Below are 57,671 nucleotides of genomic sequence, written 5' to 3' on the forward strand. Positions count from 1 at the left end.
AGCCCCATTTCAACCGCAGTCAGGGACACTTCGCTCGTCCTTCGGTAGGTGATCACGACCGAACAGCTCAAAGACAACAGGACCCGCACCTCCTAGCAGGATCAGGGTCCCACCAATCGAGCTGGTTAAGGTAAGCGACTCGCCCCACACAAACCACCCTAGCAGGAGTGCGATGACACACTCCCAGTACGCGGTCGTGGAGAGCTCCACGGCTTTCAAGTTCTTTCCCGCCACGACCAACAAACCAATAGCCCCCAGGCCACATACCGCAAATAAGACAATCGCCCACAACCAATTTCTTCCGGCCATAACAGCAACTGGATTAGTTTGGTCTAAGAACACAATCCTCAGCGCCAACACCACCGATGCACCTACTGTACCGAAAACGAAATTCCAGAATCCTCGTATTTCTGAGGGAACGTCACCTCTGTAGCGATAGAAAAACAGTGCCAGGCCATAAAAAACGCCCGAACCCAATCCAAACAAATCTCCAAGCGGCTTTCGAGGAAGACCTTCTACAGCGCCGAATTGCAGCCCGAAAGACACCACAGAGCCACCGCCCAGCTGCACCAAACCGACCGTAAGAAGCATGCCCGTGAACACCAGCATGAAGAAAATACCGTTCCGAAGACCCACTCTCTCCTTCAGAAAGATCCTTGCGAGAATCGTCGCGAAGAGCGGACCGGTATAAATGAGGAATACTGCGTTAGCGATCGTCGTCATGAGGGTGGCTGAAACATACAAGGCCAACGATGTGCCTATCGCTAGTCCACCTCCGACGATGGCCGGTGAGATCCGGATACGGCGAAGCTCAGACCATTTTCCAAGTATGACGATAATAAGCAGAAATCCCAGGACCCCGACTATCATCCTACCAGTGGCCAAAAAATCACCGATGATGTACTTACTGCCCGTCGTGGGATCCACAGGAGTGCTGAGACGCCCGAAAGTACCCACCAACCCCATACCCGTTGCAGAAAGAAGCATGGACACGAATCCCACTTTCTGGTTCATCGTACCGACGCCTGGAACTTCCTGTTTGACGTTGATGATGCCCGGCTCCATGTCCATGACATGCTCCTTTTTGCTAGGCGTGATACTGCCATATCAGACCCGGCGGCCCGGTAACGGACAACGTAAGTTCCGTACCGAGCCACCGAGATCCGTCAGTCATGACATGACCACGGGGTTTTCTCACACCAAGGTCGGGTCGTCGACCTGATTCGGGAAGTAGTCCTCACAGGTACCTTCGCGATATACATCAGCTGTGGCGCAGTGGAGACCTCCACCGAATGGGTACGCGTCACGGAAGGCGACCGGGATGACGTTCATACCCAGCTTGTCCATCTGCTCCATCTGATGAACTTCCGAAGCCTCGCAGATGACCGTCTTCGGATCAAGTACCAAGCAGTTCATTGATAGCCACACAGACGAGTAGCACAATTCTGGAGGCGTGCCGTGCGCCGGCTGAGCAGCATCAACGATCTGCCAGTCATTGGCCTCGAAGATCTTCCTCTGCTCCTGCGGCAGTGGACGATTCGGGTTGTTGATGATGAGCCCCGGACGAAGCGGCACAAAGGTCGCGTCGATATGGATCGGGTACGGATCCCCAGGGAAATTCACTGCGTGAACGCGGAAATCGGGGTAGTAACGCTTAAACCACTCCATTGATTTCCGATTTGTCGTCAGACCGTGCTGGATGAAGAGATCCTTACCCATCCGCATGACATCAGCCGCATCCCACATGGGCTCGACCTCCGTCGTGACGAAATCCTTAGCCACAGTGCGCTCAAGACGCTCTTCGAGCGAAACCCGCTCGTCATAGTAGTTGTGCTTGTAGCTCTTATCGGTGAGACGCGGGCGTGGAGCCTGTGTCCACTTGAATTCCGGATCATCCTCAAAATAGGAGTTCATAAGAGGCCAGTAGGCCAAGTATTCGAAATACCGACAGCGGAAGGAATTAGCCGAAGCCATGATTTCGCTGCCAATAGTAAGCAGGATGTCCCGAGGAGGCATGCACGTCATCATCGAGTCGTTACGGAAGTCGGGGGTGCCAATGGCCTGATTCCACTGGAGCGGAGTCGGACGATCGACCTGGACTCCGTGCTTCTCGAGAACATCGACAAGATTGTCGAGCTGCGCATTCGCCTTCTCAACCGTCTCGAGGGGACGCGGCCCCCACATCCCTCGCATGGCAGAATCCACCGGAACCTTCTCGGAAGTCGCCGGCTCCTCTGGCGGAATGACGGAGTTATCCGCACGTCCGACGATAACTCGTTTCAGCGGATCCCAGTCGTTCCATGAATTAACAATTTTGGTCATCATTGATCCTTTCCTTGTTTTCCCATTGGGCGGCGCCACCATCTCGAAGGCGCACGCACCGCTGTCCTTGTCGAGTCACTTGTGCATCCCGCAAAACTCATCGAGACCGCACGGGTCACTCACCGATGAAACAGCAGGGTCGCCGGCGTCTGCGCTCGTCGCCGCCGGGGACACTTCAGTAAATCGGGCACGCACCGACCAGCGACAGTCAGAAACTGCGGACTGCTGCGTGTTCATCGATCTCCCCTGCCTCACCGTTGAGGAACCATCACAACGCTTTCAACGGTAGCGCAAAGTAATACATGTGTACAAGACCTTCACACAGCTTTCTTGGTCCTGTTTCTCCTCACCGTCTTGTCGGCGCCGCTGGTTAGACTCAGTACCATGACGCAGACGACGACTTCGCAGACCACCTCGGCCGACCGTCGAGCCTGGGGATGGGGCTTGGCCACCGTCCATGAGGACGGGGACGTGCTGGATACCTGGTACCCCGAGCCTCAGCTGGGCTGCCCCGACGACTCTTCCGCCCCTGCTGATCTGCACCGAGTAACCGAAGCTGGTCGTGACGCTATCCGCAATGTGCACACTGAGGTGGTGCACACTGCCATCGATCTCGACGCCGCGCCGGTCGACGTTCCCGACGCATACTTGCGCCTGCACCTACTGTCGTCCCGCTTAACTACTCCCCGCACCATCAACCTCGATGGCATCTTCGGTGTACTCCCAAACAATGCCTGGACGACGATCGGCCCGATCCGCATGGCCGATCTCGAGAAGGCCCGCATGGAGGCACGCATTGCCCATGCCCCCTTCACCGTTCTTCTGATCGACAAATTCCCGCGCATGGTTGACTTTGTCGTCCCCACTGGTGTGCGCATTGGTGACGCCGACCGAGTCCGCCTGGGAGCTCACCTAGCCGTGGGAACCACCGTCATGCACGAAGGGTTCGTCAACTTCAACGCCGGTACGCTAGGCCACTCGATGGTCGAGGGACGCATCAGCCAGGGTGTCATTGTGGGCGACGGCACCGATATCGGCGGCGGAGCCTCCATCATGGGGACCCTCTCAGGTGGCGGCAAGGAGCAGGTGACAATTGGTCGCGGCTGCCTGCTTGGTGCTGAAGCCGGAATCGGTATTTCCCTGGGTGACAACTGCGTCGTCGAGGCTGGCCTCTACGTCACTGCAGGCACCAAGGTGACTCTGCCTAACGGCAAGGTTGTCAAGGCCTCTGAACTCTCCGGCGCCAGCGACATCCTCTACATTCGTGATTCAACGACGGGGATCGTCAAGGCGCGCGGCCGCGGTAACCACAAGATCGAACTCAACTCGGATTTGCATCAGAACTGACATGACGAAGTCCTCTCCCCGCCGGACCCGCCCTGCGGCTACGCGACAACGACGTAAACGTCGGTCTGCCAACCCTGTGAGGTCGATTGCCGCCCTCATGGTGGTACTGGCGATCCTGGCCGGGCTGGGCTGGGGAGGCTACAAAGTATGGAAAGCCGTTGACCCCTTCACCACGACGGAGCCTGAGGGTTGCCGAGTGGCGGTCCTAGGCCAGTCCTACGACCTCGATTTAGAGCAATCCCAGAACGCCGCCATCATCACTGCCGAGTCAATCCGCCGTGGCCTTCCGACCCGTGCGGCCGCCATCGCTCTGACAACAGCTATGCAGGAATCAAAGCTACGCAATATTGACTACGGGGATCGCGACTCCCTCGGGTTATTCCAACAGCGTCCCTCTCAGGGGTGGGGAACCGCCAAGCAGATCATGGATCCGTGGTATTCGTCGGGAAAGTTCTACGGGGAACTGGTGAAGTTCAGCAACTGGAAGACCGTCAGTATCAATGACGCCGCCCAGCAAGTGCAGCGATCCGGATATCCCGAGGCCTACCGCAAGCATGAGCCGCTAGCGAAGGCATGGGCTTCAGCACTCACGGGTCATTCTCCCTCAGCACTGACCTGCATCAACAGATCCCCCGAGACGACAACCGTTCAGGAACTCGCCCGCACGGCACATAGGGCACTTGCACCGAAGGTCGCCACCCAAGTAACTGGGCCAACGGTGACATTTACCGCTACTAACCCGGTACTTGTGCGCGCGGCAGTGGCGTTGACGATGGCAAGCACGAGCCTGGGGCCAATCGACCGCGCGACGGTCGCAACGACGAGCTGGAGAGCAAACTCCGAGCATTACGCCTCATGGGGCGCGGCCGCTGGTCCCTCAGCGAGCCCAGCTGCCAGCGGGACGGGCTGGGTCTCCGGCACCGTCACCGCTCGGAGCTAGTCAGGGCTGTAGCCGCTGGGCGGCGGCATTAATCCTCTCGTCGGTAGCCGTCAGCCCGATGCGGACATGGTCGGAACCACCGGCAACGTAAAAATCACCGGGAGAACAGAGAATTCCCAGATCGGCTAGTCGGTCCAGGGTAACCCGGCAGTCCTCGTCGTGAGTCGCCCACAGGTACAGCGACCCCTCCGAATGGTCGATACGGAAGCCGGCCTTTTCCAAGGCTGGCTTCAGGACATTGCGACGTAACCGGTACCGCTTCACTTGCTCAAGCACATGGGAGCGATCTGCCAGGGCAGCCTGCATAGCAGCTACCACAGGGGTTGGAATCATGAGTCCCGAATGCTTACGCACGGTGAGTAGCTCACTGGTCAACTTAGCATCCCCAACGGCAAACCCCGCGCGGTAGCCGGCCATATTCGATCGCTTGGACATCGACAGGCAGGCCAGTAAGCCGGTGACGTCACCGCTGTTGACTCTCTCGTCAAGGACCGAAACCGACTCCCCCTCCCAAACGAACTCGCCATAGCACTCGTCGGAGGCCAGCACAGCTCCCGTGCTGCGCGCCAGATCCACCCATGCTTTCATCTCGTCAAGGTCGAGGACACGACCTGACGGGTTGGCCGGGGAATTAATCCAGATAAGGTCAGGTGCGACATCGACCTCGTCAGGCTCGTTAACGGCAACAATCTTAGCCCCGGCAAGCTGAGCACCGACCCGGTAAGTCGGATAGGCGCACGCCGGTATAACGATGGTCGAATCCGGCCCCAGTCCAAGCTGGCCAGGCAGGGAGGCCACCAACTCTTTGGTCCCGATAACTGGCAGAACGCTGACCTCGTCAAGGCTGGCGGGCGCACCCCAGACCTGTTTCATGTGGTCCAGGATTCCGGCTCGCAGGGCAGGAGTCCCCCACACCTGCGGGTAACCGTGAGCGTCACCAGCCGCCGTGAGCGCCGCGATGGCAACGCCCGGGGTGGGGTCGACCGGGGTGCCCATCGACACATCGACGATGCCGTCGGGATGGGACTGAGCCTTACGCCTGGCCTCGGCGATGGTATCCCAAGGAAAGGTAGGCAGGCTGACAGAGACGTTACGGCGACTCATTCGCCCTGTGGGGGCAGGGCTTCGACGGCCGGGTGGTCCTTGTGGGTCGGGCCAAGCCGCGCAGCGCCGCCCGGGGATCCCAGCTCGTTAAAGAACTCGGCGTTGATGTCGAGGAACTTCTCCTGGTCGCCGGGCAGGTCATCCTCGTAATAGATGGCCTCGACGGGGCACACGGGCTCACAGGCGCCGCAGTCAACGCACTCCTCAGGGTGAATGTAAAGGCTACGCTCACCCTCGTAAATGCAGTCGACAGGGCACTCCTCGACGCAAGCACGATCCTTGACGTCCACGCAGGGCAGACCGATGACGTAGGTCACGTCTTCTCCTTGTTCCGGCCCTAACAAGGGGCCTGATAGACACTCACGGTTATCATAGTGCCGCCTCGCGACACTCACCCCCAGCATGCAACGATGCCCACGACCGTCAGTCAGTCGCGGGCATCGAAAACAGGTTGCGGAGCCGTCAAAGAGCAGCTACCAGGGCGTCAACGCTTGCCTTCGCATCACCGAAGAGCATCCGGGTGTTATCGGCGAAGAACAACGGGTTCTCCACACCGGCATATCCGGGCTTCATGGAGCGCTTGAAAACAACCACCTCATGGCCTTCCCAGACGTGGAGCACTGGCATACCCGAAATCGGGGTACCAGGATCCATAGCGGCAGGGTTAACGGTGTCGTTGGCGCCAATGACCAGGACAACGTCAGCGTCGGCGAAGTCGTCATTGATCTCGTCCATCTCCATGACGATGTCGTAGGGGACGTGGGCTTCGGCGAGCAACACATTCATGTGACCGGGTAGACGGCCGGCTACCGGATGGATCGCGAACTTAACGTCCACACCCTTGTCGCGCAGCTTCTTAGCCAATTCGGCGACTGGGTACTGGGCCTGAGCCACGGCCATGCCGTATCCGGGTGCAATAATGACCGAGGACGCTTCAGACAGCTGGGAAGCCAACTCGTCAGCCTTGATCTCAGTGATCTCCCCCGCAGGACCCTCACCCTCAACCGCCGGGGCATCGCCAAAACCACCGAGGATGACCGACACAAAAGAGCGGTTCATAGCCTTGCACATGATGTAGGACAGGATGGCGCCAGAGAAGCCGACGAGGGCACCGGTGACGATAAGCACCGGGATGTGCAAACTAAATCCGGAGAAGGCAGCTGCCCAACCGGAGTAGCTGTTCAGCATCGAAATGACGACTGGCATATCCGCGCCACCGATAGCGGCGACGAAGTGGAAGCCGAGGAACAGCGAGGCCAGGGTCAGTAGCGCCAGCGGCAGCCACGCGATACCACCAGAAACATTGGAGAACCAGATCCCGCAGGCGATGATAACGACCAGCAGACCAAGGTTGATCCAATTACGACCTGGCAGGGTCAGTGGCTTTGAAGCGACTTTGCCCGAGAGCTTGCCCCAGGCCACCAGCGACCCCGTGAAGGTGAGAGCGCCAATGAAGATGCCAATCCAGATCTCGGAAAGCTGGAAGGTGCTGGCATCGGTTCCCTCCTCAGCGAACGCGTTGAACCCGATAAGTACAGCGGCCAGACCGACGAAGGAGTGCAGCTGAGCGATGAGCTCAGGCATTCCGGTCATCTCGACCTTAACGGCCTTCCACACGCCGAAAGCGCCGCCAATAAGCATCGGGATGAAGAGCAAAACGATGGATACCGGCGAATATCCTGGCAACTTCACCAGAGCGACGATCGTCGCGACAATCGCGATAACCATGCCGAGAATGCCATAGGCATTGCCCTTCTTAGAAGTCTCAAATTTAGACAGACCTGCCAGGGCAAAGATGAACAGTAGGCCTGCGACGATGAACGATGCGTTGACGAAGTTCACCAACGACCCGGCCAACGGGGCAATAAGAAGTGTTGACGTCATGGATCAGGCCTTCCTGAACATCTTGAGCATGCGCTGGGTGACCGTGAAGCCGCCAAAGATGTTGATACTGGCAATAAGCACAGTCAACGCAGCGACAATCCGGATACCCCACGATTCACTGCCGAGCTGAGTGATCGCACCAACGATGATGATGCCGCTGATAGCGTTCGTGACACTCATAAGCGGGGTGTGGAGTGCGTGGGTAACGTTCCACACCACGTAGTAGCCAACGACGACCGCGATGGCGAAGGTGCCAAACAAGGCTACGAATTCCATCGGGGAGAAAGTCAACAGGGCAATCAGCGCGATCGACAGCATTGCGACGATGCCGAAGGTCTGCGGCCACGGGCGCGGCTTTTTCTCCGGGATGGCCGGAGCACTGGCAATCTCGGCTTTGGCGACAGGCTTGGGCGCGGCAGCGACCTGTACCGGGGGTGGAGGGAAAGCCACCTGACCTTCGTGGCACACCGTCATAGTGCGGATGACCTCGTCGTCAAAGTTAAGGACGAGCTCGCCGTTCTTTTCCGGGGTGGCCAGTTTAAGCAAATTGACGAGGTTGGTGCCGTAAAGCTGGCTGGCCTGACCAGGCAGGCGAGACGGCAGGTCAGTGTAACCAATAATCGCCACACCGTTATCGGTGACATAGGACTCACCGGGGCGAGTCAACTCGCAGTTGCCACCCCCCAGGGCAGCAAGGTCAACGATGACGCTGCCAGGCTTCATCGCGCTGACCATCTCGGCAGTGATGAGTTTGGGGGACGGCTTGCCAGGGATAGCAGCCGTGGTGATGATGACGTCGTCCTTGCCAGCCTGTTCCATGTACAACTCGGCGGCACGGGCGTTGTAGTCGTCGCTCGTCTCTTTGGCATAGCCGTCAGAACTGACGCCCTGGTCAGAATCTCCGGTTCGCACGTGCAGGAAGGTGGCGCCCATCGACTGCACCTGCTCAGCGGTCTCGGGGCGGACATCGGTGGCGTAAACCTCGGCTCCCATCGAATTGGCGGCGCCTAGCGCAGCCAAACCGGCGACGCCGGTACCGATGACGAAGACTTTGGCCGGCGGAACCTTGCCTGCCGCAGTGACCTGACCACCGAAGGTACGCCCGTAGGCGAATGCCGCCTCGACGACGGCGCGGTAACCGGAGATATTGGCCATCGAGGACAGCGCGTCCATCGACTGGGCGCGCGAAATGCGCGGGACCATATCCATGCTGAGACCGGTGACGCCAGCCGCGGCCAGCTTCTCGGTGAGGGCGAGGTCCTGGCGGGGATGGAGAAAGGTGACGAGGACGGCTCCTGCGCGCATGAGGGAGATCTGGTCGTCGGTGGGTTCGTTGACGGCCAGTACGAGGTCAGCCTTCCACGCCTCCCCCGGTTCGACAATCCTTGCTCCGGCCTCTTCATACGCGCGGTCAGGCTGAGCAGCATGCTCGCCAGCTCCGGCCTCGACAACCACCTCGTAGCCGAGTTTGAGTAGGGCGGGAACAGTCGTCGGAGTCGCGGCGACCCGATTCTCACCTGGGAGTGACTCCCGTGGGATTCCGATGATCATGATGGTGACTTTACGGCCAAACGTCCTCGTCCACGACACCGGGGTTGCACGTTTCCCCAGATTGGGGGTTATGTGGAGTGAAAAATGGCGCACCCAACTTGCAGTAATCCACCGCATCTTCGAAGGAAATCAGCTGCTCGGATGAGGCCCCTTGAGGTCAGAAGCCGGGTCCAAGGCTGCGGCTGGTCAAGGGGCTGACCCCACTGGTCCTGATACGGTTCTGGGAATCCGGGTTATCCATAACCAGTGGTATCAGACATCGCCCCTACAGTGAGCAGGTTACAGCGGTGTCCGCCCGAGGCGAGTGTTCCACTAGGCAGATACCCGCCGTAGTCCCCTACTTGGTCACTATCGTTACCGTCCATGGACGTCAACATCCGCACCATGGAGGAGCGCGATCTTCCTGCCGCAAGCCGCATCTACAACCAGAGCGCCGTAGCAACCACCTACTCTTACACAGTGGTCAACACCAACGTCGAGGACCGTCTGTCCTGGTGGCGCGAACTGATAGCCGATAGCAGACCACTCCTGGTAGCAGAGGTCGACGGAACAATGGCGGGATACGCCAATTACCACCGTTTCCGCGAGGGCGGCGGGTACGACGTCACAGCGGAGGTGACGATCTGGCTCGATCCCCAGGCGCGAGGACAAGGGGTGGGACGCAAACTCATGACCGAGCTCATCCGCCGCGCCCGTGCAGATGATCGCCTGCGCAACCTCCTGTCGGTGATCGATTCGGACAATGAGCGCAGCATCAGTTTCCACTCGGCGATGGGCTTCGTCGAAGTCGGGCGACTGCCGCACATCGCGTACAAACTAGGCGACTGGCGTACTGCGGTGCTCATGCAATTAACTCTTGATTGATCGTTGTCGGTCACGTCGCCACCGACCAGGCCCGCCACCGGTCCCCCACCGCAAGGCGATGTCGGCTGCGGCATCGCTAAGGTTGCTCTATGACCGCGTACCATGCTGACGCCAGTGACCTCGAAGGCAAAGAGATCCTCACCTGGAAGACCTTCGGTGACGCTACCGAAGAATTAGCTGCCCAGATTCATCATTCGGGGTTCGATCCCGAGATCCTCATCGCCGTGGCACGCGGCGGCATGATCCCTGGCGGAGCCCTCACGTATTCCCTCGGGGTCAAACTCACCGACGCCATCAATGTCGAGTTCTACACCGACGTCCAGGAAACCCTCCCCGATCCCGTTCTGTTGGCTCCGATGCTTGACACCGAATCCATCAGGAACAAGCGAATTCTGATCGTCGACGACGTTGTTGATTCCGGTCGCACCCTGGCCCTGGTACTCGAGTTGCTGCGCGGCTTCGAAGCCGACGTCCGCTCGGCGGTGCTCTATGCCAAGCCCACGACCATCATCAACCCGGACTTCGTGTGGAAAGCCACGGACAAGTGGATCGTGTTTCCCTGGAGCGCGAAACCTCCGGTCGGTCAACGTTGAGCGCGAAACCTCCCGTTGCTCAACGCTGACTTCGACAGCACGGATCCGACTGCGACGACCACCCCGTGGAAGGACACTGCTCCCGGATCAGGCGTTCCCAGCGACTTGTCCCCCAGCGGGCGCGCCCGACCGACCTTGGCTGTCACCTCGGAGGTCGCCTGAGCTGCCATGTCGGCAGCATGACAGGCTGATTTCCAAGCCTGCGGCAGCGGATCAGACGAGGACTCGAGGGTCGTGACGAAGGGGTCCATGGCATCAACCATCGTTTTATCGCCGACGCCAGCCCCTCCCAGCCGGGTAACAGCGTCGAGGGCTGCTCGAGCCGCCCGAGGGATGGTGTCCTCGCCTGCCGGGTCCTCGTCACCAAGTACCGCTCCGAAGGCGGTCAGCACTGCTCCCCATAACGCACCTGAAGTCCCTCCAGCATGCTCAGACCATGCTGAGCCGGCCGCATTGAGAGTCGTTGCCGCACCGGCGCCGTCCCCGCTCACCCGTCGTGCCTCAGCAAGGGCAGCCCGGGACCCACGTGCCATGCCAATACCGTGGTCACCGTCGCCAGCCACAGAATCGAGACGGCCCAACTCGCTACTGCGTTCCGACAACCTCGTCGCCACCACTTCCAGAGCTTCGACGATAACGCCCGCAAGACTCCGGGAAGCTCGAGATCCCGGGTTAGCAACCATGACCCGCTCAACCTCCTGGGGCAGCGGCGTGGTATCAAAATCCACCTGACCGACAGTTCCGCGTCGGTACGCGGGAGTGTCGCATGCTGCCAACCACAACGGCTCGATGACATCGTCGAGCCACACCAGAGTCAGGGAGACTCCGGCCATGTCGAGGCTGGTGACAAATTCTCCCACCTGCGGATCGACAACTGCCAGGCCAGCTTTCTCAAGATGACGGCTGATGTCATTCCACAGTACGAAGAGCTCCTCGTATTTAGTACTGCCCAGCCCGTTAACGATCGGCACCACTCGAGTCCCAGGATTCTCGGGCCGGTCAGCCAGCAATCTGTTAACGAGCATGGCAGCCACCTCGTCTGCGGTGCCCAAAGTCTCATCGTGAATGCCGGGCTCACCGTGGATCCCCATGCCCACGCCCATCTGGCCTGCCTCGACTCGGAATAGAGGCTCGTCGGCTCCCGGCAAAGTGCAGCCTGCAAAGGCCATTCCGAGGGACCGAGTGCGATCGTTAACCCGGTCAAATATCGCGACGACCTCGTCAATGTCCCGACCCTCCTCACAGGCCGCTGCTGTGACCTTGAAGACCGGCAGGTCGCCAGCAATTCCCCGACGCTTGAGATGGTCCGGCGCCGAAGCGATGTCGTCAGTAACGAGCAGGCAACGCGCGTCGATCCCCTCGCTACGAAGCCGCTCTGCTGCTTGCCCAAAGTGCAGGACGTCCCCGGCGTAGTTGCCGAATCCAATGAGGAGCCCGGCGCCACGATCAGCGGCTTTGCACACTGCATAAGCCTGGGAGGCCGAGGGAGAGGAGAAGATGTTCCCGCACACAGCACCATCAGCGAAGCCAGGACCGACCCAACCTGCAAAGGCCGGGTAATGTCCCGATCCCCCACCGACGACGAGGGCAACCTTGCGATCGGTACGGGCAGCGCGAACAACTCCCCCGAATACCGGCCTCAGATGGTTCGGGAAAGCGCTGACAAGCCCCGCGACCGCCTGAGATGGGAAATTATCGGGATTATTCACAAGTCGGGTCATATCTGGGTCCCCTGTCATCATCGTCGATGGTGTTTTCCCCATGTCTCATGATAATTGGCGCCTACGCAGCCTGCCCGACGTAACAGAAATGCGACACTAGAACTGACGAAGGAGATCACATGACGCACACCATGCCAGCTCTAGTCTTCAATGGCCCCGGAGACGTCCAGGTAACCGAAAAACCCATACCCACGCCTGGTCCCGGAGAGGTCGTGCTGGCCGTCGAGACGACGACAATCTGCGGCACCGACCTACGCATCATTTCCGGTGAGAAAACCGCCGGAGTGCGCCCCGGGGTCACCCTCGGTCACGAGATCGCCGGAAGGATCGCCTCCCTCGGCGAGGGGGTGGAAGGACTGGTTGTCGGGCAACAGGCAACTATCTCCATCGTCGTCTCCTGCGGCACCTGCCGGGCTTGCCTCGCAGGACGGGAGCACTTATGTAGCCACTGCGAGCTCGTCGGTTACGGCCTTGATGGTGGCCTCGCGCCGTGGTTGTGTGTGCCAGCCCGAGCGGTCTCTCGCGGCAACATCATCCCGGTAGCTACGGAGATACCAGCTATGCGGCTGGCCCTGGCAGAGCCCCTCTCCTGTGTTCTTAACGGACATCGCCGTCATGGCGGGGTAAACCCCGGGGAGACTGTTGTCATCATCGGCGGCGGGGCTATCGGTCTGCTCCATACCGCGCTCAACCTGACATGCGGGGCTGGGCAAGTCATCCTGTGCGAGAAGCACGCGAATCGACGCGACCGCGCCGCAGCCATGGGAGCGGTAACGACCTGTCCGGAGCACCTTTCCAAGGTCGTCGCCGAGCACACCGGCGGACACGGGGCCGAGCTTGTCATCGTCGCTATTGGTCGTAACGAATTGGCCGAGGAATCCCTTAATCTCGCGGCCCCAGGCGGACGCGTGAGTTGGTTTGCTGGTTTTCCCAAGGGATCAACGACGACCATCACCCCCAATACGGTGCATTACCAAGAGCTGACGATCTCTGGAGGATCGAATGCCAGTCGGGCAGACGTTCACCGGGCGGTCGACATGCTCGGACGGGGAAATATCGACGGGACCCCCATTGTCACTCACACTTTTGGCCTGTCCCAGTGGACCGAGGCTGTTGACGCCGTGCGCGGTCACGCCGGTGTCAAGATCGCTATCGATCCCCGCCGTTAAGTCGCACCCCGTCACGCAGCGAGTGCCGCCTCACAATCTCACCGAGAGGACCCCAGCATCCGGGTTGCCGAATCGGTGCGCTGTCGCCGAGACCGACTGCTCTCGCAGGAAGGGTAGAAGTTCAACCTGTGGGGCACTGGTGACCTCGTTGGCCCACAAAGCTAAATCGGGGTCACCGTCAGCCTCATCGGCAGCGCGTGAGGAACTACCACCAACGAGCCGTACTCGGCTAGCCCCTAGGCTGGCGTACCAGTCCTCGTCGCTAGCAGTGGTAACGGCCACACCGACCGAACGCAACGCTCGGCCCAACCCTTCGTCAAGGCTCGGGTCCAAGCACACCGAGATATCGTCGCCGGCAGCCAGGAGTCCTGCAGCAACGACGCGAGCGACATCAACCAGTTTGGCGTCAGCACAGCCTCTTACCTGCGTCGGGGCCGGGCGATACCTCAAGATGTTGCGCTCGTTTTCCAGCCCACCAATGTCGATAGAACGCCCAAACCACTCATCCCACTCGTGAGCATCGCGGGCGACCGCGTCAAGGAGCCAGGCACGCTCGTCACGAGTAATCAACCCCTCGATATGACCGACGAACTGCTCGACCAGAGCACAGGGACGGTTTGCCGGAGTCGGGGCCGACGCCTCAGCTCGACGCCAAGTCCCCAACACCTGTAAGTAGTGGTAGCCACCGGCCTTGGCACCTGGACCGACCGCTGAACGCTTCCAACCACCGAAGGGTTGGCGACCGACGATGGCTCCCGTGATGCTCCGGTTGACGTAGAGGTTTCCAGCATTGGCTCTCTCGACCCAAAACTCGATCTCGGCGGGGTCCAGAGAGTGCAGACCGGCCGTCAAACCGAAAGCGGTGCCGTTCTGATACTCGATAGCGGTGGCTAAGTCAGGAGCGTACATAATTCCGGTAACCGGGCCGAAGTACTCGGTGAGGTGGTATGGATCCCCCGGTTTGATGCCACCGCGCACGCCGGGAGACCAGTACCGGCCTTCCTCGTCGATGCGCACCGGTTCCAGGGCCCACGCCTGGCCCGGGTCAAGCTTCGTCAAACCATCGAGCAATTTGCCGTTGGCGGGCTCGGCAAGCGGACCCATCTGGGAGCGCAGGTCCGACGGCGATCCCACCCGAATTGAAGAGGCTGCGTCGAGGATCTGGTGGCGCAATCGCTGAGACCGATAGGCCTGACCTACCAGGATAATGAGCGATGCTGCCGAGCACTTCTGTCCGGCATTGCCGAAAGCCGACTTGATGATGTCAGCCGCGGCTAAGTCATAGTCAGCGTTCTCGGTGACGATGATGGAGTTCTTGCCACTGGTCTCGGCCAGCACTGGCAGGTCATGCCGCCACGACCGGAACAGCTTGGCCGTTTCCCAAGCTCCCGTGAGGATAACCCGATCGACCTCAGAGTGGCTCACCAGGTGCTTACCAGCCTCATTTTCCTCAATATCGACGAGCTGCAGGACGTCCCGCGGAATCCCAGCCTCCCACAGGCATTCGGCGATGACGGCAGCACAGTGGCGGGCCTGTGGGGCGGGCTTAAGTAGTACCGGCGATCCGGCGGCCAGAGCGGCGAGGGTGGATCCGGCGGTAATAGACAGGGCGAAGTTCCACGGCGGGGTGACGACGGTCACTCGTGGCGGCACAAACTGGGCACCGTCGACGGCTTCGAGCTCCTCGGCTCGGTCGGCATACCAAGCAGCGAAGTCGATAGCCTCAGAAACCTCGACGTCACCTTCGGCCAGGATCTTGCCGGTCTCAGCACCGGCCACTGCCACAAGGTCGCCCCGGCGAGTAGCGAAAGCATGCGTCACCGCGCGCAGTATTTCGGCACGTGCGTTCCCGCCACGCCCAGCCCAGGAGTGTTGAGCCTCAAGGGCAGTGGCAACGACGGCATTAACCTCGGCAATGGTGTCGAGGTGGTTGTTTGCCAGGGTGGACTCCCCCAGCTCACAGCCCTTCATCTTCTCGGCAACATCACCGGCCCAGAGGCGGATATTGGGTAGGGAAGGATCAGAGTCAGTGGACTGGACAAACCCATCGGAAAAATCCGGCACTCGATCGGGTTCTTGCCAGCGACGAGGCCTCGGCACTTCTCGAGTAATCCCAGCCACCGCAGTGCGGAACCTCGCCTCTTCGCGAGCGAAAAGTTGGGAATCGTGGCCGAGCTGAAAGACAGCCGACATGAAGTTTTCACTGGCAGCATTCTCTTCTAGCCGACGTACTAGATAGCTGATCGCCACATCAAAGTGGGCAGGATCGACAACCGGCGTGTAGAGCAGCAGCCCACCAACATCAGCTCCGATGCGTTCGACCTGGTCAGGAGCCATGCCGAGCAGCATCTCGAATTCGACCCGGTCGCGGACCCCACGATGCTCACTAAGCAGCTTCGTCAGTGCAATGTCAAAGAGATTGTGGCCAGCGACGCCATACCGCACCGAATGGGTACGTTCGGGAGTCAACGCCCAGTCCAGAATTCGCTTGTAGTTGGTGTCAGTGGCAAGTTTGGAAGACCACGGGGTCTGCTGCCACCCGTGAATCTCGGCATCTACCTTCTCCATCGCGAGATTGGCACCCTTGACCAACCGCACTTTGATCCCCGCCCCACCGGCAGCGGTGCGACGGTCAGCCCACTCAACGAGACCTTGTAGAGCGGACAGCGAGTCGGGCAGGTAGGCCTGAAGAACAATGCCAGCCTCCACATGACGCAATTCGGGGCGATCGAGGAGCTTCTGGAAGACTTCGATTGTCAGATCAAGGTCGTGGTATTCCTCCATGTCGAGGTTGATGAACTTCGGCTTCGGGGAGTTCGCAGCCAAGTGGTACAGCGGCAGCAGCTGCTCAACGACCTCGTCGACCGTCGCCTTGTGAGCCCATAAGTCGAGCTGGTTGACGACAGCCGAGATCTTGATCGAGACGTAGTCAACATCGTCGCGGGCCAGTAGAGCCATCGTCCCCTCGAGGCGGGATGCCGCCTCGCGATCGCCCAACACAGCTTCGCCCAGGAGGTTGAGGTTAAGCCTGACACCCGAGCTCCGCAGTGCTTTGAGGGTGCGAGTCAACTGTGCCGGTCGCGCATCAACGACGAGATGACCCACCAGCTGCCGCAAGGCATGGCGTGCAGCTGGGACGACGACGTCAGGAGCTACGGGGGCCATTCGTCCGCCTGCCCGCACCGCCATCTGCAATGCAGCCGGCAGAAAAGAGCAATCCGACTTTGCCAGTTCCGCAAGATTCGCCGCTGCGGTGCGAGCGTCCTCAGGGCGGACAACCCGATCTATAAAGGCCAGAGTAAAGGGCAGACCAGCCGGGTGGGACAGCACGTCGGAGAGCAATCCCGCAGCGATCTGTGCACGATCTGTCCGTCGCTTCGATGCACCGTTGGCATCTCGTAACCAGGTGTGGACTTGGTCAACCGCCTCGTCAACCAAGTCAGCAGGGCGTGGGGATGGGGAGCCCCAAGTATCAGCGTCGATGCTCATGGCATGACTGTAGCCCGAACAGACGACAACGCACGTGCACAGCCCAATGATGTAAGAATGTCGCTGCGAATACCCCGAGAGGACAGCTCATGACGCAGACCGCCACCAAAACGAACGCGACGACGCGCAAGGGCATCGAGACAACCGGAATCGAGATCGTCAAAGAATCACAGCGCACCGCACGGCCCCAGGACCTTTTCCTTCCCTGGTTCGCCTCAAATGTCTCAGTCTTTGGCATGAGCTATGGAGCTTTCATGTTGGGATTCGGGGTGTCCTTCTGGCAGGCGATAGCCGCCACCCTCGTCGGCGTCACCGTCTCTTTCGGGTTCTGCGGCATTATCGCGATCGCCGGTAAGCGCGGCTCCGCACCAACGATGGTGCTGTCTCGGGCAGCCTTTGGTACCCAGGGCAACAAGATCCCCGGGGTCATCTCCTGGATGACCTCGATTGGTTGGGAAACATCTCTCGCTATCACAGCCGTCTTGGCGACGACGACGATCTTCCGCCGACTGGGCTGGAGCTCCGGGAACTCGGTCAAGATCTGCGCCACTATCATCGTGGCCTTTCTCATTGTCGGCGGCGCTGTGGCTGGTTATCACATCATCATGAAGTTGCAGGCCGTTTTGACCTGGATTACCGGTATCCTTACCGTGATTTATCTAGTGATGGCGGTCAGCCATATCGACTGGTACGCCGCAACATCTTTGCCTGCGGCATCCTTCCCAACTTTCGTCGGCGCACTCACCCTCACCATGACTGGCACCGGGCTGGGCTGGACAAATATTGCCGCCGATTGGTCACGCTACCAGTCGCGCACATCTCCTGGGTTCGCCATCGCCTTCTGGAATGTCTTTGGGGCCTCTTTGCCGCTCGTCATCCTCATTACCGGTGGACTGCTATTAGCCGCATCCTCAAAAAATCTATCTGACGCCATTGGGGCCGATCCCATTGGCGCGCTAGCAACCATCCTGCCGACATGGTTCCTCATCCCGTTCCTGTTGGCTGCGATCCTCTCCTTGTTAGCCGGTGCCATCAACGGCATCTATTCGTCTGGACTCACCTTGCTCACCTTGGGAATCCGAGTCCCACGCCCAGCAGCTTCTCTCATTGACGGGACGATTCTCACCATCGGGACCCTGTACGTCGTCTTCGTGGCTCCGAACTTTATCTCCCCCTTCCAGTCCTTCTTGGTGACGCTGGGTGTGCCGCTGTCAGGGTGGACCGGCATCATGATGGCCGATATCACCCTGCGACGCCGTCCCTACGACGAGGCCGATCTCTTCAATGGCTCTGGGTGCTACGGTCGTTTCGACCCCATCTCAATCATCACCTTCGTCATCGTGACCGTCATCGGGTGGGGATTGGTCGTCAACACCTACGAGGGCGTCAATTGGAACAACTGGCAGGGATTTCTGCTTGGGCCCATCGGATTGGGGGGGCGTGAAGGTGATTGGGCCCACGCCAACCTCGGGGTGTTCGGGGCCCTCGTTCTCGGCTATGTCGTGACCCTCATCGCTCGGCGTGGCACCGTGCGTCGTCAGGAGTCACGATGAGCCAGACGTGGCTAATTGTCATTGACCCTCAGACAGTCTTCGCGTCCCCCACGTCCCCGTGGGGCTCTCCTGCTTTCCCCACCATCATCGACCCGATAGATCGCATGGTCGCTGCCTTCCATGGCCGAACCATCGTGACGCGCTGGATTCCCACGGCTACTCGCAGTGGATCCTGGTGTGACTACTTCGACCGCTGGACCTTTGCAGACCGTCCCGCAAATGACCCGATATTCGACCTTGTCGATGAAGCCCAGCCATGGGCGGAACGACCAACGATCGATGTCGCCACCTTCGGCAAGTGGGGAACTCAGTTGTCAGCCGTAACCGGTGAACACCCCCACCTCCTGCTAGCCGGCGTTTCAACCGACTTTTGCGTCATCACAACAGCCTTAGCCGCCGCCGATGCTGGGGCTTGGGTGAAAGTTGTGTCTGACGCCTGCGCCGGATCCGCACCGGATAACCACGAAGCGGCCTTGACCGTCATGGATCTGTATTCCCCTCAGATCGACGTCGTGACCAGTTCGCAAGTCCTTGCGACCCTCGCCTAAGGCTGTAGATCACCGATTTTCTTGGTCATCCTGGCTTCTTTGGACGCCCTAGCTTGCCGATGCGCTTCATGAATACGACAATGGTTATCACTTGCGTACTGGAAAGGGAACATCACATGCATCGACGTCTTCTGGCCATTGCCACTCTCAGCGCCTGTGCTCTGGCAATGGCAGGCTGCTCCAACTCCGGGCCGGACTCGGGATCCGGCTCGTCCGCCAGTTCTGACAAGGTTGACGTCGTCGCTTCGACTAACGTCTGGGGCTCGGTCGCCCAAGCGATCGGCGGAGACAAGGTCAATGTCCACTCCATCATCAACAGCCCCGATCAGGACCCGCACGACTACGAGGCCACCGCCAAGGACAAGCTCGCCTTCTCGAAAGCCAAGATCGCCATTGCTAACGGCGGCGGCTATGACGACTGGGCTACCAAACTCATCAAGAGCACCAGTCCCCAGGCAGACTTCATTGACGCTGTCGAAACCTCTGGCCTCAAGAAACCCGGCCAAAAGGAATTCAACGAACACGTCTTCTACTCGATCGATAGCGTTCGCAAGGTGGCCAAGGTCGTTGAGTCTGATTTGGTCAAGGCCTCGCCGGATAACAAGTCCACCTTCGAAACCAACCTCAAGGACTTCGAGTCCAGGCTCACCGACCTCAAGGCCCGCGCTACCAAGGTCGGGGAAAAGCATCCACATAGCACCGCTATCGCCACCGAGCCGGTAGCCGGCTACTTGCTTGAGGACATGAAGATCAAGAACATCACCCCTGACGAGTTCGTCGAACAGTCTGAAACTGAGGCCGGTCCATCCACCAAGGTCGTTCACGAGACCACCGACCTGCTGGCCCAGAAGAAAGCCTCCATCCTTCTCGTCAACGGCCAAACTAGCGACGACGTCACCAAGGCCCTCCAAAAGGCTGCCAGTAAGGCAAACGTCCACGAGGTTGGCGTCTGGGAAACCTTCCCGGAGGGCGTCGACAACTACCCAGACTTCATCGGCAAGGCCATCGATTCCATCGACAAGGGCTTAGCCTGACACTCGTGACATCACATCGGTCTGACACCACCGGGACGACGATGAGGATCGAGCCTGCCAGGCTCACCGACGCTAAGGTCGCCTTCGGGAACCGGGTGCTGTGGTCGGGACTTGATCTCATTGTCGAACCCGGCGAATTCATCGCCGTTCTGGGCCCTAACGGGGTGGGTAAGACCACCCTGTTACGGGTCCTGTTAGGGCAGATTCCACTGACAGCCGGGACCGCTATGGTCGCTGGCCGTCCGGTGCGCCGTGGTTCGACCCATATCGGCTACGTCCCCCAGCAACGATCCCTCGAGACGACTGCTCCCATCCGGGGGCGCGACCTCGTCGGGATGGGAATTGACGGGCACAAGTGGGGGTTCGGCTGGTTTAGCCGGTCGCGGCGACGCCGTATTGACGAAGCCATCGCCTCAGTCGGCGCCACAGCCTTCGCTAATGCGCCACTGACGATGATGTCGGGTGGTGAGCAGCAAAGATTGCGTATCGCCCAGGCGCTCGTTACTAATCCTCAGCTGTTGCTGTGTGATGAACCGCTATCCAGCCTCGACCTGCGCCACCAGCAAGAGGTCACCCGACTCATCGACGATGCGCGCCGGACCCGCAACCTCGGGGTGCTCTTCGTCACCCACGAGATCAACCCTGTGCTGCCCTACGCCGACCGGGTGGTCTACGTCGCCGGCGGCAAGGTTCGCGTTGGCACTCCCGACGAGGTGCTGCGATCGGACGTCCTCAGCGAGATGTACGGGTCCCACGTCGAGGTGTTCCATCGCGGCAATCGCATCATTGTCCTTGCTGACGAAGAGCGCTCGACCCACCTGCATGCCCCGGGCCGACGAATCTGAGGAAATGGGCTGACATGGATTTCTCCACAATTATCAATTTCGACAGCTTCAGCCAATTGGTGCCGCTAGTCCGCGGATCGATCATTGCCGGGATCATCCTCGGTGTGCTTGCAGGCCTTATCGGCCCGATGATCCATGCTCGAGATCTGGCCTTCGCTATTCACGGCACGTCGGAGCTTTCCTTCGCAGGTGCTGCGGTGGCCCTGTTCTTCGGAGCATCGGTGACCAAAGTCGCCGTCGTCGGATCCCTCGTAGCTGCCCTCATCCTGGGGCTACTGGGTGTCAAAGCGGCAGAACGCAATGCCTCTATCGGCATCATGCTGCCTTTCGGCATGGGAATTGGTGTGCTCTTCTTGAGCCTGTACAAGGGCAGGTCGTCCAATAAATTCGGCTTACTTACCGGACAGATCGTCGCGGTGGATACCACGGAATTGAGCACCCTCGTCGTCGTAGCGATCTTCGTAGCAGTGTGTCTGGGTATTATCTGGAGACCATTATTCTTCGCCTCAGTGGATCCTGAAGTCGCCAAGGCGCGCGGGGTCCCAATGCGGTTCCTATCGATTGTTTTCATGCTGCTGCTCGGCCTCACCACAGCTATGGCAGTACAGCTTGTCGGTGCCCTGCTGGTACTGAGTCTGCTCATCACTCCGACGGCCGCTGCCGCCAAAATAACAGCCCACCCATTGGCCATGTCGTTGCTATCTATCGTGTTTGCAACGGTCTCTGCCGTCGGAGGAATCATGCTGTCGTTGGGGCCGGGCTTGCCCATTAGCCCCTACGTAACGACGGTAAGCTTCCTCATTTACCTCGTGTGTCTGGGGTTGGGAACTATTCGTCAGCGCCGTGGTTGGAGCCACCGAACCGTCTGATATCCCTACTACGTCCCGTCGACGCCACTTGTCGCAGGATGTTGCCATCTCGGCGTCACCATGTCATCACCTAACCGCGGTGAACTGGCACGGTATTCCGTCGAGGAGATGATTCATGCATTGCTATATCGAGCCAGTAAAGTTCGAGATCGTCAAATTCCGCCGTACAAATGGCGGCACTGATCAGGTCACTAAGAACGGCACCCCGATGAACGGTGTTGCCAGCTGACAGCTCCCCTGCTCCGCACCCGAAGCCATCCGGCACTTCTCACACCGTGACGCCTTCGCTTCCGTCAGGCAACCGGCTATTGCCCCGTATCGGGGTTCGAATAGTCAGCCGCATGGCTATCGCTCCTTATCTACGTGGTATCCCTCACAGCCGACAGCTGAAAGCGGGGCGCACCAGTCGCAAACGCAGTGACCATAATGGCAAGCACACTGACCACCCACATAGCAACGGGCAGCACCGCAATAGTAGGATCGAAGGATTGCTTCGCGTCGGTCGATCCGATCGCGGCATTGATCGCCCAGCCAGCCAGAACTCCAACCACCAGTGACATCGTCTGAGCTGGCAGAATCGTGACGATCATCTGCATCAAGAAGGATCTTCGCAGGATACGGGCGGGAGTACCCACGGCTTGTTGAACGGCAATGGTACGCCGCATTCCCCAGCGCAATTCGACAAAAGCTGCAGTACATGCCACCAGGATCAGCAGGAATCCGGCCGCCAGGCCGCTACGCACGATTCCCTGCTGTTGGATAAACGCCTGTAGAGTGTCGGGATTTTCGGCCCCGGCGTAGGCCGCATAGGACGGCGCAGCTCCGTGGAGTTGATCCACAAGCCGATCGAGGTCGCCAGTTGTGGAGTCTGCGGTGAACTCCAGGATGTCTGGCGTGAGACCTGCCAGTCTCGGATCGTTGCGAGCGAGGAGGGCGTCATCGTCATAGGTGACGGGTAGGCGGCTGACGGGCTTGATGGTACGGACCGTGGTGTGTTTATCGTGGCCAAAGGTCCATGTCGATGACGCGTCTCGCCTCGTTGCCGGCGTCCTGGGACAGGATCGCGGATAGGGACCGAAGGCGGCCAAGTCAGCGCAGGAGGCGGCGACGAGGGTACGACCCTCGGTAGTCGTGTAGATCATACGTCGGGGCCGGGTGACGCGCCGGAGGGCTTGCTGTTCGGTGGCGGTCCGGTCGGTGAAGGGGACCTGGACGAGGACGTGGTGGGGGTCCCCCGCAGTATCGTGGGTGCCAGAAACGAGGAATCCCGATCCAAATCCGGCTAGACCAACCATAATCGTCAATGCGATCACCATCGCAGCGGAATCTAGATAGTGAGCCCGAGCCAGGGTCAACCCAAGACGGGTGGGCAGTCTCAGCTGTTCGCGGTCGGCACACCATACGATGATGAGGTGGGCTGACATGACGGCGCCGAGAGTTCCAAGCACCGCTGCGCCCATGATGTATCCAGCGGCGTGGTCCCCCAGGCGCTGGCCGTTGTGGGCGAGTGCCATCGTCAGGCAGATCCAGCCCTCCAGACCGATCGCAGCCACCACGAGGAGAAGACCAACGATCCCGAGCAGATGACGCACTGTCCCAAGCCGGGCACGGCGGCGCGGGGGGCGGCGTGAAGCCAGCAGCCTTCGCAGGGCGCGACGGGCCAACCAGCCACTCGCGATCACCATGATGACGACGATAGCCAGCCACGCCGGCCATCTCAGCCTCGCCTGCCAAGGCCACCAGGTTAGCCCGAGCACCCCGCTGGTTCCGAGGACGTTTTGAACGGGAACGAACAACGCCAATCCAAGTAGAGCACCCAGGCCAGCGGTCCCGGAAACCTCGGCGGCGAAGACCTGGCCACACCAGTCGGGGTCGCATCCCATGCGCACTAACGTCGTGAACCGGTCGCGACGCGAGGCGGCCGAGAGACTCAGCGACGTCCACAACAACATGGCTGCCGGCAGCCCGACCAGTCCGATCACCTCGATCCACGCAGTACGTGACGACACCCCAGAATCATCTATCCCGGTCAAGCCGAAGCCCTTCAGCTCGCGGCAACCAGCCTGATCGGAGGTGGTCGTAACCGAGAACAACTCATCGGGTGAAGCTAAAGCGGCCCGATCCACCACCACCGGATCGACCGTGCCTAAGCTAGAAACCTTCACGACCCCGGCGTCCATCAGCGACTTCAGACGCGGGGAAACGATGGTATGACCTGGTTGGGGCCAGTGCTTCAGTCCAGGAGGCAGCCAGTCAGCGGGGTGGTTCACCACGAAACTCGTCCAGGGCGTGCCGTCGACCTGTAATTCCTGCACCTTGAAACCGGTATGCCCGCTTGCCGGCTTACCCGGAGCAAGGATGGGTGTCCGCGCATCACGTACCTCCTGCTGCTGGACAGTGACGCGGGGCAGGGTGATACCCACCGCTAACCCCAGTGTTGCCAGGGCCACACCCACAACCATCACCACTGATCGAATCAGCTCATGACGGCTCGCTCCACGGCTCAATCGCAACGCCAGACGCAAGCCTTTCACGCCGCGTCTCCCACGATCCGCCCATCGGCCAAGCGAATGATCCGGGCATTTTCCGGTAACGTGTGCTCATCATGGGTAACCATCACCAAAGTGGAACCTTCAGCGCGAACCAGATCATCCAGCAGACCGATCACGGCATGGCGGTTCGTAGTGTCCAAGGCTCCAGTAGGTTCATCGGCCAGAACGACCGTCGGACGGTGCGCGAGGGCACGCCCCACGGCAGCACGCTGTGCCTGGCCTCCTGACACTTCGCTAGGCCGTCGCTTACTGCTCTCACCGAGGTCAAGAATCTCGGCAAGGCGGTCGGCGCGCCTCAATGCGTCCCGACGCCCAGTGCCAAGGAGCTCAAGAGGCAGGGCAATGTTGTCACGCAATGTGAGCTCGGGAACCAGCTCAGAGTTCTGAAACATCAAGCCGATCGTTCGCAACCGCCACGCCGCACGTTGTCTATCATCCAGCCCGTAGACATCGACATCCCCATGTACGACCCGTCCTTTGGTCGGCACCTCCAAACCGGCAAGACACATTAACAACGTCGACTTGCCCGAACCAGAAGCACCGACGACCACGTTCACCGATTCCGGAGACATGACCAGCGAGACATCGTCCACTGCGGGTCGAGTCGAATGGGGGAACTGCATGAACAAGCCATAACAAGCCAATGAATATCGATTAACCATCAGGTATCCGATCCATGGGCGCCAGAGCGCGGTCATTACTCGCGGTACAGTCTTTCGACACAGTGGTCACGATACCAATGTTCGGCGCACACCTGGACCCGAAGATCTGCCGCACGCAGAGTATCTCCAGGGCTCACATCAGAATTGACACCCACCTTGCCGCCAATGTTTACGTGACCAATTCTCCTCCACGAGTACCCTTGCTGGCGGACATTGACATGACCTGAGTTAGAACCAGTTGACGCCAAGGTTCCGGTGACCCTCACCGCCTTGCCAGCCCAGCCCCGATGCGCCACTCCATAGGTGTATCGACCATGAAAACTGACATTTTGCCCCGTATCGATCCCTATATTTCCACTAGTAGAAGCAAACGCACCAACAGCCATTCCGAATGTCAATACCACAGTAGCCCCGACGACACCCGCAAGTCATTTCATCACAGCCTCTCCATTATCAATTCTACACGCCACTCTTAATTCGGTTACTCACCACATCCAACGCATATTATTATAATTCTCATAGCCCAAACACAAACAATTTCTTCGATATTACATTCCTTCGTCTGCAGCACATTGTCCATTCGTACAACTGGCCACAGAGATCCCCATCTACACATAGCCCCTTAGCCCTACCCCCACACCCCCAACTTGAGATTATGCTCTCGTATGCATAATTATGTACCATGTGGTGTTGACCGACACCGCACCTGCGAAGGAACGTCACATGAAATCTCTGCGTCACGCCGCCGGCGCTTCTCTGGCCGTCGTCGCTGTAGCGGTGAGCGGCTGTACCTATGCCTCTGAGGAGTCCGCTGCCCCCGAAGGCAATTCCAGCAACGGTGGGCCGTCCTCGAGTACCGAGATCATCGGCTCGATCAAGAAGGATCCCACCCTTGCCGCGATGGTTCCCGACGACATCAGGGAGTCCGGCACCTTACGCAACGGCACAGCAGCCAACTACGCCCCCGCTGAGTTCATCGACACCGACGGGTCGACCGTCGTCGGCTTCGACGTCGACTATGTCAAGGCCATCGGCAAACTCATGGGTCTGCAGGTGACGACGACCAACAGTGCCTTTCCCAGCCTCATCCCGGCGATAGGCAGCAAGTACGACCTGTCGGCGTCGTCGTTCACCATCACCCCGGAGCGCCAGAATCAGGTAACGCTGACTTCCTACTTCAAGGCCGGATACTCGATGGCCGTCCCGAAGGGCAATCCCAAGAGGATCTCCCCCGATGACCTGTGCGGGCACTCCGTGGCCGTCCAGACCGGTACCGCCCAACAGACTGCCGCCCAGCAGAAGTCCAAGAAGTGCACCGAGGCCGGTAAGAAACCCATTGACCTGCTGTCCTACGAGTCCCAGTCAGACGCCACCACGAATGTCGCCGGGGGCAAGGCAGACGTCCTCTACGCCGACTCAGTGATTACCGGGTACGCCATCAAGCAGACGTCCAAGCTCGAAGCCCTCGGCAACATCACCGATGCATCGATGTTTGGCGTCGCCACCGCCAAGAATGACGGCGGACTGTCCAAGGCCATCCAGGCCGCAACCCAGAAGCTCATCGACGACGGGACCATGAAGAAGCTGCTGACCTCATGGGGCACCGAGGACGGTCTCATCGAGACCTCCCAAGTCAATCCCGAATCGTGATCACATCCAGCTGAAAGGCACTCCGGGTGGCCAACCACCACGCCGACATTCCCAATCGCGTCCAGGCCCGTGACGTCGCACATCCCGGCACCTGGACCGCAGCCGTCATCGTCGCGATGCTAGCGCTGGTCTTCGTCCAGGACCTTGTAACGAACCCAACTATCAGTGGCCAGTCGTGTGGCTGTACCTGGGCGACGTCAAAATCATTACTGATATCAGTTACACCATCCTGCTGACCTTTGCGACAATGCTCCTCGGAACCGCCGTAGCACTTCTCATGGCCATGATGAAACAGCCCCGCAATCCCGTATTGCGTGGTGTCTCACGGGCATACATCTTCGTGTTCCGAGAAGCCCCGGTATACACCCGTGTTCTGGGGTCTACTCGCAGTGTTATATCCCACCCTCCCCATCGAGGTGCCCTTCGGCGGTCCACAATTCGCCAGCATCGAGACAGAACAAGTCGTCACAACGCTAGCAACCACCATCATCGGTCTAGACCTCAACGAAAACGCCTACCTGACCGAAATCACCCGCTCAGGTTTAGAGTCCGTCGACGTCGGCCAGACTGAAGCAGCCAAAACCTTGGGCATGAAACCGTCCCTCATCATGCGACGCGTTATTATTCCTCAGCCGATGCGAGTCATCATCCTTCCGCTAGGCAACGAGACCATCGGCATGCTCAAGACGACCTCGCTAGTCCTTGCCGTGCCCTTCACTCTCGATCTGCAATATGCCACCAGCGCCATGGCGAACCGCATCTACGCTCCAATTCCCCTCCTCGTCGTCACTGCCTTCTGGTACCTCGTAATGACGAGTGTCCTCATGATCGGGCAACATTTCCTCAAGCAGTACTTCGGTCGCGGATTCAACGGGAGGTCTTCGTCGAAGCGGCTGCGCCGCCAGGCCGCCATCCAGGCGGCTGGAACTACGTATAAGAACATTGCCCTGGAGGTCGAGCAGTGAGCACATCCGCCGAAGCATTTGCAAGCGCCGAACCGATGGTGCACATCGCAGGGCTGCACAAGGAATTTGGACCCCTGCACATCCTCAAAGGAATCGACCTCGACGTCGCCCCTGGTGAGGTCTGCGTCCTGCTCGGCCCGTCAGGCTCCGGAAAATCTACCTTGTTGCGGTGCATCAATCAGCTGGAAACCTTCGAAGCCGGGGAAATCTGGGTCGGTGGTGAACGTGTGGGCTACGAACACGACCCGCTCCCCGACGGCCGGCTCAAGAGGCTTTCTGACAAGGACATTGCTGCCCAGCGCGCCCGCGTCGGCATGGTCTTCCAGCGTTTTAATCTCTTCCCTCATATGACCGCCTTGGGCAACGTCATGGAGGCCCCCATCAAGGTGTCGGGACTCACCAAGGAAGAGGCGAAGCCGCTGGCCATGTCTTTGTTACACCGTGTCGGCATGGCTGATCGAGCTGACCACTACCCCGCTGAGCTGTCCGGTGGTCAGCAGCAACGGATCGCCATTGCTCGCGCTATGGCCATCAAGCCCGAGCTCATGCTCTTCGACGAGCCCACCTCGGCCCTCGATCCTGAACTCGTGGGTGAAGTGCTGAGCGTCCTCAAGGATCTTGCCGGCGAAGGTATGACGATGATCGTTGTTACCCACGAGATGGGATTTGCCCGCGAAGTCGCCGACCACGTCGTGTTTATGGACGACGGAGTCGTCGTCGAAGCTGGCTCCGCCAGTCAGGTCATTGGTAACCCGAAATCCGACCGCCTACGCGGGTTTATCGATTCTGTGCTGTGAAATGTCGTGTCGTCATGACACAGTGACGGTGTGCATGACGACCAGATGATCAGGCTCGGCCAATATCTCAAGTTCGCCAACCTCGCCGAGACTGGCGGGCAAGCCCGCGAACTCATCGCATCGGGGATGGTCAGCGTCAATGGCGAGGTGGAGACCCGGCGGGGACGTCAGCTCCACCCCGGTGACGAGGTGAGGGTCACGAACGGCGGGCAGACCGTCACAGCGACTGTCGATCTCACCGAGCCCGACGTCCCCTGGTGATACCGCATACCTATTAACGTGACGAGTGGCCTGAACCATATGGCCCAGGTCACTCGTCGTTGACAGAGTCCTAGCAATCAGGCCGATTTTGCAGCCTTGACCGCCTTGCGGGCATCAACAATGCCCGTACCGCAACCGGTCTTGCATTTAGCCGGGTTCACCGACTGTTTGAGGATCTCCTTGATCCTCGCGGGGGTGAGGTTCGGGTTGGCCGCGATCATGAGAGCAACAACGGCGGAGACGTGCGGGGCAGCCTGGGAGGTGCCCTCCATGTAGCCGTAGGTCGGGGCCGCAGGAGTCGTCTCGCCGTTATTCAGGGTGGATAGGATCATGTCACCGGCGCGGTCGTCACCGCCAGGAGCGGACACGTCAACGGCCGAACCGTAATTCGAGAAGTACGACTGGGCGCCAGTCTCACCGGTCGCTCCGACAACGACCACATTACGGCAGTTGCCGGGTGTCGACTTACGGACGTCCATCGCCTCGTTACCGGCTGCCACAACGACGGTGGATCCGCGAGAGACGGCCGCGTCAATGGCTCGCTGATAAGTGATCGGGCAGTAGTTAGACGGACCGCCGAGGCTCAAATTAATGACCTTAGCGGGGTTGTGGTTAGTGGGAACACCCGGAACCTCGCCACCAGAGGCCCACGTAATGCCGTCGGCAATATCGACGTCGGTCCCACCGCAATGACCTAGCGCTCGCACCGGCAGGATCTTGGCGCCAGGGGCAGCTCCTGCGACACCCCTAGCATTGTTAGTCGCAGCGCCAATAATGCCCGCCACGTGGGTCCCATGCCACGACGACGGCACGTCACGCCGGGTGCAAGCCCCCGCACGAGTCCAATCGCCCTCATCGGAGGGATCCAAATCGCGACCGTTACCATCGCCGGCGGTATAACGGTCAGAGATAAAGTCGTAGCCAGGTAGAACCTTGCCATCCAGATCCGGGTGCTTGGTGATGCCGGAGTCGATGACGGCCACGGTCACTCCGGATCCTGTGTTGGTTGTCCATGCGCCAGGAGCGTCAATCCCGTTCTTAGAATTCAGGCCCCATTGACGGTTCCAATACTGGTCGTTCGGGACCGACGACACTGCAGCAGGATGGACACCGGTGTTCTCATTAATCGTCATGTGCAAGACGGGCTCGACGGATTCCACCTCCGGGTTGCGTTCGATCTCAGATGCAAAGGTCTTAGCCGCCGTAGCATTGAGCCCTTGAGAAACCTGAACCGACATGGAGTTGTTGGCACGCGCCAATGATTCAGTGACGTGGGCACCTCGCACCTTCGCAGCACGATCCACTGACCCTCGCAGAGACGTGCTGGTTGCCTGCATCGCGGAGGCGGTATGAGCGGTCCTAACGCGCTGGGCAGAGGCCGAACGGTCCTTAAGATGAACGATGAATCCGCTGGTGGACTGTATGGAATCGGAAGTGCGCAGCGGTGAGGTAGTGAAGCCCGGAGCGGCGTTGCTGGGGACTGCGGTCGCGACAAGTGATGCGCCGGTGATCGCACAGAGCATCAAGGTCAATGTACGGCGTGGTGCCATATGTCCATTCCTCTCAGTTTGCTGAAGGTGAAACGAACTTAAGATGACAGTGGGTCATTTATTTAGACATAGCCTGACACAACCTGTAAATGTCTCGCACGACAATCGAGAAATCTCCCTGAAATACGACCGAGCTCGCCTGGATAGCGAGTGTGCGTCCGGCATGACAAAGTCGGGGGCACTAAAACGCCCCCCAGTTACTTCTACTGGCTGGCCCATCAGCTCAGGACCCGCCCGTCAACTCTCCCTGAGCCCACGGGAGGCTCGGCACGGCACGAGCGAAGGCACGCAGAATTTCCTCGGCCCCCTCCAGAGCGCTAGTAGCCTCGATACCCAGACCGGCCTCAATGCGCTCTGCCGTCTGCTGGACGCTGGGGTCGGTATCAAGTGACTCCAAGATCTCGTTGCGGACCATATTCCACAGCCATTCCCGTTGCTGCTCAGTACGACGAATCTGGAGGGAACCATCCTTCTCTAGATACGCACGGTGGTCAACAATCGCCTGCCAGACATCGTCAAGGCCCTCCTTGGTGTACGAAGAGCAGGTGAGCACCGGAACACGACGCTTGTCCGCGTCAGAGGAGACAAGCTTCATAGCAATTGAGAGATCTCGGGCGGAGACTCGCGCATTACCCGCATTGTCGCCGTCAGCCTTGTTAACCGCGACGACATCAGCCAGCTCCAGAATCCCTTTCTTAATGCCCTGAAGCTGGTCACCAGTTCCAGCAACCGAGAGCATAAGGAAGGTATCGACCATTCCAGCCACGGCCACTTCAGACTGGCCAACGCCCACGGTCTCAACGAGGACGACGTTGTAGCCAGCCGCCTCCATGACGATCATGGACTCGCGAGTCGCACGGGCAACGCCACCAAGGTGGCCCCCCGAGGGTGAAGGACGCACAAATGCCTCGTCACGGTTAGCCAGATCGCCCATCCGGGTGCGGTCACCAAGAATCGAACCACCGGTTCGCGTCGATGAGGGATCGACGGCCAAAACCGCGACCTTGTAGCCAAACTCATCGATGAGTTTGCCGCCCACAGCGTTGATAAAGGTGGATTTGCCGGCACCCGGGACGCCAGAGATACCAACTCGAATGGCATCACTGGTGCGCGGCGCTAGCTGACGCAGCATCTCGCGCGCCTTCTCACGATGAGCCGGCTTACTTGACTCCACCAGAGTCAGCGCCCTGGCAATGTGCTGGCGGCTCCCGGCCAGAACTTGCTCAACCAGTTCGGGAACGTCGATCGGCATGATCACCATTTCTTTCATCGGGTGGGTACTTCTACCGTACCGCCCGAAAACGACGTTTACGGTTGCAGCCCCATCCCGCGTGGTTTTCCGTAGTATCCCAACATCGGGAGCTCACGAGGCCTTCGAAACCTAGGTTCCGAAGGCCTCGTTCAGGTTAGCAACCTATCGGGCTCAGTCGTCGTTGTGCGCGGCGAGCAGCTTCTCCATCAACTCAACGGCAGCGTCCGGGATGACGGTGCCAGGCGGATAGATGGCCGCCGCGCCATCCTTGCGCAGCTCGTCGAAGTCCTGGGTCGGGATGACGCCACCGACGACAATCATGATGTCGGAGCGACCAAGCTTGTCCAGTTCCTTGCGCAGGGCCGGCACCAGCGTAAGGTGCCCAGCGGCCAGTGAGGAGACACCGACAACGTGGACGTCGCCCTCAACAGCCTGTCGAGCAGTCTCCTCCGGGGTCTGGAATAGCGGGCCGACATCAACGTCCATACCAAGGTCAGCATAGGCGGTCGCGACGACCTTCTGGCCACGGTCGTGACCGTCCTGGCCCATCTTCGCAATCATGATACGCGGACGACGGCCTTCCTTCTCCTCGAACTGCTTGATGAGCTCGTGGACCTTCTTAGTGGACTCAGAATTGCCGGCTGCCTTGCTGTACACGCCTTCAATGGTACGGATCTGGGCAGTGTAACGCCCGAAGACCTTCTCCATTGCGTCAGACATCTCACCGACAGACGCATCTGCGCGGCCAGCGTCAATGCACAGTTTGAGCAGGTTACGGTCAGGATCGCTCGGATCCGGGTTGGCAGCTGCCCAGGTGATCTTCTCCAGAGCGGCCTGGCACGCCTCCTCGTCGCGGTTGGCGCGCAGCTGCTCGAGTTTGGCCTTCTGTTCCTTGAGCACCTGAGTGTTGTCGACCTTGAGGACCTCGAGGGGCTCCTCCTCGTCGAGACGGTACTTGTTGACGCCGATGAGGGGCTGACGACCCGAGTCGATGCGGGCCTGGGTACGAGCAGCAGCTTCCTCGATGCGCATCTTCGGGATGCCCTTCTCAATGGCCTTGGCCATACCGCCGGCCTTCTCGACCTCCTGGATGTGAGCCCAGGCCTTGCGAGCCAGCTCGAGGGTGAGCTTCTCGACGTAGGCCGATCCGCTCCAAGGATCGATAACGCGGCAGGTGCCCGACTCCTGCTGGATGAACAGCTGAGTGTTTCGAGCAATACGGGCGGAGAAGTCGGTCGGCAGAGCGATGGCCTCATCGAGGGAGTTCGTGTGCAGGGACTGAGTGTGTCCCTGAGTGGCTCCCATGGCCTCCACACAGGTGCGAATCACGTTGTTGTAGACGTCCTGGGCTGTTAACGACCAGCCAGAGGTCTGCGAGTGAGTGCGTAAGCTCATCGACTTCGGATTCTTCGGGTTGAACTGGTGCACCAGCTTGGCCCACAACATGCGGGCCGCACGCATCTTGGCGACCTCCATGAAGAAGTTGGTACCAATGGCCCAGAAGAAGGACAGACGCGGCGCAAACTGGTCGACCTGTAGGCCCACCGACTCACCGGCACGAATGTAATCAACGCCGTCGGCTAGGGTGTAGGCCATCTCGATATCAGCGGTAGCGCCAGCTTCTTGCATGTGGTAGCCGGAGATCGAGATGGAGTTCCACTTCGGCATGTTCGCGCTGGTGTACGCGAAGATGTCGGAGATGATCCGCATCGAAGGCAGCGGCGGGTAGATGTACGTGTTACGAACCATGAACTCCTTGAGGATGTCGTTCTGGATCGTTCCGGCGAGCTGCTCGGGCTTGGCGCCTTGCTCCTCAGCGGTAACAACGTACAGGGCAAGGATCGGCAGCACTGCGCCGTTCATCGTCATGGACACCGACATGCGGTCCAGCGGGATGCCCGCAAAGAGCTCACGCATGTCCAGGATGGAGTCCACGGCCACGCCGGCCATACCGACGTCGCCGGGAACACGCGGGTTGTCAGAGTCGTAGCCGCGGTGGGTCGGCAGGTCGAAGGCGACCGACAAGCCCTTCTGACCGGCGGCCAGGTTACGACGGTAGAACGCGTTGGACTCCTTAGCGGTGGAGAATCCGGCGTACTGACGAATCGTCCACGGCCGGAAGGCATACATGGTGGCGTACGGGCCATGTGTGAATGGTGGCAGACCGGCGTAGGTATCTAGCCAGTCCATGTCACTGTAGACGTCCTCGGAGTAGAGGTGACCAACCGGAATTTGCTCCGGAGTGGTCCAGGGCTCCTGCTCACCGGCGGCCGCAGCCAATCTGGCGAATTGCTCCTGCGCATCTGCGGGAACCGGGGAATCCCCAAGGTTAATGGAATCGAAACGAGGCAGGGTGGTCACTTGGCAACTCCCAACGTGTCCAGAGTGGCGGTCAGGACGTCCACGACGTCCATCCCGAGGTAGATGCGCCCGTCGATGACCTTCTCGGCCTCGGCGGCATCATCACCGAATTCCTTGAAGGCACCTGACAGGTAAACCAGCTTGGCGCCAGCCTCCTTGAGGGCCTTGGCGACCTCGAGGCCTTGAGCCGCGTAGGTCTTGGCGTTCGAGCACAGGTCGGCGATATCAGCACCAGACTCCTTAAAGGCCTTCACGACCTCCTCGGTGGTGCCCCCCTCGCACTCGGGGGTTTCCATGCCAGCGATGTGCCATACCGGGGCGGAGAATCCCTCGCGCGGGCCAAAGTCACGGCGGGTTCCCAGGCAGGCCAGAAACACTTTTGGACGCTCAGGGCACGTGGCAGAGCGATCAACGAGGGCCTCGAAGACCTCGGAGTCACGGTGCCATTCCAGACCCTCGCGGGCCGGGGCTGCTGGATACGGTTTGGTCTCGACGGACTTGGCATCGAGCAGCGGGAACTCACTGACGGCCGTAATCGGCTGCTTGCGAGTGGCAAGACGCTTAGCACGCTCGGTGTTGAGCTTGTCGAGCTCGGTGCGGACATGGTCGCCGGTGAGAGCGGCAGCCATACCACCAGCAGCCTCGACGGCCTGGAACTCGGCCCAACCGGCATCCTCCAACTTCTTGGTGAGTGCCTCGACATAGAAGGAGCCACCAGCTGGATCATTAGCGCGACCAATATTCGACTCTTCGGCGAGAATGATGCCGGTGTTGCGAGCGATACGACGAGAGAAGTCGCTCTTCGGTAAACCAATAGCGGCGTCGAAAGGCAAGGTCGTGACCGCCTCAGCGCCACCGACAGCAGCACCGAAGGTTGCGATCGTGCCACGAAGGATATTGACGTAAGGATCGTCGCGAGTGAGCTCGCGCCAGCTGGTGACCGCTTCTTGACGGGCACCACGCTTAGCAGCCGGTACCTCGAAGACCTCGCCAACACGATTCCACAAGGTACGTAGGGCACGCAGACGGGAAATAGTGAGGAATTCGTCGTGGGTAGCCGTGACGCGGAAGTTGATGGAATCGAAGGCCTGCTCAGCTGTCAGCCCCTGCTCAATGAGAGCTCGGACGTACTCGACTCCGGTCGCGATGGCCCACGCGAGTTCGTGCACGTCGCCAGCACCGGCGTTGTGGTAGATCGTGGCGTCAACGACGAAGGGGCGGGAGTTCTTGTAGTTCTCGGTCTTCTTGACCCACTCAGCCATCCCGGACATGTCTGGGTTACCGCCATTGAGGGCCGCAAAACCGATCGGGTCCAGACCGAGATTAAACGACAGCTTGTCAGCGTCGATCTTGGACTCAATGTAAACATCAAGGAGAGCCTGAGCAGCGGCCTCCTGGTCATCACGGCTAGAGACCTCAACCTTGGCCAGATCGAGCAACACATCCTTGAGGTCACCTGCAATGTCCGCGGGCTTAATGGCGTCAGCCCCGACCCGCAGCCACAGGGACGTCACGCCACGCTCAAGGTCGGCGATGACGGCCTTTTTAGTGAACGCGACATCGGGATCCTCGTGAAGGGCCCGGACATCCCATGCGTCCATGCCGCCTTCACGGATCGTGGTACCACGAGTGAACGGCGGCACGCCCGGAACACCGAGTTTCTCGGGGGCATCCTGACGCCGGTACATCGGCTCGATCTGGATGCCGTCGACCGTAGTCGGCTCGAGGCGCTTCATTCCCTGCTCGATGTTGAGTTCCTTGCCCTCAGGACGACCCCGGTTCAGAACCTTAAGGACCGCCTCCTCCCACTGCTCGTGGGTGACCTTCGGGAAGTCCCCGGCCAGGCTCAACTCCTCAGGCATCCTGTCCTCGACGGACTTAGATGCGAGGTTGTCAGGATCAGTCATTCGTTAGACTCCTGCTCCGCTGTGGATGGTTGGACGACCTCGGTCGGCCCTCGAGACCTCGGACGCTGTGGTACACGCGGAGTGCACCACACGCTCTGGCAGGTATTCGGACTCATGGGCACCTCGTCTGCCGACGAGTCCTACGTCACCGCTTCCCAGACCGAAGCCCAGTGCTTGATCGCCGCCAAACCGATTCGAGAACCGGATGAGCGACGATGGTGATGTCGTTCCCACTCACCGCTGCGGGGCAGTTCCGGAGTCTCACCGGATTCCCTCTTACCGCCTCAAAATCCCACGAAGGATTCCTTGGCACCAGCAGGTACGATACTAGGCCGCGCACAACCACCTCCGTGCAGCGGGGTCACAAGTGCACGATTGTGCACATACAGGATGAACGGCCGCGCAGTAACTGCTAGAGCCTGCGGTCCTGGGCTCAGTTAGCCGCTTTGGACATGACACCCGTACTCACCAGCCATTCACCAGCAGCCCACGAGGTGTTAGCCTCGCCACTATTGACAGCTGAGCCGCTGACAAGGAGGTCAATCATGGCATTGCAGGAAATCGAGTTCACCTCGCACAACGGGCGCGACGCCATTCAAGCGTGGGCTTACGAACCAGTGGGAACACCGACGGCCGTCGTCCAGATCATTCACGGTCTGGGTGAGCACTCACGCCGCTACCTGCACATGATCTCGGCACTACTGGACGCAGGCTTCGTCGTCATTGCTGATGACCATGCCGGTCATGGCCGCACCGCCATGCAGTCGGGCGTGTGGGCTGACGCAGGCGATAACGCCGCCGAGGTAGTCATCAGCGATGAGCTCACGCTGCAGCAGCAGTTGGCAGGCCAGTTCGACGATCTACCGTGGGTGGTCTTCGGGCACAGCTGGGGCTCGATGATAGCCCGCGCGATGGCCACCCGTCCCGGTACCCGCCTCGACGGCTTAGCACTATGCGGGATCGTAGCGCAGCCTCGCGGCTTCGAGACCACCCTTGACCACAAGACGCTTGCGAAAGCCATGGCCACCGCTCCGACAGACCCCGCCCCTGAGGCCCTCGTCGCCCAAATGTTTGACGGATTTGCCGACCGCTTGAGCGAAGACGACGGCCCGACTGGCTGGGTGGCTCGCAGCAAGGAGGTCGTCGCCGACCACGGCAAAGATAAGTTCAACAACTTTGGTGCCCCGATGAGTACGCGCTTCCTGCAGGGCCTCGCCGACATTTACGCAATGGCCAACGGGGACAGCTTCTATGCCACGATGCCGAACATACCCATCGTTCTGTTCGCAGGCAGTGAAGACCCCGCAGGTGATTTCGGCACCGGCGTGAAGGCAGTCGCCGAACGCTTGCGAAGGGACGGGCATAACGTGGAGCTACACCTATACGACGGCCTGCGCCACGAGGTGCACAACGAGCCCGAGTCGCGTGCCGACGTGGAATCGAGCCTCGTCACCTTCGTAGATCGAGTGGCCAACAGGAGAATTAAGCGGTCGCGATAGTGATCGTTGCAGAGCTCACCCTAGACGGCGAAGCCTGCAACGAGGTGTTGCCGGAGGCCGGAAAAAGGTGACTGGTGTCGTACGCCACACCGCTGCCTTAAACTCATGGGGACCCCCGAAAGGACCTCCCGTGAAGATTGCCGTTGCAGGATTGGGCTACGTCGGAATGGCCAATGCCGTGTTGCTGGCCCAGCATAACAGCGTCGTCGCTATCGATATCGACGCTGAGCGGGTCGATATGGTCAACAACCGGCATACCACCATCGTTGATCCCCTCATAGCGGAGTACTTGGCCCATCACAACCTGGACCTGCGCGCCACCACCGACCCGCAGGAAGCGTACCGGGGAGCAGACTTCGTCGTCATCGCTACCCCGACCAACTATGACCCTGACCAAAACTACTTCGACACCTCAAGCGTCGACGAGGTCCTTGACCTGGTCCAGGAACTCGCCCCCCACACGACGACCGTCATTAAATCAACAATCCCGGTGGGCTTCGTCGAGGGCGTTCGCAAGGAGCGCCCCGGACTTGACGTCATCTTCTCCCCCGAGTTCCTGCGAGAAGGTAAGGCTCTGTTCGATAACCTTCACCCCTCGCGGATCGTCGTCGGGGCGGACTCCCCCAAAGCTCACCTCTTCGCCGACCTCATGGCTGCCGGGGCCGTTGACACCAATGTCCCGGTGCTCTTCGTCGGTGCCACCGAGGCCGAGGCCATCAAGCTCTTCGCCAACACCTACCTGGCGATGCGGGTGTCCTTCTTCAACGAGCTCGACACCTACGCCTCCCAGCGCGGGCTGTCTACCCGTCAAGTCATTGACGGGGTCTGCCTCGATCCTCGCATTGGCGACCACTACAACAACCCGTCCTTCGGGTACGGCGGTTACTGCCTGCCTAAAGACACCCGTCAACTATTAGCCAATTACCAGGACGTGCCACAGACCCTCATCCAGGCCATCGTCGACTCCAACACCGTGCGCAAAGACTTTATCGCCTCTGACATCATTGCCAGGGACCCGAAACGGGTGGGGATTTTCCGTCTGGTCATGAAGGCAGGTTCGGATAACTTCCGTTCCTCCTCAATCCAAGGCGTCATGAAGCGCATCAAGGCCAAGGGCATCGAGGTGGTCGTCTACGAGCCGACCTTCGACGGCGACGAGTTTTTCCACTCCGAGGTCACCAAGAACCTTGACTTCTTTAAAGCTAACTGCGACGTCATCATTGCCAACCGGATGTCACCGGATTTATCCGATGTCGCTGACAAGGTCTACACCCGGGATCTCTTCGGTGGGGACTGACCCGGGCAATGCCGGTCACAAGGGTGAGGCTCCGCTAGACCAAATGACCTGACCGGCTTCCCGGATGAGAACCGAGCAGCCGTCGCGCACATCAAGTTCGACGATGAGAGGTTCGACCCCCGGCACTCCGGTGCGATAGACATAGCGCTCGTTCGTGAGATCCAGGGACTCGGTGCGAGCGTCCACCAACCACGGGTGTCGGCGCCGCAGGCCAAGCAGGTTTTGATGAGCGCGCAGGGTGTCTGCGCCGAGGTTCGACAAATCCGCGGGGCTGGCCGGGAATACCGGGCGAATATCGTCGTCACCTCCGAACCTCTCTTCTTTGACTCCACGAGAAGCTAGCTCGTCCCCGTAATAGATAAGCGGGATACCGCCAATGGTGGCGAGTATCGCGGTTGCGAGAACTGCGCCGTCCTGTCCCACCCTCGAGGCGATACGGGTGACGTCATGGTTGCCGACGAAGGTCACCGGGGTGAAAACATCGCTGAACTCGTTATGGCGGCCCAAAGCATGATCTAGCTCGAAAAAGTTACGAGACTCGATAGAGGACCAGATCCCTTTCCATAACTCGTACTGGGTCACCGAATCCATCCCCGAGGCTCGGACGATACCCGCATAGTCGCCGTGAATAACTTCACCGAAGATCCACACGTCAGGGTGCTTCTCTCGCACCGGAGGCAGCACCGCAGCCCAGAACTCAGGATTGACGGAATAGGCGGCGTCCAGCCGCCAGCCGTCAACACCGCGACCGCACCAATAGTTCATGATCCGGGTGACATGTTCCCGCACTGCGGGGTTGTCGTGGTTGAGTGCGACCAGGTCACTATGACCCTCGAAAACGTCGAGGTGCCCCTCACACCAGCGAACCATACGGCCGGCGTCTGAATCTGGCCCAGCACTCTGCGCATCCTGCACGATGCGGTTGCGACGCGAGACGTGGTTGAACACCCCGTCGAGCAGTACTGACAGACCACGAGCGTAGGCGGCCTGAAGCAGGTGATCGAAGTCATCGTCGTCGCCTAGCCGAGGGTCGATAGTGAAGTAGTCCAAGGTGTCGTAGCCGTGGCTAGCCGAGGAAAAGACCGGCCCTAAGGCCAGACCTGAACAGCCCAGTGCCACGGCATGGTCGAGCCAGGCTTCCAGATGAGCGAGACGATGACTCACCTCCTGAGACTCCAGTCGTGTCGAAGCTCCGACGAACCCCAGGGGATAGACGTGCCACCCAATGAGGTGGTCAACCCATCCGGGCCGATAAGCCATGATGCCTCCCCGTGTGTCACGGCCGATCAATTACCACCCTCATCATGTCAGTCGTGATGGAGATTGGCCGTTGAAAGGTCAGCACGAGGCGCCCTGGTGACAATCTTGTGACCGACCCACAACGCCAGGAATACCGGAATGCTGATGTAAGCGACGATCATGTCGGTGACATCACCGCTGAGAACTGCGTCACGCCCCTGGCCGAGGGTAACGATGACGCACAACACCCCGGCGACGATAGGACCGGCAGGATACCAGCGCGCCCGATACGGCAACTCGGACAGGTCGTGCCCCTGAGCCTGAAAGGCGCGCCGGAACTGGATATGGCATATCGCAATACCGATCCATGCGATGAATCCACACAGACCAGAGATATTGACCAACCAGGTGTATGCCTGGCCTGACCCCACCAGAGATGTAGCAAAACAGGCCGCGCCGACGAGAGTAGTGACGATAAGAGCCGGCACCGGGACACCTCGTCGACTAGTACGGCCAAGGATGCGAGGAGCTTTGCCCTCACGCGCTAGGGCGTAAAGCATTCGGGTAGACGCATAAAGACCAGAGTTACCGGCCGAAAGCACCGAGGTAAGGATGACCGCGTTCATGACAGCCGCCGCAGCTGCAACACCGGCCCGCTTCAGGACCAACGTAAACGGGCTGACGGCAACATCGGTGACCTCACCCGCAAGCAGGTGCGGGTCAGTGTAAGGCAGCAACAAACCGATAACGGCGATGGCACCGATGTAGAAGATCATGATCCGCCAGAAGATCTGACGAGTGGCCTTGGGGATCGTCATTCCGGGGTCTTTCGATTCTCCTGCAGCAATGCCGATGAGCTCGGTGCCCTGGAAGGAGAATCCAGCAATAAGAAAGACAGTCAGGATGCCACCGAACCCGTGAACGAAGGGCGCGTCACCGCGACGCCAATGAGATAGACCAGGAGATGTCCCCATCACGCCGGCGATCATGAGGATGCCAAGCACCAGGAAGACGATAACTGCCGTCACCTTGATGATGGCGAACCAGAACTCGCTCTCACCGTATGCGCGGGCAGACAAGACGTTCAGGAAGAAGAGCAACGCCAGGAATCCGACCGACCACATCCAGGCCGGTACGCCGGGCCACCAGTAGGCCATAACGATGGAGGCAGCAGCTAATTCAGCAGCGACCGTGATGGCCCAGTTGAACCAGTAATTCCACCCCAATGCGAAGCCAAAGGAAGGCGAGACGAATCTGGTGGCATAAGTTTCGAATGCGCCTGGCACCGGGAGATAGGAGCTCATCTCGCCAAGAGACTGCATAAGCAAGAAGACCATGAGCCCCATAGCGAAGTAGGCAACCAGGGCTCCACCCGGCCCAGCCTGGGAGATGGTGGCACCAGATGCCACGAACAGGCCAGTACCGATGGCCCCGCCGATTGCGATCATGTTCATGTGCCGCGAGGAGAGCCCGCGCTTCAATTCGCCGTCCATGGTGGTCCTCAGATAGGAGCGCCCCGCCCTGCTGAACGAAGCGTCGGCCACTGTACCGCCCTCCCATACCTCCCTATTCAATACTCCGTATGTCGATACGCGGCACAAAATCAGGGGCGCCCCGACTTTACGCCGAAACGCCCCTCAAAACCGACGTGAATCAGGCCTTGGACGCAGCCTCAAGGGCAGCGTCGTAATCCGGCTCGGTAGTGATCTCATCAACGAGCTGGGTGTAGGTAACCTTTCCCTCAGCGTCCACGACGACGATGGCGCGCGCAAGCAGATGCTGCATCGGGCCATCGGCGAGGGTAACGCCAAGGTCCTTACCAAAATGGGAGCGGAAGGCTGAGGCAACAACAACGTTCTTGATGCCCTCCGCACCGCAGAAGCGAGCCTGGGCGAATGGAAGGTCACGAGAAACACATAAGACGGTGGTGTCGTCGAGTCCAGCGGCTTTCTCGTTGAAGGTGCGCACACTCGTTGCACACACCCCGGTGTCCACACTTGGGAAAATGTTGAGGACGAGCTTCTTGCCCTTCAACTCATCGCTTCTCAGCTCTGACAAGTCACTCTTGACGAGGGTGAACGACGGCAGCAAGGAACCGACCTGAGGAAGGTCCCCGACGGTGTTAAGGGGTTTTCCCATGAAAGCGGTAGTAGCCATGTCGATACCCTATGCAGGCCAGACCATCGACGACGAGCATTCGGCAGATGATTCACTCATGGGCGAACACAGCCGACACCTCGTCCAGGGCGCAAACTTCGTCGCTGGACAAGACGAGGTCGGGAGCGGCTAGCAAAGCATCAAGCTGGTCGATAGTGCGCGCCGAAGCAATAGGTGCGGTAACCCCTTTAGCCAGTAGCCACGCCAACGAGACCGAGGACACCTCAACGCGATGGTCCCCAGCAATCTGACGCAATTGATCGAGGACAGCGAAGGCCGCCTTCTCGTGCTCGGCGTCAGGCAAGTACGCCGCCATCATGGATTCTCGGGCGACACCGTGCAGGTCGTCCCGCGTGGCGTACTTGCCTGTGAGGAACCCAGACGCCAGAGAAAAGTACGGGAAGAGGGCCAGACTGTACTCACTGGCGAGCTGACCATAGCCCTGCGGATCCTCAACGTCTGCGCGATGCAACAAGTTGTACTGGGGCTGCAATGCCACCGGGCTGGCTAGTCCTTCATGCTCGGCCACCTCAAGCCACTTCTGCTCGCGGGCCACCGAGAAATTCGACAGGCCAACCCAGCGCACCTTGCCAGCCTTGACAAGCTTGTCAAAAGCCGCTGCCATGTCCTCGATCTGCTGGGTGTCGTCGTCGAAGTGGGCGTAGTAGAGATCAATGTGGTCGGTATGGAGCCGGGCCAGGGAGGCGTCAACTGCGGCAGAGATGTTCTCCGGCGCCAAGCCCTTGAACTCTGGATGGGTAGCAACTTTCGTGGCGATGACGATGTCGTCACGTCGCCCGCCTTTTTCCACCCAAGAACCAATGATTCGCTCAGACTCGCCCCCGTTATTGCCGTCGGCCCAATGGGAATAGCCGTCAGCGGTATCGACCAGCGATCCCCCGGCACCAAGAAAAGCGTCCAGGATGGTATGGGAGTCGTGCTCATCAGCCGTCCAGCCGAAGGTATTAGCCCCCAAAACCAATGGTCTGATGTCCAGATCTGTGCCAGGGATACGAGTCATGAGACCTCCTAGACGATGCCCGGGATCAGGACCGGTCAACCAGATCGATGTCAACCATGATCTCGGTGGCAATGGCTTCTAGTTCCGAGCGTAGATCGTCGAGGGTCGTCGCGTTTGTAATCCGGCACTGCACCTGCGCCTCAAAGAGGATGCCGTCCCCCATCGGGGCCTCACGCAAACCAGTCGACAGATCGTCGATGGTGACCCCGAGGCGGGCCATGGTAGCCGTTACTTTATGGATGATGCCCGGATGGTCGTGGCCGACGAGGTGAACCACCAGGACAGCCTCGCCCTCATCTTGCTGTGGGGTGGTATCAGTAACAGTGACCCGCAAGCCCTTGACCTCAAGACCGGCTAGGTCAGCCTTAAGGGGCTCGACCTTAGAACTTTTGATGTCAACGAGGACAATCCCCGCGAAGGCACCAGCGAGCCGTGCCATACGGCTATCAAGCCAATTTCCGTCGTAATGGGCAACAATTTCAGACAAGTCGGAGACAAGCCCGGAGCGGTCCGCGCCGACCGCGGTGAGAAGGAGCTGAGTCATGACACGAGTCTACGCGACCCCGATCACCACCGCGCCCTGGTAGTCGCAGTGGGGCCATTGAACTCCGTGAAACCGGCATCAACGACTCTCACCCGAGCAACATCAGAGTCCCAGTGCTCAACCGTGGGTGTAACGACGCGAACTCGAAACCCGTCGTGGCGCCAGGTTTCCAGAGCGTGGCGGTCATCGTCGTTACCGAAGCTCATAGCCTCGTGGGCGAGCTGGGCGGCATGGCCACACTGAGCGCAAGCCTTGCCGGTGGTCATCTCAATGCGAGGGTTAATTTCTATCGTGACAACGGGTTCGGTAGTGGCGGAATCGCCGTCGGCCGGCAAATTGGTGCCGGCGACCTGAAGTTTGTCGATCTGCTTGGGCTGCGGGTGCACCGGGGCTGGAACGAAGGCCCGTACCCTGGCTGGACCAGTTTCGGGACTGGCATACGGGGGCGGATCCTGGCTGATGGTGACGCCGTCGAGAACCTGGACGTCATCCCATCTCTTTCCAGAAGCGCGGCGGACGATCTTGCGGATGCGCTTGTTAGACCACTGCCGCACGGCGTCATGCCATGGGCCTCCCGGTTGGGTACGAGGATCATCGAGAAGAAAGACGACGGCTCGCGCTGCCGCCTCGCAAGCATCCACCTGACGTGCCGGGTGATGTTTATCACGAAGTAGCACCAGTTGCATTGCCCAGGGGTCGGGTTCGTGGTCGGGTGTAGTCACCCGTGGCACGATACCGGTCAGACTGACAACGGAACAGACGACACATCACTGTGTCATTGTGATAACTCTTCTCAGCGCCGTGCCGCGCACTGGCCTTTGTGAGCGCCCACCCGTGACAAAGCGCCAATCTCGCCATGGCGCTCCATCAATTCACTGCAACCAGTCCCTTGGCTGGCAACCCTGTCTCAGCCATTTCACGGAACAACCTTGCAAGATCTTCTCCGTCAACTCCGACCTTACAAACAACGAGGACAGTGTCGTCACCCGCGATGGTGCCAAGCACTGTACGGACACCCGAGGCGTCAATAGCTGAACCCAAATACTGTGCTGCGCCCGGGGGAGTCTTAATTACCACTGCACCGTTATTGTAATTGACCGCGATGCACAGTGACTGACACATACGAACCAAATGGTTCCGAGCAGGCAGCCCCGTCGTCATTTGAGAAGGATGCTCACCCTCGGGAATGCTGTATTGAAAATTCCCCAACTGATCTCGACCGCGCGCCGCCCCTACATCCTTGAGATCTCGGGAAAGAGTGCCCTGGCTTACGACTATTCCCTCGGCAGCCAGCCTACGCGCCAATTCAGCTTGGGAAGATATCTGCTCAGATCGAATTAAAGCGCTAATGCGCGACAGCCTTGCCGCCCTAGATACGAGAACCGGTCTGTGATCATCGTTCGACAACGACATCGCCCCTTTCGCACACACCCGTCACGAATACCCTAGAGCCTTAACCCATGGCAACCCCGCCGGGACTCTCTAGCGTCGTCGTGTACTTCGTACACGGCATGCTACTATCCCGGCGGGGTTTTCAGTTCATCGCTGTCAGGGGATGATGGCAGTCCCGTGCGTGCCTGCGACCAGACCTTGGATGTCTTCCAACGACCCGATCACAGCACGTTTCCCGGTAGCCAACGCAAAGTTGCAGGCGGCCTTAACCTTCGGACCCATCGAACCAGCGGCAAACTCCGTGTTGAGGGCATCCGATGCGTGCATCTGCTCGATGCGCTCCTGATCAGGCTCTCCCCAGTTGCGGAACACACCGGCCACATCGGTAGCGATGACCAGCAGGTCCGCGTCGACACGCACGGCGAGTTCGGCTGACGCAAGATCCTTGTCAATGACTGCCTCGGCCCCGTGCAGAATACCGTCCTCGTCGTAGACGCAGGGGACGCCGCCGCCTCCGGCACACACCACCATGACGCCGGAATCCACCAACTGGCGGATCGCCTTTTGCTCGATGATGTTCCTGGGCTGCGGGGACGCGACCACACGCCGGTAGTACTCTCCGTCCGGGGCTATCGTCCAGCCCTTCTCAGCCGCCAGGCGCCTGGCAGTTGCCTCGTCGTAGACCGGGCCGATCGGTTTCGTCGGATGCTTGAAAGCAGGATCATCTGCGTCGACGACTGTCATCGTGATCATGGTGACGATCTGCTGATCCTGAGGCATCACATTGCCGAGTTCCTGCTCGATCATGTAGCCGATCATGGCCTGTGACTCTGCGCCCAGGACATCCAGAGGATAGATCCCGACTTCCTCGTAGGCTGTCGATTGCAGAGCCAACAGACCTACCTGGGGGCCATTACCATGGGCTACAACGACCTCGTGATCGACCGCAACCTCTTTGATGTGGTTTGCGGCGATGCGCACATTGGCACGCTGATTCTCCGCCGTCATGATCTCGCCACGCCGCAGCAGCGCGTTACCACCAAGTGCAACCAAAATCCTCATGTTCTTCCTCAGACACTCGTCAGGCCAGAGAGGACACCAGGACGGCCTTGATGGTGTGCATGCGATTTTCCGCTTGGTCAAACGCGATGCAGGCAGGCGACTCGAACACGGATTCCGTCACCTCAATGCCATTGGCCAGCTCCGGGTAGGTCTTGGCAACCTCAGCACCTACCGCCGTCTCACTGTTGTGGAATGCCGGCAGGCAGTGCATCACCTTGACGCGCGGGTTACCAGCAGCCTTGACCAACGCATCATTGATCTGGAACGGCAGCAAGGTGCCGACCCGCTCGCTCCAGCTCTCCACAGGCTCGCCCATGGACACCCACACGTCGGTGTGGATGAAGTCGACATCGCGCACGGCCTCCTCCGCAGAGGCGGTCACCAGCACCTTGCCACCGGACTGCTCGGCCCACTCGCGGCAACGTTCCACCAATTCGGCCTCAGGCTGCAGCCCTTCGGGAGCACCGATACGCACATCCATGCCGAGCTTGGCACCCAGCAGCAGGAGCGAACGGCCCATGTTGTTGCGCCCGTCGCCGACGTAAGCGAACTTGATCTCGTGGAACGGTTTCTCGGCGTGCTCACGCATGGTGAGAGCGTCAGCGAGCATCTGGGTCGGGTGGAACTCGTCAGTCAGGCCATTGAAAACCGGGACACCTGCGTATTCAGCCAGCTCTTCCACCACCGACTGGTGGAACCCGCGGTACTCGATGCCGTCATACATACGCCCCAGGACGCGGGCCGTGTCCTTCATGGACTCCTTGTGGCCAATGTGTGATCCGCTGGGCCCCAAGTAGGTCACGTGAGCACCCTGGTCGTGAGCCGCCACCTCGAAGGCGCAGCGGGTACGAGTCGACGCCTTCTCGAAAATGAGGGCAATGTTCTTCCCCCTGAGGAGCGGCTGCTCCGTCCCACAGTACTTGGCTTCCTTGAGATCTGCAGCCAAGCCGACGAGGAACTTGATTTCCTCAGTACTATGATGCGCTAACGACAACAAATGACGATTCTTCAGATTAAAAGCCATGATCTGATATTCCTTCCTTGATATGTCCGCTTCGTGCGGCGGACGCATATTACCTGTTTCGCTTTGGGACTTATCAGTAATCCACCGGATCACGAGTGATCGGGCAGGTCATGCAGTGGCCGCCCCCTCGACCACGTCCCAGCTCGGCGGCCTTGATCTCGACAACCTCCACCCCGGCCTTCGCGAGCAAAGCATTGGTCGCGGTGTTGCGGTCGTATCCAACGACGACACCGGGCTCGAGAGCTACCACATTATTGCCGTCATCCCACTGCTCGCGTTGGGCTTCCCAGCAGTCGCCACCCGTCTCGACGGTACGCAGACCATCCAGTCCCAAGGAGCTGGCGACGACATCGGTGAAGTGACGGTCGTCGACGCGCACCGAGAAGCCTGCCGCCTCGCTGCTGGGCTCGAGCACTAGCGGGGTGATGGTATCGACCACTGGCTTGTAAAGAGTCACGAGATCGACGTCACAGAAACTAAACACCGTGTCGAGATGCATGGAGGCCCGGTCCGGCGCCATGGCCGCGACCACAATCCTGCGTGCTGCATTCTGGGCAAACAGGGAACGCGCCACCTGGGTGATGGCCTGCCACGAGGATCGCTCACCCATTCCGATGAGTACCGTGCCATTGCCAACCGGCATGATGTCGCCACCCTCGAGGGTGGACATGCCATGATCAGCCTCGGCGCAGCCATACCAGATCTTGAAGTCACGCTCGGCGAAGATGGGGTGACGAGTGTAAATGGCGCTAGCCAGGACGGTTTCCTGCTGACGAGCCGGCCAACGCATTGGATTGAAGGTGACACCGCCGAAGATCCATGCCGTGGTATCTCGAGTGAACTGAGTATTGGGCAGCGGCGGAATGAGAAATTCAGTTTCGCTGTGCGCCTTGATAAGCGCGCCAAGAACGTGCTTGCGTCTCTCCGCAGGCACTTCGCCGTAGGCCACGCCACCAATGAGATACTCGGCCAAGGTGTCCGAAGGCATGTCATTGAGCCAGTCCCGAACATCCTCGTCAACACCCAGCCCAACCGCGTTAGGGGACAACTTCCGGTCAAGTACCCAGGAACGACCCTCAGGGATATCAAGGACCTCGGACAACAGTTGATGCATCTCATGAACGACAATTCCACGTTCTCGCATCTTGGCCACGAAATCTCGATGATCTTCCTGTGCTTTTTCAACCCACAGGACGTCATCAAAGAGCAATTCTCTACAATTGCTTGGGGTGAGCCGACGATGCGCCAGACGCGGCTCACACACCATCACCTCACGAAGCTTGCCAACTTCCGACCATGCACCAATGGGAGTAGTCATTTCTTAACCTTTCATCGTGGGGAAGCAAGTTCCCTGCCATGGCAATCACCGCAGCACCGTAGGATTGCCCTCTTACATCACTGATTGTGTATATATTTATGAATTTCCACATTACGGGTAGGTAAAGCAATCACGTCAAGGAAAGCCTCCCGGTAACTATGGAAATGATGGCTACCACGGAAATCAACGCCAACAGGACAAGAACGCCAATCTCGTAGGGTTTGAAAATCCGTTTGGCCCGCTGCTCACGCTTGGCCCAGACGAATACTGCAGCACCAGGCAAGTAGAGCAGAGCCGCAAGCATGAGAGCATCCGCGCCTGCGGCAACAACGAGCCAGATGCCGTACAAGGTTGCGATAGTTGCGACCACGGCATCACGCACTCGCTGTGATCGGGGACCGTTCTCATAGGTTTCGCCCTTGATCACCATCTTCAGGGCGAATGCGGCTGACAGCAAGTACGGCACCAGGATGAGGGCGGCAGCCAGGGTCGCCATCGCCAAGTAAGCACCGTCCCACAACACCGTCATGACAAGGCATATCTGGGAGACGATGTTGGTGATCCACAAAGCGGGAGCTGGAGCCTCATGTTTGTTGATCCGTCCGAACAGTTTCGGCATCGTGCCGTCCTCACCCGGCACCTGCATCGTCTCACCGCACAGTAGGATCCAGGCCAGCAGAGCCCCAAGTAGGGAAATGATGACACCAGCGCTGACAAGCACCGAGCCCCACGGCCCGACGACAGAGGACAGAACATCACCCATAGATGCGTCGGGCAAGCCAGCCAGCTTGGCCCGACGCATGATCCCCATGCTCAGGAGGTTGACACCGATGAGGAGAACCAGGACGAAGAGGAAACCACCAACAGTCGCCTTGCCCACATCAGAACGCTTGCGAGCACGCTTCGAGTAGATCGACGCACCCTCGATCCCAATAAACACCCACACGGTGACGAGCATCATGCTCTTGGTCTGGGCAAAGACACTGCCCAAGCCCGCGTGACTCCCCCAGAAGTCCTCGGTAAACACACCAACATCGAACGCAACAGCACAAATGGCAATGAATGTTATCAACGGCACAATCTTGGCAATTGTGGCGATCGTGTTGACAAAAGCAGCAGTACGAACTCCAGCCAGAACGAGAGCGTGGGTCAACCACAGCAGAACTGACGCCGCAAGCACCGCCCACACGGTGTTACCACCCGCGAAAGCAGGAACAAACTTGCCAACGGTCGAGAAAAGCAACACCAAATACCCGACGTTGCCAATGAGGGCAGAGAGCCAATAGCCCCACGCCGAGTTGAACCCGATGAAATCACCAAATCCCGCCTTGGCATAAGCATAGATGCCGTTATCCAGATCAGGACGACGGATAGCCAACTTCTGGTAGACCATCGCCAAACAGATCATTCCGATCCCGGTGATCGTCCAACCAATCACCATAGGACCTGGACTAGCGGCAGCAGCAATATTCTGCGGAAGCGAAAAAATACCGCCGCCGATCATGGAACCGACGACAAGAGAAAGCATTGCGGGGAATGACAGTTTCCCAACATTGACGTCTTCATCCATGGATACTTCTGTAGACGCCTGTCCAACGACTTGCTCAGCCATACTCACCTCATAACCCTTCGCCACACCATTGTTGCGATAGCCAGCTGGCGAAGCGCCTGGCCCGAGAATGACCATAGGGAGGATCCACAGCGGACGTCAACTGATCCTAAACCAGTATCTGGCGCCATATTCAATTAATATTGAATCCTTATTCAACAACGCGAAAATACATCCATCAGAAGGCTGCTTCACACCCGTTTCCAACCAAGCGCCAAGCGAATCTAATAACGCCGTAGCCGATCTATATTCATCCGAGAGTCATCCCCGAAAACCAGCGATCACAAGCCGCCACGCCATAGGCACCCCTACCAGGCCACTGCCACCCCTCTAGAGACACGCCTCCATCGAGATCAACCCCGTTCAACCATGGATACCGATCACAACGACCCTAGACAGCTCAACGTCGAACCCATCCTATGAAACATGATATGAGCCGGCCAGTCCACAAGTACACGCATAGTTTCTGCAAAGACAGATCAGCAGCGACCAGTCAGACAAGCTGACGTCCGACTCAGAATCATCCATAACCACGGCAGTGACGCCCACCGTATCTTAGGCATGTTCATCGAAATAACGTGGCCCTTGGCAAGCGCGCCCAACGGCCTACCACCTTCGTCATCAATTCATTTCCTGGCTGCTCCGAGCTCACCATGACATAACGAATCTCGCACGTCTTGCCATGCACGGCCGAGTAACCAATTCTCAAAAGCCATTGCACGTTCCGCAAGCCCGAAGCTACGCGCACGCTTCATCCCATGCTGAAATAACTCCGGGCCTTTCACTCACATATCTAGACTCGAACACATCACCGTTCCGCATGCGTCGTCAAGAAAGTCCGCAGTCCGCGCGTGTGAGAGCTAGTCTGCGCTTGCTTGTCCGGGCCCAGCATGCCCATCATGGCTGGGGAGGCGCTGCTAGGCGCCTCCCCAGCCAGGAGTGATCGCAGCCCTGCGTGTTTCCGCATCCCGTCGGCTCGGATGATCACCGCTGTCCTTCTAGCAGGAAACCGAGGATCAGCAAGCCAATAGGTCGAGCAACCGCTGGGCTGTGGCAGCGGACGAGGCCGGATTTTGACCAGTGACCAGCGTCTTGTCCGTTACGACGTAGCTATCACCGTCCGGACCTTTGCTGTACCGAGCGCCTGCCTGCTTCAGGGAGTCCTCCACGAGGAAGGGAACGACGCCAGTCAGGCCGGCGGCCTCCTCCTCACCGTCGGTGAAACCGGTCACCGAGCGATCGGTAACAAACAGCGTTCCATCGTGTTTCTTGACGGTGTGCAACACACCGGGAGCGTGACATACCAGTCCCAGCGGCCGCCCCACGGCGTCGCTATCCAGGATGATCTGCTGCGAGGTGGGATCGTCCACCAGATCCCACAGCGGACCGTGGCCACCCGGGTAGAACACCGCGTCGAACGTGGCGATATCGACCTCCGACAACGGGGTGGTGGTCGCCAAGGCACGTTTGGCTTGCTCATCAACATCGAAACGGCGAGTGGCATCGGTCTGCATCTGCGGCAGCGAACTCGTCGGGTCGATCGGCGGTTGCCCACCCAACGGCGAGGCTAGGGTGACGGCGTGTCCGGCGTCACAGAACACGTAATAGGGGGCAGCGAACTCCTCTAACCAGAAACCCGTCTTGCGGCCAGTGTTACCCAGCTGGTCGTGGGACGTGAGGATCATGAGGATTCGAGACATGGAGGGTGTTCCTTTCGTTGTGTCGTGCGGTGGCGCTTTTCGCAATATCCGTCGCGTGGCGCCGGAGCGCTCGATGTCTCCGAGGGCTGACCTAGAAGCGTCCCCAAGAGCACCTGACGTCAGTCGTCGACGACGGTGACGTCAACGCGAATATTGCCCCGAGTGGCATTCGAGTAGGGACACACCTGGTGGGCCTTATCGGCGAGCTGCTGGGCCTCGTCGTGCGGCAGAGCCGGGATGACGACCTCCAGGGCGACGGCAAGGCCAAATCCCTCCCCGGCCTGACCGATTGAAACCCGCGCGCCCACCGAGGAGTCGCCAAGGTCCTTTTTTGCCTGGCGGGCCACCATCTGCAAGGCGGAGTGGAAGCATGCGGCATAGCCAGCCGCAAACAGCTGCTCCGGGTTCGTGCCCTTACCGCTACCACCCATCTCGACGGGAATAGCCAGATCCTCAGACACGCGACCGTCGGGACTTTGGACGTGACCATTGCGGCCCGCACCGGTAGCAATAGCCTCGGTGGTGTAGACGGGCTCGATCTCGATCATGGTGTCTCCTTACTCGCTGGACGAATGTGCGCTGACGTTTCTGTCGTGCAGCGTCATAAGAAACATAGCGCGCAACTAAGTTGTGTCCAATCTTGTTGTGCATCTAATATCCTCCCCGTTGTGCACGATCAAACGCTCGACCTCGACAATCAATTCTGTTTCTCCCTCTACCGAGCTAGCAGGGCGGTCACGCGCGCCTACCGACCGCTGCTCGAAGGCATCGGTCTCACCTACCCTCAGTACCTAGCCATGCTGGTGTTATGGCACGCTGAGGGCCCTGTAGGCGTCAATGACATCGGAACGCGATTACACCTCGATAGCGGCACCCTGACTCCCTTATTGCGCCGCCTGGAAGACGCCGGCTTCATCACCAGAGCCTGGAGCAACGACGACGAACGGCGGCGCATCATCAGTCTCACAGACGGAGGGCGCTCGTTACGTCACCAGGCCGCCGGTTTACCTGAGCGGATGCTAGCGCTGTATCCCGCCCCGCCACAGGAGCTGGCCCAGGTAAAGGCATTCCTCGACGACCTGGCCACCCAGCTTGAGTGACGACTCAATGCCCCATGCAAGACGATTAGACGACATTGTCAGCATGGGACTCACGAGCCACTCTCGGTGCCCAAACCCCATTGCGGTATGACGAAAGGTCCCCTTTCATCGTGCATATGCTCCTACTGGCGATCATCTACTTGGCCTTCATCAGCCTGGGTCTGCCTGACTCCCTGGTCGGCGCAGGATGGCCAGCCATGCATGAAAGCCTCGGCGTACCGCTGTCATGCGCAGGGTTCATAACCTTCATCATCGCCACCGGGACCATCATCTCGAGCCTGATGTCCGACCGGCTTACAACGCGTTTCGGCCCAGGACGAGTGACTGCGGCAAGTGTCGCGCTGACAGCCGCGGCACTGTTCGGCTTTTCATTCTCGACTCAGTTTTGGGTGCTGTGCCTATGGGCGATGCCGTATGGGCTAGGAGCTGGAACGGTCGACGCCGCACTCAACAACTATGCAGCCCTGCATTACACCGCTCGGCACATGAACTGGCTGCACGGCTGTTGGGGACTCGGAGCATCGATCAGCCCGTTCATCATGAGCCAGGCGTTAAGTAGCGGACACGGATGGCCATCGGCCTATCGCACGGTCGGAACTCTGCAGGCCATACTGACAGCGATCGTCACCGTCAGTCTTCCGTTGTGGAACAAGACGCAGAAGATCAACGGCGGTGGCTCCGCAAGGCTGTTCGACCACGTGCCGACACGCGCGGCCTTAGCGACCCCGGGAGTTCCTGCCGTTCTAGGGACCTTCTTCTCGTACTGTGCTGTCGAGAGCACCTCGATGCTATGGGCGGCATCGTACCTGGTGTCGGTGCGAGGGACGGACGGCGCGACCGCCGCAGCGTTCGCGTCTCTCTTCGTCCTGGGGATCACCGCCGGCCGGTTCTTGGCCGGATTCGTAGCCGAACGCATCGGTGACCGGATGCTTGTGCATGGCGGGTTCATTACGGTAGGAGTTGGCGCTATCCTCGTCGGGTTACCCGGTATGCCGTCATGGGTCGCCCTGGCAGGTCTGGTCACCGCAGGGCTTGGGTCCGCACCAATCTACCCTGCGATCATCCACTCCACCCCAACCACCTTTGGCGCGCACAACTCACAGGCGATCATCGGCATCCAGATGGCCGCAGCATACGTCGGGACGACGCTCGCTCCCCCACTGTTCGGGGCGATATCAGCCAACACCGGATTATGGACACTACCTCTGTACCTGGTCGTCCTCGACATCTTCGGCCTGGTAATGTCCGAGCAGGTTACACGACGCGGGCGCGCCAGAGCACAAGACGGGTAGTCTCGACACGTTCGTCGTCGAGCCGGTTCGCGTCGATCCTACATATCTATCTGGAGGCTCCCATGGCTGTTCCAGTTGACTTCACTACCGTCTCGACCCAGGGGCTGGAAACCTCCGAGCACCCCGAGGCTTTGGCAGGTTTACGCGCCAACGAGGCACGGTATTTCCACAACAAGTTCAAGCACACGTTTGAGGTGTCACCTGCCAGTGAGGAGCCCTACGCACTCGCATGGGTGACCCAGATTCTGGCCGAGGAACGTGACATCACCACTGCCTCCCCAGCCCTGGAGATCAGCATCAATGACGTTGAGGGAATCCACTGGGTGCATGTGTTTTACGCGTCGGGCCTGGCGATCAACGTGCTGTGGACGGTGGCGAATTCCGGGAAACGGGCAGTAGAGTTCAAGCTGTGTGACGGCATGAACCAACCAGCTGAGTTGTCCGCGTTCAAGTTCGCCCGGCAACGCTCAAAACTCGCCGGAACCATCCGCGGTAGCTACTTCGTTATCAAAGGTGACTACCCATACTGACGCCTACGTACAGGGCTAGCCACACCAGGCTTATGAAACGACGAGGAATCAGTGCTCCGAAGGGCCCGAACTTTCGATTATTTCGAGTCGGTGAGCTTGAATAGGAACTGCTTAGCGCGGCGGAGCTCTACCTCAGGATCCGTCGTCTGAATGAACTCCGTAGCGTTGAAGCCATCACCTCGACGGCGATTCTGTGGCGGTTCTAGGCCCTCAATAGGAAGGGCTTCCATGGTGGAAACGAGCATATCGACGGCATAATTTCCACACGGCACAGGACCGAGCGTCCCGTCATCGTCCGCGGTTCGCACACCAAACCAGGAGAACCGGTCCCAGCGACCTGCAAGGCGATCGCACATGTGATCCCACAGGCGGGGCCCCAAACGCGGCTCAGTAATACGACCTACGTAGATCACTCTCTCACCGGAGTAGAGAATGTAGACGCCGACCCGATCAGCAAAGTTAACGGGTTTAGCAGCCTTCAACTGAGCCCCTAATAGGGTCTGTCCCAATCCACTTCGTCACGTCTCCAAAACATGCCGAAAGCGTTAAGAAATCCGTTGTTTTCCTCACCCGCCTCAAGTGCAATCGGTGGGATCACCCCACGGGAGTCCGGCAACTCAGTCTCCGACTCCTCGGGCGGCACCGACTGTAGCGTCCTTAAGCTGTAAACACCTCGATCTACGCGGACGACATTCTTCCGCAAGGTCGTGGAATCGTGGCAGCCACCGTCGCAGCGGGGGTAGCGCCAGTTTGTTGGCGGAGACCGTTGTCCAAGATGCGCTGAGCGATCTCGGAGTAGTGCAAGGGTTCCTAGGCTTCCGACAGCACCTTGAAGATGGCCTTTGGCCACGGCATGTTATTCATACCAATAAGGTTACGCCAAAGATATGACGGATCTCAGATGCGGTTAAGCCAAGCAGGTATCAAACCAGAGCTACACGTTAAATCGGAATTCCACTACGTCACCGTCCTGCATAACGTACTCCTTGCCCTCCAGCCGCAACTTCCCAGCAGCCTGGGCCTCCTTTTCGCCGCCAAATTCAACAAGGTCGTCGAGGGACACCACCTGGGCCTTGATGAACCCCTTCTGGAAGTCGGTATGGATGACGCCAGCAGCCTCAGGGGCAGTGTCGCCCTTGTGAATCGTCCATGCGCGGGACTCCTTCTCCCCCGCAGTCAGGAAGGTCTGTAGACCAAGAGTGTCGAAGCCCACCCGCGCGAGCTTGTCTAGACCGGGTTCCTCGATACCCGCATCCGCAAGGAACTCAGCAGCGTCCTCGGGCTCCATCTCGGCCAGTTCAGCCTCAAACTCAGCATCCAAGAAGATCGCCTCAACAGGAGCCACCAACTTCTCCATCTTGGCCTGGAAATCGGCGTCAGCGAGCTGATCCTGGTCACAGTTAAAGACGTAGATGAAGGGCTTTGTCGTCAGCAGGAAGAGGTCATGCAACGGCTCGGGATCGAGCCCGGCTGAGAAGATCGTCTTGCCCTCTTCGAGCACCGCCTTAGCCTGCTCCCACGCCTCGGCTTTGGGACGAGACTCCTTCTTGATCGCGGCTTCTTTTTGCAGCTTGGGCAGCTGCTTCTCCATCGTCTGCAGATCAGCGAGCACGAGCTCTGTAGTAATGGTCTCGATGTCGTCGGAAGGATCGACGTGACCGTTGACGTGAGTGACATCGTCGTCTGCGAAACACCTTGTCACCTGGCAGATGGCGTCGGCTTCACGAATGTTGGAGAGGAACTCGTTGCCCATCCCCTCACCTTTGCTGGCGCCCTTGACGATTCCGGCGATATCGACGAAGGACACCGTCGCAGGAATGGTCTTAGCGGAATGAAACATCTCCGTGAGCACATCGAGGCGCTTGTCCGGCACCCCGACCACGCCAACATTCGGCTCAATGGTCGCGAAGGGGTAGTTCGCCGCCAAGACGTCATTCTTGGTCAGCGCGTTGAACAGAGTCGACTTGCCGGCGTTGGGAAGACCGACGATTCCAATCGTAAGTGCCACGTTCGGCCACTCTACCGTTCAGCCCGCACCCAACCCACTAGCCACCTCCCATCAGCGCTCCACGCGGGAACGTCCGGTCATATGCTTGAGGCTCAGTCAATGTGGCCGAATACTCTCGGTCACATTGACTGGACTTGGAACCAATCGGCTCAGGCACCAGCCCAGTAGGCCCCCAGCGCCTTAGACAGGTACATCAGGTCGGCCGTACCGGCAAGTTCACGAGTGGAATGCATCGACATCAGCGGCACTCCGACGTCAACCGTCAGCATGCCAAGCCTCGTCGCCGTCAGCGGCCCGATCGTCGAGCCGCACGGGACCGAGTTATTCGACACGAAGTTCTGGGTCGGCACCCCAGCAGCAGCGCACGCCCGCTGCCACAGAGCCCCACCCACGCCATCAGTGGCATAACGCTGATGAGCGTTAATCTTGAGTACTGGCCCCTCATTGAGCAGCGGGTGATTCGCCGGATCGAACTTCTCAACGTAGTTGGGATGCACACCGTGCCCGGCATCTGAAGACACACATGAGGACCTGGCAATCATTGCCCGGTAGGCCGCACCCGTCATCCCGAACCCCTCAGCGATGCGCACCAAGACGTCCTCAAGGAACGGCCCGCAGGCGCCCGACCTTGTCGCCGAACCGACCTCCTCATGGTCGAAACAGGCCATGACTGCCACGTCGCTGGTCGGCTTGACGTCAACAAATGCCGCGACCGAGGAGTGAACCGAAGACAGATTGTCCATACGCTGGCTGGCTAGAAATTCCCCATAGGGTCCGATGACGGCCGGGGACTGGGTCAGATGAGCGAAAATGTCATGGAAGGCAAGTTCGTCGCGCTTGATCCCAGCCGACTCACACAGCAGGTCCTCAACGTCAAGGTCGGGCTTCCCGACCGACAGAATCGGCATGAGGTGACGCTGGCGGTCCAGCTTGAGGTCGTCGTTTACGGTGCGATCCAGATGCGGCGCAAGCTGGCTGATGCGCAAAATCGGCCCGGTTCGCACTAAATGAGCCTGACCGTTACGAGTGACGAGGCGCCCGGACAGCCCAAGATCACGATCGAGCCAGGAGTTCAGTAGGCCACCGCCG

Annotated in this window: 50 protein-coding genes, 3 pseudogenes and 1 riboswitch (1 of these 54 cut by a window edge); of the genes and pseudogenes, 22 read left to right on the forward strand and 31 right to left on the reverse strand. The window is 59.5% G+C overall.

Annotated features, from left to right (window positions below):
• Positions 1-9: 9 nt before the first annotated feature.
• Positions 10-1,071, reverse strand: coding sequence for a DMT family transporter (locus LRP59_RS08230; protein ID WP_002532258.1), 1,062 nt, complete (start codon positions 1,069-1,071; stop codon positions 10-12).
• 123 nt (positions 1,072-1,194) lie between these two features.
• Complete coding sequence (locus tag LRP59_RS08235; protein ID WP_002514069.1) at positions 1,195-2,325, reverse strand: hypothetical protein; 1,131 nt, start codon at positions 2,323-2,325, stop codon at positions 1,195-1,197.
• On the opposite strand from LRP59_RS08235, the gene LRP59_RS08240 reads away from it, so the two are divergent.
• The 3 genes from LRP59_RS08240 (at position 2,315) to LRP59_RS08250 (ending at position 4,609) form a co-directional block, all read left to right on the forward strand.
• Complete coding sequence (locus tag LRP59_RS08240; RefSeq protein WP_002521937.1) at positions 2,315-2,611, forward strand: hypothetical protein; 297 nt, start codon at positions 2,315-2,317, stop codon at positions 2,609-2,611. The two genes, LRP59_RS08235 and LRP59_RS08240, sit on opposite strands and share 11 nt — an antisense overlap.
• A gap of 95 nt (positions 2,612-2,706) precedes the next feature.
• Positions 2,707-3,669 (forward strand): 2,3,4,5-tetrahydropyridine-2,6-dicarboxylate N-succinyltransferase, encoded by a 963-nt coding sequence (gene dapD, locus LRP59_RS08245; RefSeq protein WP_002514071.1) that lies wholly within the window; start codon positions 2,707-2,709, stop codon positions 3,667-3,669.
• A 97-nt stretch (positions 3,670-3,766) separates the two neighbouring features.
• A complete protein-coding gene (locus LRP59_RS08250) occupies positions 3,767-4,609 on the forward strand; it encodes a hypothetical protein (protein ID WP_002521939.1) in 843 nt (280 codons plus the stop codon).
• Here LRP59_RS08250 and dapC read toward each other — a convergent pair whose 3' ends face one another.
• The 4 genes from dapC to LRP59_RS08270 all read right to left on the reverse strand — a co-directional run bounded on the left by dapC (position 4,610) and on the right by LRP59_RS08270 (position 9,148).
• Positions 4,610-5,713 (reverse strand): succinyldiaminopimelate transaminase, encoded by a 1,104-nt coding sequence (gene dapC, locus LRP59_RS08255; protein ID WP_002514073.1) that lies wholly within the window; start codon positions 5,711-5,713, stop codon positions 4,610-4,612.
• Complete coding sequence (fdxA, locus tag LRP59_RS08260; protein ID WP_002514074.1) at positions 5,710-6,030, reverse strand: ferredoxin; 321 nt, start codon at positions 6,028-6,030, stop codon at positions 5,710-5,712. Before fdxA ends, dapC begins: the two co-directional genes overlap by 4 nt.
• Positions 6,031-6,175: 145 nt before the next feature.
• Positions 6,176-7,597: an NAD(P)(+) transhydrogenase (Re/Si-specific) subunit beta gene (locus LRP59_RS08265; RefSeq protein ID WP_002514075.1), complete on the reverse strand. Its 1,422-nt coding sequence runs from the start codon at positions 7,595-7,597 to the stop codon at positions 6,176-6,178.
• A gap of 3 nt (positions 7,598-7,600) precedes the next feature.
• Positions 7,601-9,148, reverse strand: coding sequence for a Re/Si-specific NAD(P)(+) transhydrogenase subunit alpha (locus LRP59_RS08270; RefSeq protein ID WP_002532263.1), 1,548 nt, complete (start codon positions 9,146-9,148; stop codon positions 7,601-7,603).
• Between the two features lie 363 nt (positions 9,149-9,511).
• On the opposite strand from LRP59_RS08270, the gene LRP59_RS08275 reads away from it, so the two are divergent.
• Positions 9,512-10,012, forward strand: a complete 501-nt coding sequence (locus tag LRP59_RS08275; protein ID WP_002514078.1) for a GNAT family N-acetyltransferase — start codon at positions 9,512-9,514, stop codon at positions 10,010-10,012.
• 89 nt (positions 10,013-10,101) lie between these two features.
• Positions 10,102-10,605, forward strand: coding sequence for a phosphoribosyltransferase (locus LRP59_RS08280; protein ID WP_002514079.1), 504 nt, complete (start codon positions 10,102-10,104; stop codon positions 10,603-10,605).
• Here LRP59_RS08280 and LRP59_RS08285 read toward each other — a convergent pair.
• Complete coding sequence (locus LRP59_RS08285; protein ID WP_014604528.1) at positions 10,596-12,326, reverse strand: dihydroxyacetone kinase family protein; 1,731 nt, start codon at positions 12,324-12,326, stop codon at positions 10,596-10,598. The two genes, LRP59_RS08280 and LRP59_RS08285, sit on opposite strands and share 10 nt — an antisense overlap.
• A 119-nt stretch (positions 12,327-12,445) precedes the next feature.
• Between LRP59_RS08285 and LRP59_RS08290 the strand changes: the two genes are divergently transcribed.
• Positions 12,446-13,495 (forward strand): alcohol dehydrogenase catalytic domain-containing protein, encoded by a 1,050-nt coding sequence (locus LRP59_RS08290; protein WP_002514081.1) that lies wholly within the window; start codon positions 12,446-12,448, stop codon positions 13,493-13,495.
• Positions 13,496-13,525: 30 nt separating this feature from the next.
• Here LRP59_RS08290 and LRP59_RS08295 read toward each other — a convergent pair whose 3' ends face one another.
• Entirely contained in the window at positions 13,526-16,984 is a 3,459-nt protein-coding gene (locus LRP59_RS08295; RefSeq protein WP_002514082.1) for a bifunctional proline dehydrogenase/L-glutamate gamma-semialdehyde dehydrogenase, read from the reverse strand.
• A gap of 89 nt (positions 16,985-17,073) precedes the next feature.
• Here LRP59_RS08295 and LRP59_RS08300 point away from each other — a divergent pair, with 89 nt between their 5' ends.
• The 5 genes from LRP59_RS08300 to LRP59_RS08320 all read left to right on the forward strand — a co-directional run bounded on the left by LRP59_RS08300 (position 17,074) and on the right by LRP59_RS08320 (position 21,833).
• Positions 17,074-18,537: a cytosine permease gene (locus LRP59_RS08300; RefSeq protein ID WP_002514083.1), complete on the forward strand. Its 1,464-nt coding sequence runs from the start codon at positions 17,074-17,076 to the stop codon at positions 18,535-18,537.
• A complete protein-coding gene (locus LRP59_RS08305; RefSeq protein ID WP_002514084.1) occupies positions 18,534-19,085 on the forward strand; it encodes a cysteine hydrolase family protein in 552 nt (183 codons plus the stop codon). Before LRP59_RS08300 ends, LRP59_RS08305 begins: the two co-directional genes overlap by 4 nt.
• 116 nt (positions 19,086-19,201) lie before the next feature.
• Entirely contained in the window at positions 19,202-20,119 is a 918-nt protein-coding gene (locus LRP59_RS08310; RefSeq protein ID WP_002514085.1) for a metal ABC transporter solute-binding protein, Zn/Mn family, read from the forward strand.
• A gap of 41 nt (positions 20,120-20,160) precedes the next feature.
• Positions 20,161-20,964 (forward strand): metal ABC transporter ATP-binding protein, encoded by an 804-nt coding sequence (locus tag LRP59_RS08315; RefSeq protein ID WP_002521944.1) that lies wholly within the window; start codon positions 20,161-20,163, stop codon positions 20,962-20,964.
• A gap of 14 nt (positions 20,965-20,978) precedes the next feature.
• On the forward strand, positions 20,979-21,833 hold the full coding sequence (locus tag LRP59_RS08320) for a metal ABC transporter permease (RefSeq protein ID WP_002514087.1): 855 nt from the start codon (positions 20,979-20,981) through the stop codon (positions 21,831-21,833).
• 70 nt (positions 21,834-21,903) lie between these two features.
• Here the strand turns inward: LRP59_RS08320 and LRP59_RS08325 are convergent.
• The 3 genes and pseudogenes from LRP59_RS08325 to LRP59_RS08335 form a co-directional block, all read right to left on the reverse strand.
• Positions 21,904-22,142: pseudogene (locus tag LRP59_RS08325) on the reverse strand (hypothetical protein).
• A 50-nt stretch (positions 22,143-22,192) separates the two neighbouring features.
• A complete protein-coding gene (locus LRP59_RS08330) occupies positions 22,193-24,295 on the reverse strand; it encodes an FtsX-like permease family protein (protein ID WP_148378407.1) in 2,103 nt (700 codons plus the stop codon).
• 68 nt (positions 24,296-24,363) lie between these two features.
• On the reverse strand, positions 24,364-25,047 hold the full coding sequence (locus LRP59_RS08335) for an ABC transporter ATP-binding protein (protein ID WP_002514090.1): 684 nt from the start codon (positions 25,045-25,047) through the stop codon (positions 24,364-24,366).
• A gap of 675 nt (positions 25,048-25,722) precedes the next feature.
• On the opposite strand from LRP59_RS08335, the gene LRP59_RS08340 reads away from it, so the two are divergent.
• The 5 genes from LRP59_RS08340 to LRP59_RS08360 all read left to right on the forward strand — a co-directional run bounded on the left by LRP59_RS08340 (position 25,723) and on the right by LRP59_RS08360 (position 28,720).
• Positions 25,723-26,697, forward strand: coding sequence for an ABC transporter substrate-binding protein (locus LRP59_RS08340; RefSeq protein ID WP_002514092.1), 975 nt, complete (start codon positions 25,723-25,725; stop codon positions 26,695-26,697).
• Between the two features lie 26 nt (positions 26,698-26,723).
• The gene (locus LRP59_RS08345; protein WP_002514093.1) at positions 26,724-26,933 is read left to right on the forward strand and encodes a hypothetical protein; all 210 of its coding nucleotides are present in this window, start codon (positions 26,724-26,726) and stop codon (positions 26,931-26,933) included.
• 132 nt (positions 26,934-27,065) lie between these two features.
• The gene (locus LRP59_RS08350; RefSeq protein ID WP_002521948.1) at positions 27,066-27,662 is read left to right on the forward strand and encodes an ABC transporter permease subunit; all 597 of its coding nucleotides are present in this window, start codon (positions 27,066-27,068) and stop codon (positions 27,660-27,662) included.
• 35 nt (positions 27,663-27,697) lie between these two features.
• On the forward strand, positions 27,698-28,459 hold the full coding sequence (locus LRP59_RS08355; protein ID WP_002521949.1) for an amino acid ABC transporter ATP-binding protein: 762 nt from the start codon (positions 27,698-27,700) through the stop codon (positions 28,457-28,459).
• 45 nt (positions 28,460-28,504) lie between these two features.
• Entirely contained in the window at positions 28,505-28,720 is a 216-nt protein-coding gene (locus tag LRP59_RS08360) for an RNA-binding S4 domain-containing protein (RefSeq protein ID WP_002521950.1), read from the forward strand.
• A 77-nt stretch (positions 28,721-28,797) separates the two neighbouring features.
• Here the strand turns inward: LRP59_RS08360 and LRP59_RS08365 are convergent, their stop codons facing one another.
• The 4 genes from LRP59_RS08365 to mutA all read right to left on the reverse strand — a co-directional run bounded on the left by LRP59_RS08365 (position 28,798) and on the right by mutA (position 35,790).
• On the reverse strand, positions 28,798-30,270 hold the full coding sequence (locus tag LRP59_RS08365; protein WP_002514097.1) for a S8 family serine peptidase: 1,473 nt from the start codon (positions 30,268-30,270) through the stop codon (positions 28,798-28,800).
• A 223-nt stretch (positions 30,271-30,493) separates the two neighbouring features.
• Complete coding sequence (gene meaB, locus LRP59_RS08370) at positions 30,494-31,540, reverse strand: methylmalonyl Co-A mutase-associated GTPase MeaB (RefSeq protein ID WP_002521952.1); 1,047 nt, start codon at positions 31,538-31,540, stop codon at positions 30,494-30,496.
• A gap of 153 nt (positions 31,541-31,693) precedes the next feature.
• Positions 31,694-33,883, reverse strand: coding sequence for a methylmalonyl-CoA mutase (gene scpA / locus LRP59_RS08375; RefSeq protein WP_002514099.1), 2,190 nt, complete (start codon positions 33,881-33,883; stop codon positions 31,694-31,696).
• Positions 33,880-35,790, reverse strand: a complete 1,911-nt coding sequence (gene mutA, locus LRP59_RS08380; RefSeq protein ID WP_002514100.1) for a methylmalonyl-CoA mutase small subunit — start codon at positions 35,788-35,790, stop codon at positions 33,880-33,882. The genes scpA and mutA overlap by 4 nt, the downstream gene beginning before the upstream one ends.
• A gap of 79 nt (positions 35,791-35,869) precedes the next feature.
• Positions 35,870-36,122, reverse strand: a riboswitch (cobalamin riboswitch).
• A 213-nt stretch (positions 36,123-36,335) separates the two neighbouring features.
• Here mutA and LRP59_RS08385 point away from each other — a divergent pair.
• Positions 36,336-37,289 (forward strand): alpha/beta hydrolase, encoded by a 954-nt coding sequence (locus LRP59_RS08385; RefSeq protein ID WP_002514103.1) that lies wholly within the window; start codon positions 36,336-36,338, stop codon positions 37,287-37,289.
• A 130-nt stretch (positions 37,290-37,419) separates the two neighbouring features.
• Positions 37,420-38,586 (forward strand): nucleotide sugar dehydrogenase, encoded by a 1,167-nt coding sequence (locus LRP59_RS08390; RefSeq protein ID WP_002514104.1) that lies wholly within the window; start codon positions 37,420-37,422, stop codon positions 38,584-38,586.
• A gap of 15 nt (positions 38,587-38,601) precedes the next feature.
• On the opposite strand, the gene LRP59_RS08395 is transcribed toward LRP59_RS08390, so the two are convergent.
• The 13 genes from LRP59_RS08395 to LRP59_RS08455 form a co-directional block, all read right to left on the reverse strand.
• Positions 38,602-39,846 carry an alpha-amylase family protein gene (locus LRP59_RS08395; RefSeq protein ID WP_002514105.1) on the reverse strand — a complete coding sequence of 415 codons (1,245 nt, stop codon included), beginning with the start codon at positions 39,844-39,846 and terminating at the stop codon, positions 38,602-38,604.
• A gap of 47 nt (positions 39,847-39,893) precedes the next feature.
• Positions 39,894-41,399 carry an amino acid permease gene (locus LRP59_RS08400; protein ID WP_002521955.1) on the reverse strand — a complete coding sequence of 502 codons (1,506 nt, stop codon included), beginning with the start codon at positions 41,397-41,399 and terminating at the stop codon, positions 39,894-39,896.
• 79 nt (positions 41,400-41,478) lie between these two features.
• Positions 41,479-41,982: a thiol peroxidase gene (gene tpx / locus LRP59_RS08405; RefSeq protein WP_002514107.1), complete on the reverse strand. Its 504-nt coding sequence runs from the start codon at positions 41,980-41,982 to the stop codon at positions 41,479-41,481.
• Between the two features lie 52 nt (positions 41,983-42,034).
• On the reverse strand, positions 42,035-43,003 hold the full coding sequence (locus tag LRP59_RS08410) for an aldo/keto reductase (RefSeq protein WP_002514108.1): 969 nt from the start codon (positions 43,001-43,003) through the stop codon (positions 42,035-42,037).
• 25 nt (positions 43,004-43,028) lie between these two features.
• Entirely contained in the window at positions 43,029-43,547 is a 519-nt protein-coding gene (locus tag LRP59_RS08415; protein WP_002514109.1) for a glycine cleavage system protein R, read from the reverse strand.
• Between the two features lie 23 nt (positions 43,548-43,570).
• Positions 43,571-44,233: a peptidyl-tRNA hydrolase gene (locus tag LRP59_RS08420; protein ID WP_002521956.1), complete on the reverse strand. Its 663-nt coding sequence runs from the start codon at positions 44,231-44,233 to the stop codon at positions 43,571-43,573.
• 181 nt (positions 44,234-44,414) lie between these two features.
• Positions 44,415-44,960 carry an arginine repressor gene (locus tag LRP59_RS08425; protein WP_148378276.1) on the reverse strand — a complete coding sequence of 182 codons (546 nt, stop codon included), beginning with the start codon at positions 44,958-44,960 and terminating at the stop codon, positions 44,415-44,417.
• Positions 44,961-45,095: 135 nt separating this feature from the next.
• Complete coding sequence (arcC, locus tag LRP59_RS08430; RefSeq protein WP_002514112.1) at positions 45,096-46,001, reverse strand: carbamate kinase; 906 nt, start codon at positions 45,999-46,001, stop codon at positions 45,096-45,098.
• 19 nt (positions 46,002-46,020) lie between these two features.
• On the reverse strand, positions 46,021-47,025 hold the full coding sequence (locus LRP59_RS08435) for an ornithine carbamoyltransferase (protein ID WP_002514113.1): 1,005 nt from the start codon (positions 47,023-47,025) through the stop codon (positions 46,021-46,023).
• A 73-nt stretch (positions 47,026-47,098) separates the two neighbouring features.
• On the reverse strand, positions 47,099-48,343 hold the full coding sequence (locus LRP59_RS08440; protein ID WP_002514114.1) for an arginine deiminase: 1,245 nt from the start codon (positions 48,341-48,343) through the stop codon (positions 47,099-47,101).
• Between the two features lie 130 nt (positions 48,344-48,473).
• Entirely contained in the window at positions 48,474-50,030 is a 1,557-nt protein-coding gene (locus LRP59_RS08445; protein WP_002514115.1) for a basic amino acid/polyamine antiporter, read from the reverse strand.
• A gap of 938 nt (positions 50,031-50,968) precedes the next feature.
• Positions 50,969-51,652 carry a type 1 glutamine amidotransferase domain-containing protein gene (locus LRP59_RS08450; protein WP_002514116.1) on the reverse strand — a complete coding sequence of 228 codons (684 nt, stop codon included), beginning with the start codon at positions 51,650-51,652 and terminating at the stop codon, positions 50,969-50,971.
• Between the two features lie 119 nt (positions 51,653-51,771).
• Entirely contained in the window at positions 51,772-52,200 is a 429-nt protein-coding gene (locus tag LRP59_RS08455; protein ID WP_002514117.1) for an organic hydroperoxide resistance protein, read from the reverse strand.
• A gap of 249 nt (positions 52,201-52,449) precedes the next feature.
• Between LRP59_RS08455 and LRP59_RS12240 the strand changes: the two are divergent.
• The 4 genes and pseudogenes from LRP59_RS12240 to LRP59_RS08470 form a co-directional block, all read left to right on the forward strand.
• Positions 52,450-52,578, forward strand: a pseudogene (locus LRP59_RS12240) (MarR family transcriptional regulator); the annotation flags it as partial.
• Positions 52,539-52,664 carry a hypothetical protein gene (locus LRP59_RS12245; RefSeq protein ID WP_350357597.1) on the forward strand — a complete coding sequence of 42 codons (126 nt, stop codon included), beginning with the start codon at positions 52,539-52,541 and terminating at the stop codon, positions 52,662-52,664. The pseudogene LRP59_RS12240 and the gene LRP59_RS12245, both read left to right, overlap by 40 nt.
• 204 nt (positions 52,665-52,868) lie before the next feature.
• Complete coding sequence (locus tag LRP59_RS08465) at positions 52,869-54,044, forward strand: sugar MFS transporter (protein ID WP_148378404.1); 1,176 nt, start codon at positions 52,869-52,871, stop codon at positions 54,042-54,044.
• A 62-nt stretch (positions 54,045-54,106) separates the two neighbouring features.
• Positions 54,107-54,574: a hypothetical protein gene (locus LRP59_RS08470; protein WP_002514120.1), complete on the forward strand. Its 468-nt coding sequence runs from the start codon at positions 54,107-54,109 to the stop codon at positions 54,572-54,574.
• 77 nt (positions 54,575-54,651) lie between these two features.
• Here the strand turns inward: LRP59_RS08470 and LRP59_RS08475 are convergent.
• From LRP59_RS08475 to LRP59_RS08485, 3 genes and pseudogenes are all read right to left on the reverse strand, one after another.
• Positions 54,652-55,378 (reverse strand): annotated as a pseudogene (locus tag LRP59_RS08475) (HTH domain-containing protein).
• 130 nt (positions 55,379-55,508) lie between these two features.
• Positions 55,509-56,582 carry a redox-regulated ATPase YchF gene (ychF, locus tag LRP59_RS08480; protein ID WP_002514123.1) on the reverse strand — a complete coding sequence of 358 codons (1,074 nt, stop codon included), beginning with the start codon at positions 56,580-56,582 and terminating at the stop codon, positions 55,509-55,511.
• 149 nt (positions 56,583-56,731) lie between these two features.
• A protein-coding gene (locus LRP59_RS08485; RefSeq protein WP_002521966.1) for a M18 family aminopeptidase crosses the window boundary here: on the reverse strand, positions 56,732-57,671 show its 3' portion. The gene runs 347 nt beyond the window's last position; the window shows 940 of its 1,287 coding nt (coding positions 348-1,287); its start codon lies off the right edge, out of view; it ends in the stop codon at positions 56,732-56,734.

Origin of the sequence: Cutibacterium sp. 37298, from assembly GCF_023838685.1 — a bacterium.
Taxonomy (GTDB): domain Bacteria; phylum Actinomycetota; class Actinomycetes; order Propionibacteriales; family Propionibacteriaceae; genus Cutibacterium; species Cutibacterium acnes.

Excerpts from the sequence above, each read along its gene's own strand:
- tpx (WP_002514107.1), bottom strand. The coding sequence starts at position 41,982 with ATGGCTACTACCGCTTTCATGGGAAAACCCCTTAACACCGTCGGGGAC.
- dapC (WP_002514073.1), bottom strand. The coding sequence starts at position 5,713 with ATGAGTCGCCGTAACGTCTCTGTCAGCCTGCCTACCTTTCCTTGGGAT.
- LRP59_RS08340 (WP_002514092.1), top strand. The coding sequence starts at position 25,723 with ATGTACCATGTGGTGTTGACCGACACCGCACCTGCGAAGGAACGTCAC.
- LRP59_RS08435 (WP_002514113.1), bottom strand. The coding sequence starts at position 47,025 with ATGGCTTTTAATCTGAAGAATCGTCATTTGTTGTCGTTAGCGCATCAT.
- LRP59_RS08300 (WP_002514083.1), top strand. The coding sequence starts at position 17,074 with ATGACGCAGACCGCCACCAAAACGAACGCGACGACGCGCAAGGGCATC.
- LRP59_RS08235 (WP_002514069.1), bottom strand. The coding sequence starts at position 2,325 with ATGATGACCAAAATTGTTAATTCATGGAACGACTGGGATCCGCTGAAA.
- LRP59_RS08355 (WP_002521949.1), top strand. The coding sequence starts at position 27,698 with ATGGTGCACATCGCAGGGCTGCACAAGGAATTTGGACCCCTGCACATC.
- LRP59_RS08410 (WP_002514108.1), bottom strand. The coding sequence starts at position 43,003 with ATGACTCGTATCCCTGGCACAGATCTGGACATCAGACCATTGGTTTTG.
- meaB (WP_002521952.1), bottom strand. The coding sequence starts at position 31,540 with ATGAAAGAAATGGTGATCATGCCGATCGACGTTCCCGAACTGGTTGAG.
- LRP59_RS08295 (WP_002514082.1), bottom strand. The coding sequence starts at position 16,984 with ATGAGCATCGACGCTGATACTTGGGGCTCCCCATCCCCACGCCCTGCT.
- LRP59_RS08450 (WP_002514116.1), bottom strand. The coding sequence starts at position 51,652 with ATGTCTCGAATCCTCATGATCCTCACGTCCCACGACCAGCTGGGTAAC.
- LRP59_RS08365 (WP_002514097.1), bottom strand. The coding sequence starts at position 30,270 with ATGGCACCACGCCGTACATTGACCTTGATGCTCTGTGCGATCACCGGC.
- mutA (WP_002514100.1), bottom strand. The coding sequence starts at position 35,790 with ATGACTGATCCTGACAACCTCGCATCTAAGTCCGTCGAGGACAGGATG.
- LRP59_RS08470 (WP_002514120.1), top strand. The coding sequence starts at position 54,107 with ATGGCTGTTCCAGTTGACTTCACTACCGTCTCGACCCAGGGGCTGGAA.
- LRP59_RS08420 (WP_002521956.1), bottom strand. The coding sequence starts at position 44,233 with ATGCAACTGGTGCTACTTCGTGATAAACATCACCCGGCACGTCAGGTG.
- LRP59_RS08270 (WP_002532263.1), bottom strand. The coding sequence starts at position 9,148 with ATGATCATCGGAATCCCACGGGAGTCACTCCCAGGTGAGAATCGGGTC.
- LRP59_RS08310 (WP_002514085.1), top strand. The coding sequence starts at position 19,202 with ATGCATCGACGTCTTCTGGCCATTGCCACTCTCAGCGCCTGTGCTCTG.
- dapD (WP_002514071.1), top strand. The coding sequence starts at position 2,707 with ATGACGCAGACGACGACTTCGCAGACCACCTCGGCCGACCGTCGAGCC.
- arcC (WP_002514112.1), bottom strand. The coding sequence starts at position 46,001 with ATGAGGATTTTGGTTGCACTTGGTGGTAACGCGCTGCTGCGGCGTGGC.
- LRP59_RS08230 (WP_002532258.1), bottom strand. The coding sequence starts at position 1,071 with ATGGACATGGAGCCGGGCATCATCAACGTCAAACAGGAAGTTCCAGGC.
- LRP59_RS08285 (WP_014604528.1), bottom strand. The coding sequence starts at position 12,326 with ATGACCCGACTTGTGAATAATCCCGATAATTTCCCATCTCAGGCGGTC.
- LRP59_RS08395 (WP_002514105.1), bottom strand. The coding sequence starts at position 39,846 with ATGGCTTATCGGCCCGGATGGGTTGACCACCTCATTGGGTGGCACGTC.
- LRP59_RS08305 (WP_002514084.1), top strand. The coding sequence starts at position 18,534 with ATGAGCCAGACGTGGCTAATTGTCATTGACCCTCAGACAGTCTTCGCG.
- LRP59_RS08250 (WP_002521939.1), top strand. The coding sequence starts at position 3,767 with ATGGTGGTACTGGCGATCCTGGCCGGGCTGGGCTGGGGAGGCTACAAA.
- LRP59_RS08265 (WP_002514075.1), bottom strand. The coding sequence starts at position 7,597 with ATGACGTCAACACTTCTTATTGCCCCGTTGGCCGGGTCGTTGGTGAAC.
- LRP59_RS08330 (WP_148378407.1), bottom strand. The coding sequence starts at position 24,295 with ATGGTTGTGGGTGTGGCCCTGGCAACACTGGGGTTAGCGGTGGGTATC.
- LRP59_RS08455 (WP_002514117.1), bottom strand. The coding sequence starts at position 52,200 with ATGATCGAGATCGAGCCCGTCTACACCACCGAGGCTATTGCTACCGGT.
- LRP59_RS08445 (WP_002514115.1), bottom strand. The coding sequence starts at position 50,030 with ATGGTCATTCTCGGGCCAGGCGCTTCGCCAGCTGGCTATCGCAACAAT.
- LRP59_RS08425 (WP_148378276.1), bottom strand. The coding sequence starts at position 44,960 with ATGTCGTTGTCGAACGATGATCACAGACCGGTTCTCGTATCTAGGGCG.
- LRP59_RS08315 (WP_002521944.1), top strand. The coding sequence starts at position 20,161 with ATGAGGATCGAGCCTGCCAGGCTCACCGACGCTAAGGTCGCCTTCGGG.
- LRP59_RS08290 (WP_002514081.1), top strand. The coding sequence starts at position 12,446 with ATGACGCACACCATGCCAGCTCTAGTCTTCAATGGCCCCGGAGACGTC.
- LRP59_RS08440 (WP_002514114.1), bottom strand. The coding sequence starts at position 48,343 with ATGACTACTCCCATTGGTGCATGGTCGGAAGTTGGCAAGCTTCGTGAG.
- LRP59_RS08465 (WP_148378404.1), top strand. The coding sequence starts at position 52,869 with ATGCTCCTACTGGCGATCATCTACTTGGCCTTCATCAGCCTGGGTCTG.
- LRP59_RS08335 (WP_002514090.1), bottom strand. The coding sequence starts at position 25,047 with ATGGTTAATCGATATTCATTGGCTTGTTATGGCTTGTTCATGCAGTTC.
- LRP59_RS08280 (WP_002514079.1), top strand. The coding sequence starts at position 10,102 with ATGACCGCGTACCATGCTGACGCCAGTGACCTCGAAGGCAAAGAGATC.
- LRP59_RS08275 (WP_002514078.1), top strand. The coding sequence starts at position 9,512 with ATGGACGTCAACATCCGCACCATGGAGGAGCGCGATCTTCCTGCCGCA.
- LRP59_RS08360 (WP_002521950.1), top strand. The coding sequence starts at position 28,505 with ATGATCAGGCTCGGCCAATATCTCAAGTTCGCCAACCTCGCCGAGACT.
- LRP59_RS08385 (WP_002514103.1), top strand. The coding sequence starts at position 36,336 with ATGGCATTGCAGGAAATCGAGTTCACCTCGCACAACGGGCGCGACGCC.
- LRP59_RS08415 (WP_002514109.1), bottom strand. The coding sequence starts at position 43,547 with ATGACTCAGCTCCTTCTCACCGCGGTCGGCGCGGACCGCTCCGGGCTT.
- LRP59_RS08320 (WP_002514087.1), top strand. The coding sequence starts at position 20,979 with ATGGATTTCTCCACAATTATCAATTTCGACAGCTTCAGCCAATTGGTG.